The organism is Acetobacter fabarum, assembly GCF_040702925.2.
Classification (GTDB): domain Bacteria; phylum Pseudomonadota; class Alphaproteobacteria; order Acetobacterales; family Acetobacteraceae; genus Acetobacter; species Acetobacter fabarum_B.
Genome location: NZ_JBFCXX020000005.1, coordinates 113,321 through 168,013, shown reverse-complemented (window position 1 = coordinate 168,013; position 54,693 = coordinate 113,321). Strand labels below are relative to the sequence as shown.

The 54,693-nt window shown below is 56.1% G+C and carries 59 protein-coding genes and 3 tRNA genes (2 of these 62 only partly in view); 23 read left to right on the top strand and 39 right to left on the bottom strand.

The features are described 5' to 3' along the window. Positions 1-18 carry the 3' end of a helix-turn-helix domain-containing protein gene (locus AB2L51_RS06275; RefSeq protein ID WP_395581745.1) on the top strand. The gene continues 291 nt to the left of window position 1, outside the view, so only the last 18 of its 309 coding nucleotides appear in the window; its start codon lies off the left edge, out of view; the stop codon is at positions 16-18. Between the two features lie 6 nt (positions 19-24). On the opposite strand, the gene AB2L51_RS06270 is transcribed toward AB2L51_RS06275, so the two are convergent. The 4 genes from AB2L51_RS06270 to AB2L51_RS06255 all read right to left on the bottom strand — a co-directional run bounded on the left by AB2L51_RS06270 (position 25) and on the right by AB2L51_RS06255 (position 1,787). Continuing rightward, positions 25-378 (bottom strand): hypothetical protein, encoded by a 354-nt coding sequence (locus AB2L51_RS06270; RefSeq protein WP_395581744.1) that lies wholly within the window; start codon positions 376-378, stop codon positions 25-27. 32 nt (positions 379-410) lie between these two features. Beyond that, positions 411-992: a hypothetical protein gene (locus AB2L51_RS06265; RefSeq protein WP_395581743.1), complete on the bottom strand. Its 582-nt coding sequence runs from the start codon at positions 990-992 to the stop codon at positions 411-413. A 63-nt stretch (positions 993-1,055) separates the two neighbouring features. Then, positions 1,056-1,370 carry a hypothetical protein gene (locus tag AB2L51_RS06260; protein WP_395581742.1) on the bottom strand — a complete coding sequence of 105 codons (315 nt, stop codon included), beginning with the start codon at positions 1,368-1,370 and terminating at the stop codon, positions 1,056-1,058. A gap of 51 nt (positions 1,371-1,421) precedes the next feature. Further along, positions 1,422-1,787, bottom strand: a complete 366-nt coding sequence (locus AB2L51_RS06255) for a hypothetical protein (protein WP_143216469.1) — start codon at positions 1,785-1,787, stop codon at positions 1,422-1,424. Between the two features lie 132 nt (positions 1,788-1,919). Between AB2L51_RS06255 and AB2L51_RS06250 the strand changes: the two genes are divergently transcribed. The 4 genes from AB2L51_RS06250 to AB2L51_RS06235 all read left to right on the top strand — a co-directional run bounded on the left by AB2L51_RS06250 (position 1,920) and on the right by AB2L51_RS06235 (position 7,126). Continuing rightward, positions 1,920-2,480: a recombinase family protein gene (locus AB2L51_RS06250; RefSeq protein WP_395581741.1), complete on the top strand. Its 561-nt coding sequence runs from the start codon at positions 1,920-1,922 to the stop codon at positions 2,478-2,480. 343 nt (positions 2,481-2,823) lie between these two features. Next, a complete protein-coding gene (locus AB2L51_RS06245) occupies positions 2,824-3,672 on the top strand; it encodes a DUF7946 domain-containing protein (protein ID WP_086657956.1) in 849 nt (282 codons plus the stop codon). Positions 3,673-4,122: 450 nt separating this feature from the next. Further along, complete coding sequence (locus AB2L51_RS06240) at positions 4,123-5,586, top strand: AAA family ATPase (protein WP_395581740.1); 1,464 nt, start codon at positions 4,123-4,125, stop codon at positions 5,584-5,586. A gap of 514 nt (positions 5,587-6,100) precedes the next feature. Beyond that, on the top strand, positions 6,101-7,126 hold the full coding sequence (locus AB2L51_RS06235) for an AAA family ATPase (protein WP_395581739.1): 1,026 nt from the start codon (positions 6,101-6,103) through the stop codon (positions 7,124-7,126). Positions 7,127-7,170: 44 nt separating this feature from the next. Here the strand turns inward: AB2L51_RS06235 and AB2L51_RS06230 are convergent, their stop codons facing one another. The 5 genes from AB2L51_RS06230 to AB2L51_RS06210 form a co-directional block, all read right to left on the bottom strand. Then, positions 7,171-9,009 carry a hypothetical protein gene (locus AB2L51_RS06230; protein ID WP_395581738.1) on the bottom strand — a complete coding sequence of 613 codons (1,839 nt, stop codon included), beginning with the start codon at positions 9,007-9,009 and terminating at the stop codon, positions 7,171-7,173. Continuing rightward, positions 8,921-9,310: a MobC family plasmid mobilization relaxosome protein gene (locus AB2L51_RS06225; RefSeq protein WP_395581737.1), complete on the bottom strand. Its 390-nt coding sequence runs from the start codon at positions 9,308-9,310 to the stop codon at positions 8,921-8,923. Before AB2L51_RS06225 ends, AB2L51_RS06230 begins: the two co-directional genes overlap by 89 nt. 176 nt (positions 9,311-9,486) lie before the next feature. After that, a complete protein-coding gene (locus tag AB2L51_RS06220; RefSeq protein WP_395581736.1) occupies positions 9,487-11,094 on the bottom strand; it encodes a DUF6538 domain-containing protein in 1,608 nt (535 codons plus the stop codon). A gap of 341 nt (positions 11,095-11,435) precedes the next feature. Beyond that, positions 11,436-11,801 carry a type II toxin-antitoxin system PemK/MazF family toxin gene (locus tag AB2L51_RS06215; RefSeq protein ID WP_279185044.1) on the bottom strand — a complete coding sequence of 122 codons (366 nt, stop codon included), beginning with the start codon at positions 11,799-11,801 and terminating at the stop codon, positions 11,436-11,438. A gap of 59 nt (positions 11,802-11,860) precedes the next feature. Continuing rightward, a complete protein-coding gene (locus tag AB2L51_RS06210; RefSeq protein WP_395581735.1) occupies positions 11,861-13,489 on the bottom strand; it encodes a flagellin N-terminal helical domain-containing protein in 1,629 nt (542 codons plus the stop codon). A gap of 84 nt (positions 13,490-13,573) precedes the next feature. Between AB2L51_RS06210 and AB2L51_RS06205 the strand changes: the two genes are divergently transcribed. After that, on the top strand, positions 13,574-14,152 hold the full coding sequence (locus tag AB2L51_RS06205; protein ID WP_395581734.1) for a recombinase family protein: 579 nt from the start codon (positions 13,574-13,576) through the stop codon (positions 14,150-14,152). A gap of 439 nt (positions 14,153-14,591) precedes the next feature. Here the strand turns inward: AB2L51_RS06205 and AB2L51_RS06200 are convergent, their stop codons facing one another. From AB2L51_RS06200 to AB2L51_RS06165, 8 genes are all read right to left on the bottom strand, one after another. Then, complete coding sequence (locus tag AB2L51_RS06200) at positions 14,592-15,917, bottom strand: hypothetical protein (RefSeq protein WP_395581733.1); 1,326 nt, start codon at positions 15,915-15,917, stop codon at positions 14,592-14,594. A gap of 185 nt (positions 15,918-16,102) precedes the next feature. Next, positions 16,103-17,671 (bottom strand): tyrosine-type recombinase/integrase, encoded by a 1,569-nt coding sequence (locus AB2L51_RS06195; RefSeq protein ID WP_395581732.1) that lies wholly within the window; start codon positions 17,669-17,671, stop codon positions 16,103-16,105. 63 nt (positions 17,672-17,734) lie between these two features. Further along, a tRNA-Leu gene (locus AB2L51_RS06190) sits at positions 17,735-17,820 on the bottom strand. A gap of 65 nt (positions 17,821-17,885) precedes the next feature. After that, a complete protein-coding gene (locus AB2L51_RS06185; RefSeq protein WP_395581731.1) occupies positions 17,886-18,605 on the bottom strand; it encodes a M48 family metallopeptidase in 720 nt (239 codons plus the stop codon). After that, positions 18,562-19,035: a YcgN family cysteine cluster protein gene (locus tag AB2L51_RS06180; protein WP_395581730.1), complete on the bottom strand. Its 474-nt coding sequence runs from the start codon at positions 19,033-19,035 to the stop codon at positions 18,562-18,564. Before AB2L51_RS06180 ends, AB2L51_RS06185 begins: the two co-directional genes overlap by 44 nt. Further along, a complete protein-coding gene (locus tag AB2L51_RS06175) occupies positions 19,032-19,454 on the bottom strand; it encodes a spermidine/putrescine ABC transporter permease (RefSeq protein ID WP_395581729.1) in 423 nt (140 codons plus the stop codon). The genes AB2L51_RS06180 and AB2L51_RS06175 overlap by 4 nt, the downstream gene beginning before the upstream one ends. Continuing rightward, on the bottom strand, positions 19,451-20,563 hold the full coding sequence (locus AB2L51_RS06170; protein WP_395581728.1) for an extracellular solute-binding protein: 1,113 nt from the start codon (positions 20,561-20,563) through the stop codon (positions 19,451-19,453). Before AB2L51_RS06170 ends, AB2L51_RS06175 begins: the two co-directional genes overlap by 4 nt. A 36-nt stretch (positions 20,564-20,599) precedes the next feature. After that, positions 20,600-21,721 (bottom strand): ABC transporter ATP-binding protein, encoded by a 1,122-nt coding sequence (locus tag AB2L51_RS06165; protein WP_395581727.1) that lies wholly within the window; start codon positions 21,719-21,721, stop codon positions 20,600-20,602. A gap of 73 nt (positions 21,722-21,794) precedes the next feature. Between AB2L51_RS06165 and AB2L51_RS06160 the strand changes: the two genes are divergently transcribed. The 6 genes from AB2L51_RS06160 (at position 21,795) to AB2L51_RS06135 (ending at position 25,884) form a co-directional block, all read left to right on the top strand. Continuing rightward, positions 21,795-22,097: a hypothetical protein gene (locus AB2L51_RS06160; protein WP_166114633.1), complete on the top strand. Its 303-nt coding sequence runs from the start codon at positions 21,795-21,797 to the stop codon at positions 22,095-22,097. 40 nt (positions 22,098-22,137) lie between these two features. Then, on the top strand, positions 22,138-22,563 hold the full coding sequence (locus AB2L51_RS06155; RefSeq protein ID WP_166114630.1) for a phage holin family protein: 426 nt from the start codon (positions 22,138-22,140) through the stop codon (positions 22,561-22,563). Between the two features lie 134 nt (positions 22,564-22,697). Then, complete coding sequence (locus AB2L51_RS06150) at positions 22,698-23,192, top strand: MarR family winged helix-turn-helix transcriptional regulator (protein WP_166114627.1); 495 nt, start codon at positions 22,698-22,700, stop codon at positions 23,190-23,192. A gap of 22 nt (positions 23,193-23,214) precedes the next feature. Further along, positions 23,215-23,409 (top strand): DUF1656 domain-containing protein, encoded by a 195-nt coding sequence (locus AB2L51_RS06145; protein ID WP_025827705.1) that lies wholly within the window; start codon positions 23,215-23,217, stop codon positions 23,407-23,409. A 26-nt stretch (positions 23,410-23,435) separates the two neighbouring features. Beyond that, positions 23,436-24,347, top strand: a complete 912-nt coding sequence (locus AB2L51_RS06140; protein WP_166114624.1) for an HlyD family secretion protein — start codon at positions 23,436-23,438, stop codon at positions 24,345-24,347. Between the two features lie 22 nt (positions 24,348-24,369). Further along, entirely contained in the window at positions 24,370-25,884 is a 1,515-nt protein-coding gene (locus tag AB2L51_RS06135; RefSeq protein WP_184382656.1) for an efflux transporter outer membrane subunit, read from the top strand. 172 nt (positions 25,885-26,056) lie between these two features. Here AB2L51_RS06135 and AB2L51_RS06130 read toward each other — a convergent pair whose 3' ends face one another. The 6 genes from AB2L51_RS06130 to hpnA form a co-directional block, all read right to left on the bottom strand. Next, positions 26,057-26,782 carry a phosphorylase family protein gene (locus tag AB2L51_RS06130; protein WP_395581726.1) on the bottom strand — a complete coding sequence of 242 codons (726 nt, stop codon included), beginning with the start codon at positions 26,780-26,782 and terminating at the stop codon, positions 26,057-26,059. Between the two features lie 234 nt (positions 26,783-27,016). Further along, complete coding sequence (gene hpnE, locus AB2L51_RS06125; protein WP_395581725.1) at positions 27,017-28,315, bottom strand: hydroxysqualene dehydroxylase HpnE; 1,299 nt, start codon at positions 28,313-28,315, stop codon at positions 27,017-27,019. Between the two features lie 19 nt (positions 28,316-28,334). Then, positions 28,335-29,213: a presqualene diphosphate synthase HpnD gene (gene hpnD, locus AB2L51_RS06120; protein ID WP_395581764.1), complete on the bottom strand. Its 879-nt coding sequence runs from the start codon at positions 29,211-29,213 to the stop codon at positions 28,335-28,337. A gap of 96 nt (positions 29,214-29,309) precedes the next feature. After that, the gene (gene hpnC / locus AB2L51_RS06115; RefSeq protein WP_395581724.1) at positions 29,310-30,170 is read right to left on the bottom strand and encodes a squalene synthase HpnC; all 861 of its coding nucleotides are present in this window, start codon (positions 30,168-30,170) and stop codon (positions 29,310-29,312) included. A gap of 106 nt (positions 30,171-30,276) precedes the next feature. After that, complete coding sequence (locus tag AB2L51_RS06110; RefSeq protein ID WP_395581723.1) at positions 30,277-31,494, bottom strand: glycosyltransferase; 1,218 nt, start codon at positions 31,492-31,494, stop codon at positions 30,277-30,279. A gap of 13 nt (positions 31,495-31,507) precedes the next feature. Next, positions 31,508-32,503 carry a hopanoid-associated sugar epimerase gene (gene hpnA, locus AB2L51_RS06105; RefSeq protein ID WP_395581722.1) on the bottom strand — a complete coding sequence of 332 codons (996 nt, stop codon included), beginning with the start codon at positions 32,501-32,503 and terminating at the stop codon, positions 31,508-31,510. Positions 32,504-32,719: 216 nt separating this feature from the next. Between hpnA and AB2L51_RS06100 the strand changes: the two genes are divergently transcribed. After that, a complete protein-coding gene (locus AB2L51_RS06100) occupies positions 32,720-33,790 on the top strand; it encodes a lysylphosphatidylglycerol synthase domain-containing protein (protein ID WP_395581721.1) in 1,071 nt (356 codons plus the stop codon). Between the two features lie 3 nt (positions 33,791-33,793). Then, positions 33,794-34,693 carry a prephenate dehydrogenase/arogenate dehydrogenase family protein gene (locus AB2L51_RS06095; protein WP_086646375.1) on the top strand — a complete coding sequence of 300 codons (900 nt, stop codon included), beginning with the start codon at positions 33,794-33,796 and terminating at the stop codon, positions 34,691-34,693. 6 nt (positions 34,694-34,699) lie between these two features. Here AB2L51_RS06095 and AB2L51_RS06090 read toward each other — a convergent pair whose 3' ends face one another. The 3 genes from AB2L51_RS06090 to AB2L51_RS06080 form a co-directional block, all read right to left on the bottom strand. Next, entirely contained in the window at positions 34,700-35,440 is a 741-nt protein-coding gene (locus AB2L51_RS06090) for a tetratricopeptide repeat protein (RefSeq protein ID WP_395581720.1), read from the bottom strand. Positions 35,441-35,443: 3 nt separating this feature from the next. Continuing rightward, on the bottom strand, positions 35,444-35,569 hold the full coding sequence (gene ykgO / locus AB2L51_RS06085; RefSeq protein WP_003625637.1) for a type B 50S ribosomal protein L36: 126 nt from the start codon (positions 35,567-35,569) through the stop codon (positions 35,444-35,446). Positions 35,570-35,723: 154 nt separating this feature from the next. Further along, on the bottom strand, positions 35,724-36,653 hold the full coding sequence (locus AB2L51_RS06080; protein ID WP_166114595.1) for a hydrogen peroxide-inducible genes activator: 930 nt from the start codon (positions 36,651-36,653) through the stop codon (positions 35,724-35,726). A gap of 166 nt (positions 36,654-36,819) precedes the next feature. On the opposite strand from AB2L51_RS06080, the gene AB2L51_RS06075 reads away from it, so the two are divergent. Both AB2L51_RS06075 and ahpD read left to right on the top strand, forming a co-directional pair. Continuing rightward, positions 36,820-37,362 (top strand): peroxiredoxin, encoded by a 543-nt coding sequence (locus AB2L51_RS06075; RefSeq protein WP_166114592.1) that lies wholly within the window; start codon positions 36,820-36,822, stop codon positions 37,360-37,362. 198 nt (positions 37,363-37,560) lie between these two features. Next, complete coding sequence (ahpD, locus tag AB2L51_RS06070; protein ID WP_166114589.1) at positions 37,561-38,088, top strand: alkylhydroperoxidase, AhpD family; 528 nt, start codon at positions 37,561-37,563, stop codon at positions 38,086-38,088. Positions 38,089-38,216: 128 nt separating this feature from the next. On the opposite strand, the gene AB2L51_RS06065 is transcribed toward ahpD, so the two are convergent. The 3 genes from AB2L51_RS06065 to ppa form a co-directional block, all read right to left on the bottom strand. Next, a tRNA-Asp gene (locus tag AB2L51_RS06065) sits at positions 38,217-38,293 on the bottom strand. Between the two features lie 159 nt (positions 38,294-38,452). Continuing rightward, positions 38,453-39,271: a DODA-type extradiol aromatic ring-opening family dioxygenase gene (locus tag AB2L51_RS06060; RefSeq protein WP_395581719.1), complete on the bottom strand. Its 819-nt coding sequence runs from the start codon at positions 39,269-39,271 to the stop codon at positions 38,453-38,455. A gap of 190 nt (positions 39,272-39,461) precedes the next feature. Beyond that, complete coding sequence (ppa, locus tag AB2L51_RS06055) at positions 39,462-39,989, bottom strand: inorganic diphosphatase (protein WP_395581718.1); 528 nt, start codon at positions 39,987-39,989, stop codon at positions 39,462-39,464. Positions 39,990-40,146: 157 nt separating this feature from the next. Here ppa and AB2L51_RS06050 point away from each other — a divergent pair. The 3 genes from AB2L51_RS06050 to AB2L51_RS06040 all read left to right on the top strand — a co-directional run bounded on the left by AB2L51_RS06050 (position 40,147) and on the right by AB2L51_RS06040 (position 42,532). Beyond that, positions 40,147-40,220: transfer RNA gene (locus tag AB2L51_RS06050), tRNA-Ile, on the top strand. A gap of 76 nt (positions 40,221-40,296) precedes the next feature. After that, positions 40,297-41,976, top strand: a complete 1,680-nt coding sequence (ettA, locus tag AB2L51_RS06045) for an energy-dependent translational throttle protein EttA (protein ID WP_395581717.1) — start codon at positions 40,297-40,299, stop codon at positions 41,974-41,976. A 58-nt stretch (positions 41,977-42,034) separates the two neighbouring features. Further along, positions 42,035-42,532 carry a GNAT family N-acetyltransferase gene (locus tag AB2L51_RS06040; RefSeq protein WP_395581716.1) on the top strand — a complete coding sequence of 166 codons (498 nt, stop codon included), beginning with the start codon at positions 42,035-42,037 and terminating at the stop codon, positions 42,530-42,532. 68 nt (positions 42,533-42,600) lie between these two features. Here AB2L51_RS06040 and AB2L51_RS06035 read toward each other — a convergent pair whose 3' ends face one another. The 3 genes from AB2L51_RS06035 to AB2L51_RS06025 form a co-directional block, all read right to left on the bottom strand. Then, positions 42,601-43,224: an MlaC/ttg2D family ABC transporter substrate-binding protein gene (locus AB2L51_RS06035; protein ID WP_395581715.1), complete on the bottom strand. Its 624-nt coding sequence runs from the start codon at positions 43,222-43,224 to the stop codon at positions 42,601-42,603. A 25-nt stretch (positions 43,225-43,249) separates the two neighbouring features. Further along, on the bottom strand, positions 43,250-44,098 hold the full coding sequence (locus AB2L51_RS06030) for an MlaA family lipoprotein (RefSeq protein ID WP_395581714.1): 849 nt from the start codon (positions 44,096-44,098) through the stop codon (positions 43,250-43,252). Positions 44,099-44,339: 241 nt separating this feature from the next. Continuing rightward, complete coding sequence (locus AB2L51_RS06025) at positions 44,340-45,167, bottom strand: TerB family tellurite resistance protein (RefSeq protein ID WP_395581713.1); 828 nt, start codon at positions 45,165-45,167, stop codon at positions 44,340-44,342. A gap of 118 nt (positions 45,168-45,285) precedes the next feature. On the opposite strand from AB2L51_RS06025, the gene AB2L51_RS06020 reads away from it, so the two are divergent. Both AB2L51_RS06020 and AB2L51_RS06015 read left to right on the top strand, forming a co-directional pair. Continuing rightward, entirely contained in the window at positions 45,286-46,215 is a 930-nt protein-coding gene (locus tag AB2L51_RS06020) for a ketopantoate reductase family protein (RefSeq protein ID WP_395581712.1), read from the top strand. Between the two features lie 83 nt (positions 46,216-46,298). Then, positions 46,299-46,463: a hypothetical protein gene (locus AB2L51_RS06015; RefSeq protein WP_395581711.1), complete on the top strand. Its 165-nt coding sequence runs from the start codon at positions 46,299-46,301 to the stop codon at positions 46,461-46,463. 46 nt (positions 46,464-46,509) lie between these two features. On the opposite strand, the gene AB2L51_RS06010 is transcribed toward AB2L51_RS06015, so the two are convergent. The 4 genes from AB2L51_RS06010 to queA form a co-directional block, all read right to left on the bottom strand. Then, complete coding sequence (locus AB2L51_RS06010; RefSeq protein ID WP_395581710.1) at positions 46,510-46,758, bottom strand: ribbon-helix-helix domain-containing protein; 249 nt, start codon at positions 46,756-46,758, stop codon at positions 46,510-46,512. Then, the gene (queG, locus tag AB2L51_RS06005) at positions 46,755-47,822 is read right to left on the bottom strand and encodes a tRNA epoxyqueuosine(34) reductase QueG (protein ID WP_395581763.1); all 1,068 of its coding nucleotides are present in this window, start codon (positions 47,820-47,822) and stop codon (positions 46,755-46,757) included. Before queG ends, AB2L51_RS06010 begins: the two co-directional genes overlap by 4 nt. 90 nt (positions 47,823-47,912) lie before the next feature. Further along, positions 47,913-49,073, bottom strand: coding sequence for a tRNA guanosine(34) transglycosylase Tgt (tgt, locus tag AB2L51_RS06000; protein ID WP_395581709.1), 1,161 nt, complete (start codon positions 49,071-49,073; stop codon positions 47,913-47,915). Positions 49,074-49,109: 36 nt separating this feature from the next. Further along, positions 49,110-50,171, bottom strand: coding sequence for a tRNA preQ1(34) S-adenosylmethionine ribosyltransferase-isomerase QueA (gene queA / locus AB2L51_RS05995; protein ID WP_395581708.1), 1,062 nt, complete (start codon positions 50,169-50,171; stop codon positions 49,110-49,112). A gap of 168 nt (positions 50,172-50,339) precedes the next feature. On the opposite strand from queA, the gene AB2L51_RS05990 reads away from it, so the two are divergent. After that, positions 50,340-50,552: a hypothetical protein gene (locus AB2L51_RS05990; protein WP_166114546.1), complete on the top strand. Its 213-nt coding sequence runs from the start codon at positions 50,340-50,342 to the stop codon at positions 50,550-50,552. Positions 50,553-50,566: 14 nt separating this feature from the next. Beyond that, on the top strand, positions 50,567-51,061 hold the full coding sequence (locus tag AB2L51_RS05985) for a kinase inhibitor (RefSeq protein WP_395581707.1): 495 nt from the start codon (positions 50,567-50,569) through the stop codon (positions 51,059-51,061). Positions 51,062-51,102: 41 nt separating this feature from the next. Here the strand turns inward: AB2L51_RS05985 and AB2L51_RS05980 are convergent, their stop codons facing one another. The 3 genes from AB2L51_RS05980 to folD form a co-directional block, all read right to left on the bottom strand. After that, positions 51,103-53,250: a hypothetical protein gene (locus AB2L51_RS05980; RefSeq protein WP_395581706.1), complete on the bottom strand. Its 2,148-nt coding sequence runs from the start codon at positions 53,248-53,250 to the stop codon at positions 51,103-51,105. A gap of 73 nt (positions 53,251-53,323) precedes the next feature. Continuing rightward, positions 53,324-54,073 (bottom strand): methylenetetrahydrofolate reductase, encoded by a 750-nt coding sequence (locus AB2L51_RS05975; RefSeq protein ID WP_395581705.1) that lies wholly within the window; start codon positions 54,071-54,073, stop codon positions 53,324-53,326. After that, positions 54,070-54,693: the 3' portion of a bifunctional methylenetetrahydrofolate dehydrogenase/methenyltetrahydrofolate cyclohydrolase FolD gene (folD, locus tag AB2L51_RS05970; RefSeq protein ID WP_395581704.1), read on the bottom strand. Its footprint extends 288 nt past the window's final position; only the last 624 of its 912 coding nucleotides appear in the window; its start codon lies beyond the right edge, outside the window — the gene reads right to left on this strand; it ends in the stop codon at positions 54,070-54,072. Before folD ends, AB2L51_RS05975 begins: the two co-directional genes overlap by 4 nt.

The following is a 54,693-nucleotide window of genomic DNA, read 5'->3' as shown; positions in this document are numbered from 1 at the left end:
ATTAAAGCAAGCCAGTAAGACGGATTATGGATCATGTGACGGATGGAACTGGCTTCCTGCTGGGAGATAGTTCTGGCTCCTAGAATGCTGCCCATCGGTAATGGAAGGCATGATAACCGTGCGTTGCTGGCTATCATATTCTTTTATCTCCTTTTTCCATTTGTGGCGTTGCCATGCGCCATAGGCACAGCCTGCCATTGCCCCCATGACTGCGTGACCAGAGCGCATGAAGTGACCTGCCACGGCTCCCGCAGCGCCATCAGCAATACATCCGTGAGGGCGGGCAGAGGGTGTGACTTGCCCGCTTGTCTGCGCCAAGGATTGCAGAGGGGCTAATGATATGATTAGAAAAAACAACGGAAAAAAGCGATTTTCCATAACTGCAATTCCCTACAAGACTTGTTTTATTGTCATGATATGGAGGAAATGAAATCAGGATTTTTAAGAAGTTCCTGCGTGAAAAGTCTGTATTTCTGAGTGATCGGAGCAAGTCGTCTTGCCATTTTAATGATTAACGGTATGAAAAACAGGAGGCTTATGCCAAGAGTGGGAATGGCTAATGTCCATATGATTATACTCATATGTGACTCTGATGCTGATGCATTCAGGTCTTTAAAGCTACTTTTCCCATTAAATGCATCATCATAAAAAGTGAGACTGTCCGTATTATGATTATAGAAAAGAAGATATTTCCCGTCTTCCACGCCTTCTGATGCACCCCAGATCAGGGTGACACGTTGTCCTTCACGGCATCGGATGTTCGCATCGATCATTTCCCGCTCATGACCGCTCGGTGACACAATCCAGAAATTCTGATGTTGTTCTGTAGACGATCTGATCTGTGGGGCATTAATTTGTCCGCCATAGACAGGATGGATATAACCACCGCCACCATCGGATTTTAAGCTGGTGGATGTCCATTTCTGGAGGCTGTAAACATCGCCGCTAATTCCATGAAACCATACTGGAGAACCATCAATGGTGAATTTCATGATATTCCTCACTAAGGATCAAATGTTTATTTGATGGAACCCTGTGGATTAAAATAAGAATTTCTATTCTGGAACTCTAATCCATTTACCGTTGTTTTTTGCAAATCTTAACTCAGCATTATCTACAAAATTACCTTGTTGAATTTTCAACTGGCAGATGTAAGCGACATTGCCTTTTCTGCATTTTCTTTCGAGAACACTGATTTTATTGGGTGGCTGTTCGTTTGCTCCCTGTTGAGTGTCATTTTGAAATTCCTGACTAAGAACTGTTTCAATTTCTTTTATTGAAGGTTCTTCGTCTCCACAGGCGGACAGGAAAAGGAAAGGTATCAATATAAATAAAGAAGACTTTGGTTTTGATGGATAATATAGCGACATCACATGATCTCTGAGCCGTGGAATTTAAAATCAGGATTATCGTTCGGGAGTTTAAAGAGAAGGTGCAGGCTGCTCATGTGCGAGGCTCCACTTGCCATCCTCATGATGTATGACCCGCAGGGTATTTTCATGAGGCTCATCATTAAGAGTGAAGCTGACGGTGCAATCGAAAGCTGAATCGAAGTTTTTCAGAGCCTCACAGCTTTGCTTCACAATTTTAATTGCTTCGACATCTACTCTGGCCTGTCGACGATTGCCGCCAAATAACATGTTGAAGCCACTGGGCTGGCTGAGTAGATCGGCTTCGAGTTGAGCCATTTCGCCCTGACTGGGCGTTCCACCGGAACAGGCGGAGAGCATAAGAGGTAAAGCCAGAAGAGTCATGTGTAAGAGACGAGAAGGAGAACTTTCGAGCATTTTTCTGAACCAAGAAGTTACGTGATATCGTTGTCAAAATCCGTCGTTTTTGGGACAAAAGGCTTCCGAAGCACAAACAGAGTAAAATGGCGTCTCAAAAACGTGTCCCGTTTACATAGGGAGACACAAACGATGGCGCGTTATGGTTACGCTCGTATTTCAACGGATGAACAGAGCCATGATCCTCAGCTTCTTGAGTTGAGGCGGGAGGGACTTGAGGAGATCATCACTGATACTGTTTCAGGTCGGATTCCTGCGGCAGAGCGTCCTGGACTTTCTGGTCTACTGAACCGGCTGGGACAGGGGGATAGTATGGTGGTGGCACGTCTGGATCGGCTTGGACGTGATACCGTCGATGTCATGGGATTGGTCAGGAGCCTTACAGAGAGCGGCGTTCGTGTGCGAATATTGAATATTGGGATTGAGACTGGCACGCCTAATGGTCAGTTGTTTTTGACCATCCTTGCAGGCTTTGCCCAGTTTGAGCGGGAGATTATCCGGGAGCGGACGCGAGCGGGCCTGGAAGCCGCGCGTCAGGCTGGAAAACGATTGGGGAGGTGCCCTATCCTGACGTCCCGTCAAAAAAAGCATGCCTGTGAGTTGAAGCAGGCCGGGAGATCACTGGCAGAAATTGCAAAAATTTTTCGGGTCAGCCGGAGCACGGTCTGGCGCACGGTTCAGTGCGGGGTATAGCGTGCCAAAAAGCAGGTTTTAGGGACAGTAGCGACGTCGTCTGTTCGAGGCAGCTTGACAAGCTTCCAGAAACGACCGTTTTTCGGACAGTAAACGTTGTTGAGAGCATGTCGGTTGCGTTGGGGGTGATTGTTTAATGTCGGCTCACGCCTTCTTTGCGGTCATTCTGACATCACAAAATAAACCAAAAAAACAGATATTATACTGTGAGAGGTATGATAGGTTGAACCCTTATTGAATAAGTGGGACGCATGATAAATCAGTTCGCAACCAAGAGCCGAGTGGTTGTCTAATAAATATCATTACGATACATTAACTCCAATGTATGTGTGAGGATTCAGTTTTGGAAATTTTAGATTCACATAAGATTAAAATTAAATACGAAGGAGGGCTGGCAGATGATAACTCTCTTCCTGGCTATTCTGGCGCGGCATCAATAGATGGGATTACGCGGGCAATTCATATTGTTACGCACGCTTATATGACAGGGGAAGTTGTTTCTAGGGCGACCGCCCTGAAAGGGGCATCGATTATTATAAAACCTCCACAACGAGGAAGTTTTGTTTTTGATTTGATCGTTTTGATGGAAAAATACCCAGCTACTACAGGGTCGATAGCCTCGATAGCCTCTGCTCCATTTTATGATTTTTTGAAGGTAGCTTTTAAATGGGCAGTCGGAGAAGGTGATGCAGAAATCGAAAATACTCACCTTAAGCGTTTATATGATCGGAAAGAACCTCCGAAATTAAAGAGACCTATGGCTGATCTGGATCTTTTGGCCGAGACTTTAGAGGGCAGCTTGTACGATGCGCATCGTCCAATTGGAGATGAAGGCACTATTGACACTATCTCTATTGGGAGTTCACGTAAAAATTTAATCATTTTTGACAGTGAAACAAAAGACTGGGTTTCAACGCAAGAAGAGGATTCAAAAATAAAAAATTTATCTGGGAGTGTTACACGCTATAATTCAATTTCAAAAAATGGCAGAATATATATAGATCAATTAAATAAAGTTGTTGCATTTAGACCAAAAGAAACATTCCCTCACAGTCAATTTAGAAACTTAACTTGGTCGCTTCACGGTAGCACCGTAGGGTCCATTAATAAACTAAATATAGAAGCTAGTTTTGTAAAATCTGCAAGTGGGAAAATAAAAAGAATTTTGTTGTCTGAGTGTAAGCCCATCTAGGAATGGTTTATATGTATGCGGTATAAAAATATTATTAATCCATAACCTTTGAACTGTTCTCTGAGGAGTTTTATTTTCCAATGTACTGTTAAAATAACAAACTGTTTCCTCGGCACTTTGCAACAAAGCAGACCTTCTTCCCCCCCTAAACAGCCAGTCTGCTCAGTAGAAACAGAGCAGACTGGCGGCAGTCGCCTTCATGTCGGACGTAAAAATCTCTGCGCGACCTCTTGCAAAGCGGACATCGCAAGATTGTGTGTACGTGGCCGATTGGGGCCGATAACTGTCTGACAGCTTAACGCGGGCGAGTTAAGTTAGTGATCCCTCCTCCAGCTAGATGGTGAATTCGGAAGTGCGCCCATGGGAGGCATTCACGCCGCTACCATTGACGTGCCTTAATTCGATGCAGCATCTGGTATCATCTATTGCGTTTCAATATGGGGGGCGACGTTGAAGGTACACGAACTAAAGGGGCAAACCGCCAAGCTTATCAACCTGAACAACATTAACATAATTATGGGCCGTAACGGTGCGGGAAAGAGCCGCTTCCTTCGTGACATCGAGGAGGCCGCCAACCAGAACAAACAACACTTTTATGTCCGTTACGTCAGCCCTGAGCGAGCCGGGTCGTTCAAGAGAGATGGCAACGTGCTCACAAATATGAGTAATTTTCCCGACTGGCTACGGCAAAGTCGGGCAGTAAATCAGGCCAACAACTTCAAATCCGCATCGGCAATGCTATTCCGCGAAGCGGAAACACTTTACCTGCGTCGGCTCGCCAACACACCTGCTATCCGGATGGATCCGACGCGCAGCTTCGAGACGGACCGTCTTAGCAAGGTCAATCAACTGCTCACCAATATTTCTCTAGTGATGGGCAATGCCGATTTCGAATTCCGCTCACTCGCCGATGGCCAGACAGTAAGTCCAGACAACATCAGCAGCGGCGAGTCAGAAGCTGTGTCTCTGGCGGCCGAGATTCTGTATTTCTTCGACACGATTGACCCGACGAAGTTCAACGTCCTGCTCCTTGATGAGCCGGACGTGCACCTTCACCCCGACCTTCAGGCACGGCTTGGCAAGCTGATAATTACCATGCTCGATGAGTTCAAGAGCCACGCGGACAGCATCGCTGTATGTCTTTCTACACATAGTAGTCCACTGGTCTGTTCTCTGGCAGATTCGCGATATGTGTCGATCGGCACCAAGAGCTTCGCGGTCGATATGGTTGAACTCAACCCGACCAGTGCAGAGCTTCGCAAGGTTGCTCCGTTCTTCGGTCACCCCCTTTCGCTTTCGCTGAGCAAAGACGTACCGCTAATTCTCGAAGGTGAGGATGACGAACGCGTTTGGCAGCAAGCTGCGCGAACGTCGCAGGGTCGGATCAAGGTCTTTCCTGTGTTGGCCGGCAGTGTAAACCAGCAAGGCGAACTTGAGACATTTTGCGCTTCTTTGTTTCGCACACTCTACGACAACCCGATCGCCTTTTCCCTTCGCGACGGGGACGGTGTGGTAAATCAGCCTCTAGAACATCAACCACCTATTAAGAGATACCGCCTGCAATGCTATGCGATTGAAAATGCCCTTCTAACGGATCCCTGTCTTGCTGTGATGGGCACGACTTGGGAGGGTTTTGTCGTTGCATCAACAAAATGGGTTAGGGAGAATCCAGAACACCCAGACACAGCCCACATTAAGGAACTTGCCGAATCGAACGATCGCCTGCAGCACCAGAAGATTAAAAAAATTCGTCAGCTCGTCTGTGCTGTGCTCGGGTGCAAGAAGCCTTGGGAGGTGGTGGTTGGCCAGGCAATTGGATCCCTAACGAACAACGATCTCGTAGATTCGAATATGCTGATAACCTTTCTCGGTGCAGAAATGGTTAGTGAAGTCATCTTCAGGAACGCAGCATAAACAAAGCGAGATATTGGAAGATCGGGACCCTAGCAACTCTCTCACATCCGCCTATGCCAAGTGCCTCCTGCCATTTTCCATTGAGTTAACTAGCAAGTTTTGGTGAGCGCAATCGGTCATGGGGGTGACTGAGATGGAGGCGCATGGCGGTCCCAAGCACCATGTGAATGGCAGCTTCTTGCTTTTCGACGTCTGCCAGCCGACATTCCGCTTCCCCCCTTAGCTGCCTGTCTGTTCGATGACCGTGAAGCAGACAGGCGGGTCAGTCCTCTCAAAAGTGGCTTTCTGATAATTGCCGTAAGATGATTATTCATTAAAATTTTGCTTTGGAGGAGACGGTTATTAAACAATTTTAGAATTGATTTTTCTCAAAAGATATGTCATATAAAGGAGACATTGAGAGTTTATTTTTTGATGCCGTTATTATTTCAGTCCGCGTGAACAAGATCACGCAAGCCTTCGGATAAGACGCTCCTGCGGGAACGTTTGGGCAATTTATCTGAAAGGTGCCAGTATGTCTGATAACCACTCAACAAGGGATAAACTTAACCCCACACTGACCGAAGTTCTTCGTCGTCGCACGGTTCTTATGCGGGCAGCGAGGGAAAAACGCTACGAAAATGAAAGCCTGCGGTCAGCCGAAGGTGTCCCGGATGGCGGGTATGTTCGTCTGCTGGAGAAGGGATATAGCTTTCCTGCGGTCAGTGCGGATCGTCATGGAGGAGCCGATCCCTATGAACAGGCCCGTAAGCTGGCTTTTCCGGTCAGGATACACCAGCCAGCAACAGTGCAGTCTGATTTGGCAGCTCTTCAAGCGCGTTTTCCCCACGCGTTGGCGGCAGTCCATGCTTTGGCAATGGCTGATTTGACGCGCATGACGCTGGGGGTCTCTGGCGTGTTCCGTCCCATACTGCTGGTCGGGCCTCCGGGATGTGGCAAATCAACGCTGGCGCGTGTCTGGCATAAAATACTGGGTTATCCCTGCATGACCATGAATGTCGCGGCTCTGTCCGATGTAATGGCGTTCACGGGTACGCATCCGACCTATTCGAACCCGAAGCCCTCGGTCATTGTGGATTATATGGCCAGACATGAGATTGCCAATCCCTGCATCATTCTCGATGAGATCGACAAATCACCGGAAGGGGGACGAAATGGTAGCATCAAGAATGTACTGCTCCAGTTTCTTGAGCCCGGTGAGGCCAGAACTTTTCGTGATATCTGTCTGAATGCCGAGGTCGATCTGTCCCGTGTACGTTGGGTCATGACTGCCAATGTGCTGGAGAGGGTACCGCTTCCTCTTCGCTCCAGGTGTCAGATTGTGCATGTGCCGTCGCCAGACAGAAAACATGCTATTGGATTGTCTCGTCAGATGGCGGAAGCAATTCTGACAGAGATGGGGCTGGATCGCAGGTGGATCACTTTTGATGGTGTCGAGGAAGTCTTGTTGCAGGAGCACTTTCGGGGTGACCTGCGCCATCTGCGGATGATGGTTGATCTTTTCATCAGGGAAAGACTGACCTCTCTGACCATGTGCTGAGACAGGCTTGTTCGCACGTGAGGCTGTGAAAAACTGGCTGCGCGTTAATGTTCGATAACCGGTTGGGACGAAGGAGCAGGCATATTTCTCGTCACTCCTTTTAGAATGACAAGTTTTGAACGAAGGCGGGAGATTTCCCGCATTGCCTGTTCTTTTTCAGGTCGGTGGGCCTTGTCCCATTGCTGGATGCGCTCCTGTCTGGCCTGCACAAGCCTGTCAAAGCGGTATGAGAGCCAGACCTCAAGTTTTTCCTGATCAGCCATGGCGGTAAATTCAGCATCATGCCGTTTGTGGAAATCTTCAAGGGCTGGTCTGTCGTTCTCCGTCAGAACAGGCCGGACGGGTTCTGGCGGTGTGGAGCGCAGCCCGACAACATGCAGCAACGCCTGTACGACAAAGCGCAGGACTTCCAGAAATTCAAGCAGGAGCCGCTGGCAGATTTTTTCCAGTTTTCCTGCCCGTCCGGTCATCCGCTGCCATTGGCTTTCTGTGGCCTGTTTCCATTCCTTTTTGGCATGACTGTAACGTGTAAAGCTGTTGCGAAGTTGTCTCTGGTAGGGTGTGAGACTTTCCCGCCATTTTGCAATGGTTGTTTCCCGGTCCAGAGGTGTCCAGTCTGACTCCGGCGCTCTTTGGTCAAGAATAATCTGCTGGTCCTGGATGGCCTGCCTGATCCGGCGGCGGAGGCGGGCTTCTTCGGCGCTGAGGATCAGCGGATACAGTGGTTTCGGGGGAAAGAGCTGCAAGGTGACCGGGCTGTCCACATCTTCCATCTGCCTGCGTTTTAATTCATCAAGAATTGAATTTCTGCGCGGTAGGCGAATACGTTTTGGACTCCTGTTTGAGACCAGTGAGGTGTCGGCGGTGGAGAGTATTTCGGTCCGGTCATTCTCTGATGTCATGTGCACAGGGACACGGGTGCTTCTGATATCCAGTTGCGGCTTTTCGTGTTCTGCTGAGTGTTCTTCTGCCAGCAGCTTCCTGAAATGCGCCATTTTGACTTTTGTCAGCCGGGTAAAACTGCCAATCAGCGTTCCATCGTTTTTTTCAATGATATGAGCGCCGGGGCGTGTTTCTTTTCGATCACCTTCGCGCATGGTCAGACCATGTTCCGTCAGTGCTGCACGGAAAGACTTTAATCCGTCAGACCGGTTCCAGAGTGAGCAAACAAGCTGTTTGAGTTTTGGCAGGTCAAGTCCCTGTCGTTCAGCCATGCGGTGGGCCTGCGAGGTATAGGCAGCACGGGGTTTGTCTGCTGGCTGTGCCGGTGCAAGGGCTGCGAGCAGTTCTGCTTCATGGACTTTGCCGTCCTGTCGTAAAGCTTTGGCAATCGAGCGGTCATGGCGTCCGGCGACAAGAGCATGGCCCAGCCTGATTTCTTCCAGCCGTGCAAGTTTTTCTAATCGTATCCAGCTAAAGCGACTGTCTAAAATATGCTCCTGCTGCCATTCAGGGAGGATCAGATGGCCATGGGTGCTGCCATCTTTCTGATGGATGACCAGAGTCATATGCTCCGGGTCTGCATGGAATTCGTGACAAATCCGCCTGGCAAAATCTGCCAGTTGGTTATCCGTCATCGGTTCCGCAGGATTGAAGGCGATATGACGCAGGCCATAGGTCAGCCCTTCACGTCTGGCTTCACGCATAGCATCACGCATGAGCCAGTCCGAACCCGCCAGAACCCGGATGGCTTCATTCTTCGCACCATGCAGCACATGGCGGGACAAAGCACTCGCGCCACTCGTTGTTCTGATCCAGCTTTCCTTGACGATCATGGGGCATGACCACGAACAGTCAGTGCAGGGTAGATACTGACCTGTCGCACCTGCGACGGGCAGACCTGTCAGAGCGGTGTCTCCGTGAGCGGGGGAGAAGGTGGTCAAGATGCTGGATCAGCCTTTCAACCTCGTCCAGTACAGCCCCGCAATGCACTACATCGCCACAGTTGGCAGAATGGGCAAGCTGATTAAGGTTGTTTCCAACACGGGCAAGCTGATGACGTATCCCGCGCAGTTCATCGGGAACGGGTGGCCCATCATGCCTGGCCAGTTCCGCACTGGTCAGGAGGGAGCGTATCCAGTGGGCGGTCGTGGCATGGCCATGAGTGCTGGCGATATGGTTCCAGCGTGCCAACTCATCGGGTGACGCTCTGACAGAAAGGCGGGAAGTGCGAGCAACGGACATAATCGGTTCTCCTAAAAGAGGGGGTTAACGGGGGAGATTTCTCCCCCTTACCAGCTTGCTCCATGCACCCTTTGGGTAGCCATGGAGCACTGCTGGCTCCCTGTAAGGGTAACCTATCGAGACACCCGATTTCCGAACTTTCTTTTTATGCAAACGAGATGGCGAGAATAAGCCTTTCAACAAGGTATGATGCACTCTGCTGGGTAGCGCAGGGCTTCAATGACTTGTTGAAGGTTTGAGACGTCGATAGCGCTGGTGTAATTCATCGTTCCCTGCGATTTATGGCTGGCTTCATGCCCAAGCACGGTATCAATCCAGAGTTCGCGGATATGGGCTTCCTGATTGCGTAGCCGGGTGGAAACCGTATGGCGGAAGGAATGGAACGTCACATCTTCCGGGATGCCAATGCGCTTTTTGTGCTTCGAAAAAGCTCGAGCAAAATTGTCTCCACGCTCACCTGTCGATGAAACCGTGAGGTCAGGGAACAGGTAGTGCTCCCCGGTATCTCTGAGCAGGTCGAGCCCTTCCATGGCGAGCAGATGCGAGTGAATGGGAATGATCCGTGTGCCTGCTGACGTCTTTGGTGACCAGTTGTCTTTTGGATGAGGACGAACATGAAAGCAGGGCACCCCTTCAATAACTTCTATGTCCTGACGTCTGAGGTTGCAGATTTCGCCCAGACGCATCCCCGTGAACATGCCAACACTGACGATCCCTGCCCAAGTGGTGCGGGAAACCGATGTGCCATTCCATGGTGTATGGGCAAGCAGGGCCAGTTCATCATCTGTCCAGCCACGCCGTACGATCTTCTTTGTGATGTTAAAATCCCAACCGGCCCACGGATTCCGGTCAGCCATTTCTCGTTGCACAAGATGCATCCATAAGGCGGACAGACGGGAGAAATGGTTTTTTACGGTCTTCCCACTGACGGTTTCCTGCCCACGTTCACGGGCCTGAGCAACGGCTTCACGGATGGGAAGGCCGGTTCTTCCTTTGCCGTGTGTTGCCGGGAGATCAGAGAGCAGGTCGAAAAATTCCCCAGCAACCGTGCCCGTGATCTGCTTCACCGGCATGTCGCCGAAGGCTTCAATAAAGAGGTCCACGGTTTTGCGTGTGGCTTTCTTGGTGTCCTCGCTCTTGTCTTTGTCAGCAAAGACAAATTTTTCAGCCATCGTGGAGAGAGGCGGAGAGGTTGGCTTGCGGGCTTTGGGCTGTTCATCCTCAACCGGGCTTCCGGCTGGAGCATCTACCGGTGCAGCCGGGCGATGTTTGCCCAGATCGACAATCAGGGTGGAGAGGCTCTTGATCTGCTCGCGCAGCATGTCCTTTTCTTTTTTGCTCACGGCGCTGTCTGTAAAGACTTTCTGCATCATGCTCTGAAGCCGTGCTTCCAGTGCCTTGAGTGAATCTGTGGCAAAAGAGATGAAAGCGCCTTCCTTCTGCACCTGATCCATCAAAGTCATGGCGTGATCGGCTTGCAGAGCGCGTTTTTCAGCCCGAAAGGCATCATCGGCAAGGGTAAGGAGTTCTTCCTGTTCCGCGATGATTTTGCCCTGTTCGGTCAGGAGAGCAATCAGTTCCTCGCGTGACAGGTCAGTCTCCATCGTCTTGGCCTTCTCAAAAAGTGCGCCGGTTCGGGCGTAAAGGGCTGCTGCCCGTTCACGGGCCACCAGCTTACTCTGAGTCTGCAAAGAGAGAGAAATTTCGGTTCGGCCCAGTCTGGCCTGAACGGCAACGGGCACAGCCCGGCGGAAGTGGTAGTGTGACCCTATGAGCCGGAGCATCTGCGTTTCCCGTTCTGGGAAGACAAACGGGAAAATCCCGCAGACCCGTCAAATTCTCATTTTACTGTTATATTTCAAGAGGTTAGTGGTGCGAACTGCGGGACTCGAACCCGATATTGTTCGCAGATTCCTGAGAAACTCTCTGGTTTCTATTGTTAGAAACCTTTTACGCGATACAAAATGGGAAAGACAAATGTGCAGGGAGAAGTCAGCGGATGCGAATTTTGCATGGCAAATTGAGATGGCTATAATCCCCAATGAATATATGTAATTTATGATATATTCATTGGAGATTATAATGCATAAGCATATTAAATTATATGTTTTGTTTGTATTTAATTCTACAAAATACCCAAGCTAATCTTTATTGCTTGATCTACTTTTTTCATGATGTGCTCAGGCAATCTGGAAATAACGACAGATATACGGCTTTTATCAATAGTCCTAATTTGTCCGCATTCAATTATTGAATCATTTCCGTTGTTTCCACGTTCTTTCGATGTAATGGGCACTTGTATTGGTAATTTTTTATTTTGGTTGCTATCGGTTAATGGGACAATAATTGTCATGGGAGAGAACTTATTTCCCACATCATTTTGTACGATTAAGCAGACAATATCTTTCCCGTTACGTTCTGTTCCAATAGCACCTTTTAGATTGGCTAGTACGATATCTCCACGACGAAGAGTATTTAGATCAAACGGCATATTATGAACTTTACAAAAAAATACGGGCCTCGCATTAGCGAGACCCGTAATCCTTCAAATTACTGAAAGAGAGACAAGATGTTCTGAGACTGGCCATTTGCAATTGTCAGTGACTTGATGGCCAAAGACTGTTTGGTTTGCAGGGAGGTCAGTTTCGCACTTTCAGAAGCCATATCAGCATCAGTCAGTGCACTAACACCGTTTGTAACAGCGTCTGTAAGAGAGGACGTGTAGGAGCTTAGGCCGGACAGGGTGTTGCTGTAGTTGCCAAGGTTCTGCATGACAGAACTCATGTTGGTGATGGCAGACTGAATGGCAGAAACTGCCGTCGTTACACCACCTTTAATCCCGACAGCAATCTGGTCCGCCGCAGAGCCATTATCAGCTGTAATAGGTGTAGTGGTTGATGCCGCACCTGAAGTTGTGGCGGCAGCATCAGATGTAGCCGCATCGCCCGCAGCAACAGTGATTGTGCCAGCGGTAGAACCGGAAATTGTGTAGGTTAGCGTAGAGCCGCTGGCGGTTAGACCCGTGATACCTGAATTTGCAAGAGCCTTAGCAACATCGCTAGCAGTCGGATTGGCGCCAACGACAATCCCGACGTTTCCGCCTGTTGTTTTGCCTGCTGTCAAAGAAGTGGTGCTGCTTACAAGTTCATAGGTGGTGCTACCAACTGTGAATTTATCGCCACCTTTACCTGTCGTGTCAGTTCCATCACCAACGGCAAATGTTGTGCCTGTAATAGCATATGCCTGAGATGTAGACTGACCGACAAGGGTGCCAGTAACATCGGTTGATGGGGCAGTTCCTCCTGTATAGACAGCAATGGAATTGTCGCTGTTGAGAGAAGCATTTACACCAGCACCGTTCATAGAACTGACCAGAGCTGACAGAGCATTTTTGGTCGAAAAACCGCTATCGAGGCTAACTGCAATATTTGTCGCAGTCGAAACACTTGCGCCACTTTGTACAAATTCAAAAGTTTTACCACTAATCGTAACAGTTGAACCAGCAGTGGTACCGTTACCTAACAAAATATCATTTGAGGTCAGATTACCCGTTTTTAGTTCGGCAACATTGTTTTTATTGAGAGATGAAAAAATATTCTGCGTGGAATCTGCTGCGGCACTGCCGGAAGCGGAGTTGCTTGTGAGGCCCAGAGCATCCACCAGAGTTGTGTCGGAGCCGGACATTGTTTTGAAAGTTTGTGTCTGCCCCTGTACATTCGTAAGCGTCTGCAAGGTCGTGCCATTGTAAGCATTCACAGCATCGCTACCACTGGTTAGCAGGTTGACGCCTGAAAACGTTGCATTGCGAGCATATGAGTTAATGCTGTCAAGTGTGCTCAAAATCTGGGTAGCCATTGCACTTGCATCAGTGCCGGTCTGCCCTGCTGTGGTGACTGTGTTCTGCAATGTCTGCAAAGACGCCACAATTTTATTGCCAGCAGTATTGGCAGTGGCAACGACCTGAGCGCCCAGAGAAAGAGAATCAGATACGGCAGTCATTCCCTGTAAATTGCCGTTCATCTGTGCAGCAATGGAGTAAATAGCCGGGCTATCGGCAGCATTGTCAACTTTTTTACCGGTGGAAACTGTGTTTTCAGTTTTGCTCAGTTCAGTCTGTGCTGCATTAAGTGCTTCAAGAGCGACTAGCGACGACGAGTTGTTGTTGATCGAGAGTGACATTTTCGAACCTAACCTCTAGGTTTCGAAACACTTCGGCCAACGGCAGAAAATCGTTTGTATGTTGTCGTAAAAGGTTGTCACGAAATGCTTTATGGATATGCGCGCGTTTCCACTTCGAGAAAGGATGAGGAAGGAGTTTTTGTTCAGACAACATCATCTCAAATTGAAGCATTGATAAATGCTGGTGTAGATTCATCGAATATTTTTGAAGATAGAGTATCTGGAAAAGAAAAAAGCCGTCCCGGTTTAGATAATATGCTTGAAATAGTTCAATCTGGTGATGTTATTATAGTGTGGAAACTTGATCGCTTAGGGCGATCAGTACGAAATCTTTTGGAACTGGCCGAAACGCTTAAATCGAAAAGCGTGACAATTCGTTCTATAAGTGACGGAATAGATACTGGTGGTGCTTTAGGTGGTTTTCTAATGACCATTTTAGGTGCAGTAGCTGAATTAGAACGTGAAACGATTGTAGAACGAGTAAAATCAGGCCTACAAGCGGCTAAAAACCGTGGAATTCAAGTCGGTCGCAAAAGATCATTGTCTCATCAAGACTGTAAAAATATTCTTAATTCCATTAAATGTGGGGAGAGAGTATCTGATATTGCTCGACGTTATCATGTTAGTAGAGCTACAATATATCGATCTATTGAAAGATTATAGGGTTTTACAAATTAAAACTATAAAGAAGGAACGTAGGGAGAATAAACTCATTCCGATTAAAATCTCAAAAATTTGCTTCCCATTAACTTCCTGATAACCATTCATATCTAGGTTCCAAAGTGTCGCAAAAACTAGTGTTTCCGTACGCCCTGAAAGATTTTGCAGGCTACTTTCTTCTGTCCCTACCAGACAGCTAGATAAATTTATGGAAACGTGGTCCCGTTTTTGCCTGCGGCAGAAGAAGGGTCGAGGTAGTCCGCATTGTGTTATGACGGATGAATGGTGGCGTCAGAAACCTCTCTGACGTCACAGCCGAACCCTTTAGGTAGTAATTAACGCGCTTATGAGGGTGTCGTTCATTATTCTGGAGTCATCTGTTGTCGATGCCCCATGCTTTTTTCCTACTTTGCCGCAGGATAGTCGTATATTTCCATAAGTTTTAGGGAGCCATGATCACGGCGTTACGCGCATTGGTTTCGTTTTCTTTTTTTATCGCTTTCTTCAAGGTTCTGGTGGCGTCATCATCCCATCTAAACACCGGGACTGCGGTGGAAACGCCCGTGATAGGGGCATGCCTCTTGGCTTCTTCTAAAGCTTGGCCCCCAATGTTCTGAGCTTCAAGAATCTCCCAGATGGTGCTGACAAATGGGACATGAAGGTGCGGGATGGCTTGTGACAGCATCAACTCCAATACAGAGGTTGTGTATCGTGCGTCCTGTAGGTCCGTGTTGAGTGAGCGGATTTGTGTGTCTTTGTCGTTCAAGTCAGCTTTCAACCTTGCAATAATGGTTTTCTGCTCTTTGTTCTCTGCAACGATTGGCGCGTAATGCTTACGAAGGCGTTTGTGTTCTGCTTTGACAGCCGCTTCAATGTCCATACGTTTTGCCTGAGACACAAAGCCAAAAAAGGATCCTTGGAATGCTTTGATCTCGCGCTCCTGCCTCTCAGCTATTGGCTTCTGTCTCTCTAACTGGCGCGTTACCTTCTCAAGGTCCTTGCTGGCTTTGTAATCTTCAACTGACTGCCAGTCCTTGCCATGCGTATGTTTCTCTTCACCACGCTGAACACCTCGGATTTTGGCTTTATCCCTCAGATATTCATAAAAATCGGTTTGTAACGCCTTGCCACGCCAGAAGAGGGAGGTCGCGGGGATCATGATCTGACGACCTTCCCGGTCCAGCGCAGGGGCAATGGTTTTCCTGCCGTTAGCGGTTTTCCTGACGTCGAGTTTTGGAACCTGAGCATAACGCTCCAACGCTTTCTCTTTGTCGAATTTTGTAAGGGAAATCCAGCGCTCAGCCCCTTTGCTCTTGGTGTGTTTTGTGTATCTGGGGGCGTAGAAAACGTCGACGTTATGCCTCCCTTCCTCGTCTCGATCGAGCCGCGCCCAGAAAACTGCATCACCGCCGTTTCGTTCATTGATAAAGTGCACAGCATGATCGAGCATGAGTTTTTCTGCTCTAGCAATCTGCTGTGGCGTCCCGTTCAGCGGAATAAGTGCTGACGGAAAATGCACCATCGCATGGAGCGCAAGATTGTCTGCTGCTGCTTTATTCCTGCGGCATCCTGCTGACCATTCATTATAGGCAGACACCATGTCCTGGGCGGATGATCCCGCAGGTTTGTAAATGAGCGGGGGCACATTATTAATTGTACGCAACCGCCCCTTGAAGTCCTGCCTGAGTTCGTGCTTGAGTTGGCTTGCGAGACCTGCGTGATTGAGCACAGTGTTGCGGACAGACCCAGCGACCAGATGTTTGACCATGACGGTTGCTCCTTAAAAACGTTCCGCCCTCATGACCCCTTCAAAAAGGGATCACCCGCTAACCCTTTTTATCTGGCGACAAAAAGGGCGGGGCCTACGGCATTATAGCAGAGGCGGTTGCAAATCCTGCGTCATGGTCATGCTGTGCTGGCTGTCGTTGCTTCATTGCTGCTGGGGAGGCTGTTTTAATAGGTCAATGCTTCGACAACGCGTTGCAGATTCCTCACATCAATGCCTGACATATAATTTGTCGTTCCCTGTGAGCGGTGTGTTGCTTCATGTCCCAAGAGCGCATCAATCCACAACTCGCGAATATCGCTCTTCTGGTTGCGCAGCTTGGTAGAGACTAAATGGCGGAACGAATGGAATGTTACCTCTTCGGGTATTCCCATCTCGCGTTTGAATTTGGAGAATGCCTGCGCGAAGTCGCTGCCACGAATGCCGTTGCTGGCAATTGTCAGTTCGTCGAAGAAGTAGAGTCCTGCATTCTTGAAACTCAGGATTCCGGCCTCAAGTAGTTTGCTGTGTATCGGGACAATGCGTGTGCCTGCGGCAGTCTTGGGTGACCAGTCTCGTTGCTTGCCGTTTATAATCTCGGTGTAGGGTTGAATATGGAAACATGGAATACCATCGATAACCTCGACGTCCTTGTTGCGCAGGTTGCAGATTTCACCCAGACGCATCCCTGTATAGAGTGCTGTCTGAACAATCCCTTGATATGTGCGCTTGCTAATCACCTTGCGTGTCCATGGGGTGCGCAATAGTAGGGTCAATTCGCGTTCAGACCATGCGCGGCGTTCGATTTTCTTGGTCGTATCGAATTTCCAGTTAGCCCAAGGATTGCGCATTACGATTTCGCGTTGCACGAGATGCGTCCAAATGGATGACAGACGCGAAAAATGATTCTTCACGGTTTTGCCAGATACCGTTGCGGCACCTAGTTCGGCAGTCTGCTTAACTGTTTCTCTGAGAGGAAGGGTGGATTTACCTTTCCCATGGTTAGCGGGGAGACCAAACAACAGGTCTCGAAACTCTCCAGCGACCGTGCCTGTAATTTGGTCAACGGGACAGTCTCCGAAGGCTTCAATGAAGAGTGCGACCGTTTTTCCGGTGTCTCTGGTAGTTCCTGCGCTCTTGGATGGGTCGTTATAGACGAAGCGCTCCGCTATTTCTGACAGACTTGGCGCTTGGGTCTTTTTCTTTTCCGGTGGGTTAGGGGCTAGGTTGGCTGTTTTAGTCGCGCAGTTCATGATGAGTTGATTGAGATTATCAATCTGATCGTGCAGACCCTTCTTGTCAGCGGCGGTAACGGCATCCTGCTTATCAAGTTTATGACGGAGTGCCTGTATGCCTGTGACAATCTTTTGCATGGAGGGGGTGACGTCGTTTAAGAACTCAGTCTGACGGGTGACCAATTCCATCTTTTCAAAGAGGAAGCGAGCGCGTTCGGCATTGCGCACGGCCTCATTCCGTTCTTTCTCGACCTGTCGTAGTGCCTCGTGTTCTGCGATGATCTTCTCATACAAAGCGATCAGATCGTCTTTGCTGGGGTTCTTCATTTTACCCGCCTGAAAAAGCTGTCCTGTCCGGGCATACAGTAGGGCTGCACGCTCACGAGCCACAAGTTTATCAGAGGTGTGCAGAACGAGGGAAATTTCTGTCTTTCCCAGAAGAGGGCGTAATGCCACGGGCACGAGCCGCCGGAAATGATATCTGGGTTGCCCATTACGTTGTGAGGGGATGGCGCGGAGCATAAAATCTTCCCATTATGGGAAAGCTCTCAAAAACCTCTCAACCCCTTAGAAAATAAGGAGGTTTGGTGCGAACTGCGGGACTCGAACCCGCACGCCCATACGGGCTGGAGATTTTAAGTCTCCTGCGTCTACCATTCCGCCAAGTTCGCATATGCTTCGTATGGCCTATGCGGCTGTTCTTTAGCATGCTTCAGCTGTTGCGCAAATCTTCGGTTTATCTGGCTTGCAAAAGGAGTGGTCCTTTCTGTCGGAGCCATCTTTCAGCCTGTGTTTTATGTGGTGTAATTTTGTTCACGCATTGCCAGAAGAGTGGGCCGTGGTTCATGTGCTGGAGGTGGCTCAGTTCATGGGCAATCAGGTAGCGCCGTACCAGTTCCGGGGCCATGATTACGCGCCAGGATAGCATGATCCGCCCCGTTGAGGAGCAGCTTCCCCAACGGCTAGACGTGTCTCGGATGTCCACCCGGGTCGGGCGCAGGCCTGTGTAATGGGCCATTGCCTGCACTTCTCTTTTTAATACGGTCGCGGCATGGCTGCGGAGAAAATCGGTCACGCGCCTGTTAATGAATGCTACATCCCCACTAACCATAAGGTGGTCGTTTTCCAGCCACGCGCCCCCCAGTTGTTCTGGGGAGTGGACAATCTGGTATGGCTTTCCTTCAATCAGAATTATGTTGTTGGCTGAAAAGGACGGTGCTTTTTCCAGTTTTTTTAAGCGCTCACTAATCCAGGCATGATTTTTCTGGACAAATGAAAGTGCCTGGGCAGAGGTGCAGCCTTGCGGGATGGTCACAACTAGCTGTTGCTCGTGCGGCGCAATGCGCAGGGCAAGATGCCTTGCCCGTAAGGAGTGTTTCCAGATGACCTGTAAAGGCTCCTGAGTGGAAATGTTAATTTCCGTCGGGAGTTGCTGCAGGCTCTGCTGGCCAGTCAACAATGTAATCCTCCAGTGCTCCTGCGCGTCTTTCGCTAATGCAGCGTCCGGCGGCGGATGCGCCGGAGGTAACAACCGTGCTGGGGTTGCCTGTGATCAGTGGGTGCCATGCGGGTAGGTCGTGTCCGTCAGACAGTCGCTTGTAAGCACAGTCTGGAGGGAGCCAGTCCAGATCAGGGATCATGGCGGGGGTTAAGGTCACGCAATCCTGCACTTTACGGTGGCGGTTGGGATAGTCCGTGCACTGGCATGTTTTTACGTCCAGAAGTCTGCAGGCGACAGATGTATAATGGAGTTCTTCCGTGTCATCATCACGGAGTTTGTGCAGGCAGCACCGACCACAGCCATCGCATAGGGACTCCCATTGTTCGGTTGTCATGTCCGCAAGGGGAGTCGTTTTCCAGAAGGGGGCAGAGGGTGAGGATGTCATTGTACGATGCTAAAGAAAATTGAGAGAAAGAGACTGGTAAAGGCAGCATTTTTCAGGAGTGGCCACCAGAAAAGACGGAGCCTTGCTCGCCTGTCCGCACCAAGTTCCCGCGCTGTGGCAGACCAGTCCCGCTGCAGGGTTCTGATGGGCAGGGATAACGGAAACAAAAGCAGGGGAAGAAGACAAATGCCCTGCAGGACCGGTGTAGTTTGTGCATGTCGCAAAAGGGGCAGTACTACGGACAGACCGACGCAAGGAAGCAGGAGAAAAAGCATGGTGGCATAAAGCCATTGCTCAATACGCAGGACAATACTCAGCCCCAAGAGCAGGGCGGTAACCACCAGACTTATTATGACAATCAGCAGGCCATGGAAACATGCCGCGTGTACATCAGCAAGGCCCCAGTAATATGGAATCATGCGTGGTGCATCCATTGCTGGAAGCGCTCACCCAGTGTCCCCAGATTGGCTTCCCAGAAGGTGTCATCTATCGTAATGGCGGATGGAATACGCTCAAGGTGTGGGGCAAAGGCGTTCAGTTCCGATAAGGAGGGCAGAGAGGGCCAGGCATTAGCAAACGCCTGTTGTTGTGCCGCCTGTTCCAGCCAGGATACAAAAGCCAGAGCCGCGGGGTTGCGTGCTGCGGTTGTCAGCACGCCCCAGCCATATTGGACCAGAAAGCGCTGCTGCCAGTGCAGGCCAAAGCGTTGGCGATCTGGTTCGGATGTACCCAGAATTTCCCCCGTGGGAACGCACCCCATAAGAGCGCCTCCCGAAGTCAGGATATGTCCGGCTTCTTCCGGTGTGGACCACCAGGCAATATAGGGCCTGACCTGTTCAAGTTTGAGAAAAGCGCGGTCAACCCCTTTGGATGTGGCCAGAACAGTGTAGAGCGCATTGGCCGGTACGCCATCGGCCAGCAGGGCGATTTCCAGCGTCAGGCGCGGGTCACGGCGGAGGCTGCGGCGGCCGGGGTGGCGTGCAACATCCCATAAATCGGGCCAGCCGGGTTCTGTGTCAAACCGGGCGCGATCCCATGCCATGGCGTAATCTATGGCGGCGGAAGGCTGGCCACAATTACTTAGGGAACTATCCGTCTGGTGACGTGACAGAAGCTTGAGGTTACAGCCGATGCGCAGACTGCTGCTTTCCATCATGGCCGCTGCCAGAGGGTGGTGAGTCTGCTTTATAACGTGTTCCAGATCGTTGATCTGTCCATTCCATCCGTGGGGGATAATGGTCTGGTGGGTGAGTTGCTCGTAAGGTTTGAAGAGGATTTTGCTCTGTATCTGGGAAATTTTTCCAGAAAAGGTCAGAATATGCAGGTGTTTTGCGGCTCTGGTCTGTGTGGTGGGGCGCCGGGTCATGGCGGAGGCGGGGAGCAGCGGAGCCAGACAGCCCAGCCCGGCCAGCAATGCGCGCCGGCGCGATAAGACGCTAGGAGAAAGAACCTGCCCCTGTTCCTGGGAGGATACTGCCTGCCTGTCGGATGTGTTCAGGAAAGGGAGAGAGAACAGGGTAAACCTCATGCGTCGTTAGTGTTGGACAGTTTTGCCAGCCTAAATCTAGCTGGTTTTTTTATCCATCGGAAAGGCTGTTGCGTTCCGTGTTTGCCAGGCCAGCAGGGTGGGGCGGCCAGCGCTTAGCTCGTGCTGTGTATGCACGGGGGGGCGGTTAACGGTTATTTCCGTTCCGTCCCGCAGGCGCATGCGCAGGACAATGGTGTGGCCAAGATGGTGGGCGGAGACAAGTGTGCATGGCAGATCGCCTGCTTCGGCACTGTTATCAGCCTCCATCTGCCGTGGAAAGAGAACGGAAAGCCGATCGGGCAGAATACAGATGCTTGCCAGATCATATTCCGCCAGATCACCGTCGGCCATTGCCTCGACTGTTTCGCCTGATGGCAGCCGGAGTTCGGCCACATCATCCTCAAGGCGCAAGACCTTGCCGGTCAGAATATTGGCGTCTCCCAGCGCCCGCGCCACGGCGGGCGTGGCAGGGCGGTTGAGCAGGGTGGGCGCATCTGCCACCTGTAGCAAATGCCCTTGGTCGAGCACACCAATGGTGTTGGCCGCCATGAAAGCCTCGGTCCGGTCCGAGGTAAGGAACAGGGAGGTCAGGCCGACGGCCTGACGGAGGCGTTCCAGAAACGCCAGAGAGCGTTTTGCAGCCTGTGCGGGCATACCCTTCAAAGGCTGGTTGAGCACGAGCAGATCAGGAGAGGTAATCAGCGCGCGCGCCAGTGCCACGCGAAAAACCTGCTCAGTGGAAAGTGCAGGGGGAAAGCACGAGCGCACTGCATCCAGCCCTGTCAGGGCCAGAACCTCGTCACGCCTGCGGCTGATCTCGGCAGGTGAGAGCAGGCCCGTGGCGCGGAGGGGAAACAGAATGTTGTCAGTCACGCTCAGGTGGTCGAACAGAGGCGCATGCCCCCCTACCGTGGCGATCCCACGGTGTCCCTGCGGTCGATGACTGACATCCATCCCGTGTAGGCATACCTGTCCCGATAGCGGGCGACGTCCCGCCAGAGCCTCGGTCAGTGCGTTCAGGTCATCTGTGGTGGGGCCGATTCCCAGCAGGGCCATGCAGCAGCCGGAACTCAGGCGTAAGGCAAAGGGAGGTACTTTGGGCAGGACAGTAAAATCTGTAAGCGCCAAAGCCGGGAGTGAGCCATGCGCTGGCGGCATGCAACTATGTCCTTTTTTATGGGTTAAATAAGGTGTTGTAATTTAAAACGGTAAAGTCAACGAGGTTTGTTTCATGTCATCAGATAAAATCAAAGACGTTAAGCTGGCTGGCGAGGCTGCAGCCGAAACCGCGCGTGAAGAACTGGAGGCCGTTAAAGCCCATATCGAGCGTCTGGTTACACAACATATTGTTCCCGCACTGGGTCGCGCAGGCGGCAAGGCGGGTGATCTGACAGAACAGGCAGTTGCCAATGCTCGCGAACTGGCCGATCATACACGTAACGATCTTGCAAAGCGTACAGGCAGTCGTTCGTCCTGGTTATCCATTGCCATTTCCGGCGTGGTAGGGTTTATCATCGGGCGCATGTCTCGCTGACGCTTTGCGCGTCATCTGAACGAAGGTAGCTCCAGAGCCCATGCGCATCTTTGATCTTGGTAAATCCGCCCTATCTGCCCAGTCTTCTCTGATGCAGCAGATGGCCATCCGTTACGGTCGTCAGGCCGCTTTTTTGATCATGGCGGCGGTGTTTGGCCTTTTTGCCCTGATCACGGGGCATGGTCTGCTCTGGATTCTTCTGGTGTTTGTTGGCCACTTCGGGCCGGTTGGCGCATCCTTTACCGTTTTCGGGCTGGATGTGCTGGCCGCCCTTGTGTGCGTTCTGTTTGGCCGCCGCTCCTACCTGACAACGGAGGAAGTGGAAGCCCGGATCATGCGTGACCGCTGCATGACCCAGATGCGCGACTCCGTGACCATGGCTGCGGTTACGGCCACCGTTGCCACCGCCGTTGGCCGCGGTGGTACCCGCAAGGTGTGGGATATTGTGCGTGGTAAAAAGGACTGAATTTGTCCAGTCTGGGTTAAGCCATAGGTTCCATTCCAAATTTGCATTGGCGCGCTGGATTGTTTCTGTAAATGATGGCGTCAGTCTTTTGTGAGTGTGCAAATTTTTTGCATACTCGCTAGTGTGAGCAGTGAATGGAACTTGAGCATAATCCTGTTGTGGACAACGAGACCCGTCGGTCCTTTGGTTACCGGCTGGCTCGACTTGCGTCCATGTGGCGGCGGGAAATTGATGCCGATCTGCGGGTATTCGGCCTGACCGATGCCACGTGGCGGCCCATTTACTATCTCAATTTTTCGTCCTCATCCATGCGTCAGACCGATCTGGCCCGTTCCCTGTCACTTGAGGCCCCTTCACTGGTGCGGCTTCTGGATGTGCTGGAAAAACGCGGCTACGTCGTACGTGAGACGGATGAGGAAGACAGACGTTCCAAGCTTGTCAGCATTACGTCCGAGGGCCGGCAGGTGGCGGCTCTGGTCAGCCGTGTGGCGGATCAGGTTACGGCCCGGCTTATGGCGGGTGTGTCCGACCCGGAGCTGGAACAGTGCTGTGGCATTCTGGACCGGGTAGAGCAGGCTGCTCAGGCCCATAAAGAGAGTGCCGATGCTGAAAAAAGGGACGCACGGTAATGCTGGTGTCCAGGACGATGTCATGCTGACGGAATTTAATCTCTTTGGCGTCTTCATGGCGCCTATTGTTGTGTATGCGCTGGCAGCACTTCCTCTGACCATGTGTATCCGGTTTGCGTTGTGGTGGAGTGGCCTTTTAGGCTGGTTCTGGCACATCGCACTGTTTGAAGTTTCGCTTTACGTCTGCATTCTCTGTCTGCTGATCCTCTACGTCTGACCTGAAAAGGCTTTTGAGTCTCTGCAATGCCCCTTCTGCGCACCCTGATACGAGTTGTTCTGACCCTGGCGGTCGTCTCTCTTGCGATTGTTCTGGGGATCACTCTCTGGAACGTCTACATGATCGCCCCCTGGACCCGCGACGGGCGCGTGCGTGTTTACGTGGTCGATGTGGCTCCCGAAGTCTCTGGCACCGTGGTGCAGATTCCGGTGGTGGACAACCAGTTTGTCCACAAGGGCGATCCGCTCTTTGTGCTTGATCCGGTCCGCTTCCGTCTGGCTATCCGCGAGGCACAGGCCCGGCTGGATGGCGCATTGGAAGACCTGAAGCTCAAACGCAATGACGCCAAGCGCCGTATGGGCTTGGGTGGCATTGTGTCGGCCGAAGAGCAGGAAGTGTTCAACTCCAACGTGGCAACCCAGATTGCCGCGGTTGACGCCGCCCGCGCCGCACTGGACGTAGCCAAACTGAACCTGCAACGTTCGGTTCTGTATTCCCCTGTCAATGGTTATGTAACCAACCTGAACCTGCGGGTGGGGGACTACGCGGCAGCCAGTCAGGCGCGTATGGCGGTGATCGATGCCGACTCCTACTGGGTTTACGGGTATTTTGAAGAAACCAAGATGTGGGGCGTGCACGTGGGTGATGTCGCCCGCGTCAAGCTCATGGGGTACAAGCCAATCCTCGCCGGGCATGTTGTCAGCATTGCGCGTGGTATTAACGATACCAACGGCACGCCGGACAAGCTTGGTCTGCAGGATGTGAATCCGATCTTTACATGGGTGCGTCTGGCCCAGCGTATTCCGGTGCGTATCCACCTTGACCATGTGCCTGATAGCGTCACCCTCGCAGCAGGTATGACGGCTACGGTCAGTGTGGGGCCGGAGCCAACCGGGCGCAGGGGTACGTTGACTACCTGGCTGCAAGATCATCTCTGAGCGTGGGCCAAGGATGAAGCGCATGAAGGCTCGCCGTCGCTTTGGGTTATGTGCCGCAACAGGCATGTTTCTCTCCGCCTGTACCGTTGGGCCCAATTATCAGCCTGACCGTATGAAGCTGCCTGCCCAGTTCAAGGAGGCAGCTGAGGAACATGTTGCCACTCCTGAAGAGATTGAGCGCACAAACAAGGAAATGGTCGAGTGGTGGGCCCTGTTCAAGGACCCCCTGCTCTCCCGCCTTGTGGAGGACGCCATAAAGGGGAACTACGATCTCCAGATTGCGGGGCAGCGTATTCTGGCCGAACGCGCCATGCGTGACCGTTCCGCCGCGCAGTGGTACCCGCAGATGGATGCCAACATGGGGGGCGGGGATGTCCGCTACTCCCTGAACATTGATAACTGGCCAATCCGCCCGGGTAATCCAATGAACAGGCCGGAAGCCTCCATGCTGACCTATGGTGCTACTGCATCGTGGGAGCTCGACATGTTCGGGCGTATCCGGCGTGACGTGCAGGCCCGTGAACACGCGGTTGAAGCCACGATTGAAGCCCGCCGTGCGGTGCTTATGGGGCTTTTGTCCGAGCTGGCGTCGGATTACATGCTGCTGCGCGTAACGCAGTTGCAGATCCAGATTGCCACGGACAACATTCGTGTTGCCAAGGATGCCGTAGACCTGACTAACAAGCTGTATCTGGAAGGTGTGGGGAACACCTTGCAGATCGCGCAGGCTCAGGCGGAACTGGATGCCCAGATCGCGGCGCGTGAACCGCTTAAAACCCGTGTTTCTCAGGTTACGCATGCCATTGCGGTGCTGCTGGGTAAAATGCCGGGTGAGCTGGAAGACGAACTGAAGCAGCAGCGCCCGCTTCCTGTTGTGCCGGAGTTCCCGGCGGTTCTGCCTTCTGTTGTCATTGCCAATCGCCCGGATGTGCGCATGGCGGAGCGGCGTTACGCAGTCGCCACGGCCCAGATTGGCGTTGCAGTCGCCAATCTGTACCCACACTTTGTGGTGCCACTGACCTTCAACCCTAACGCGTCTGCCATGTATCAGGCGTTTCAGGTCAATGCGATGAGCTGGCAGTTCCTGCTTATGGCCAGCCTGCCGCTGATGCATGGTGGAAAAATGACGGCAGAAGTCCGCGCAACGCAGGCTTCGGCCGAGGCAGCACGCCTGACATACCGGCAGACAGTTCTGACGGCCTTCAAGGAGGTCGAAGACTCCATGGCGGCCTGGCATGATGATATTGAATATGCCGAGCAACTGCACAAAGCGGCGGAAGATAGCGCAACTGCGAGTGATCGTGCCCGTAAACTGTACGGCGCGGGGCTGGTTGGCTTTCTGGAAGTGCTGACAACCGAACGTACCACATTGAACGCGCAGAACATGGAAGCTCTGGCCCGCCTTGAACGCCTGCGTGATGCGGTGAACCTTTACACAGCCCTTGGTGCGGGGTGGAAGGGGGTGGCTCTTACCAACTCTACCCTGCCTGTGTCGCTTGAAACGCAGAATATTCTGGCAAGAGCTTTCTCGCAGTAACGGACTCTGGTTCGCTGCATGTTTTCAAAACCCGCCCGGTTATTGACCGGGCGGGTTTTTGTTATGGGCAGGAGCAAAGTATCTGAATGCGATGCGTATCATCTGCGTTGTGTATGAAAGTGTGTGTGCCGCTAAGGTCTCAGGCCCGGATGTGTTTGGGCCTGTGGTTGCGTCAACCTTGCATGGAGTGGGCGGCAAGTTGCTGGAATGCGGGGCGGGTGGCCTGCCCGTGCAGAAAACGCAGCATGGCTTTACGCGCCAGCCCGGCATCCCGCCCCAGAGAGATCAATCCACCAATCTGGGAAGGGTGGCGAAGCAGGGAGCGCAGCAGCAAGCCGATTTGCAACCCACCATCGGGGGATAGAACACAGGCCGTAATGGGGGGAAGAGAGCGCGTCGCCGGGTCGCACACAACTCGCAGCACGGCAAAGGGCAAACCTGCTTCATGGGCCGCACGGGCTAAAAAGCCACTTTCCATATCCAGTGCGGCACATTGTGTGCTGGCAAACAGCTCAGCCTTGTGCTGGGCCTGCAACACGACCTGATCGCTGTGGAGGAGAGGCCCACTGATAACTCCAGTTTGCCCCCCACCCAGAATATGGCGCAAGGTCGGGTCACTGGGCCAGACATTGCCCCATGCCTGAACGGCGCCGGGAATAACAATGGTTCCGGGGGGCAGGGCCGGGTCCAGTCCCGCTGCAAGGCCAAAGGATAACAGGCAGTCTGTCCCACACGCAGCGAGCCGGTTGGCCTCGTGCTGCGCGCCCGCACTTGTGGCGCCACTTGCAGCAATGGCCGCATGGGGGAAGACTTTCCGGATGAGCTGTGCTTCCGCCTTAAGCCCGACCAGAATGCCAGGGTGTGTCGGGGCGCGGTGCGGAGGAGTTGGTTGTGTCATGGATCAGAACCCAAGCCTTGATGGACACGAAAAGACAATCGGAGGAAGCTGTGTGATGGGCTCCAGCCAGCGGGTAGGTTTTTGAGCCATTACAGATGGCACGTGTAGTCGCCTCAAACAGTCTGGCGACCGGCCTGCGCTTAACCACAGGATATACGGATCAAGGCGATACTTTCCCCCGCAACTCCGTAACGGGCCGTGGGGGGCAGAATAGCGGCCGCCGCCCGTGTGCGTTCAGGACGGCGTTTTAAGGCCCAGTGCATGGACTGCGCGCAGGCCCGAGCGCATGGCGCCTTCCAGAGTCGCGGGCAGGCCGGTATTGGTCCAGTCCCCTGCCAGTGCCAGATTGATCAGAGGAGTAGCCGAGCCTGGTCTGCGGCGGTTCTGTTCCGGAGTGGCGGCAAAGGTTGCGCGCTTTTCCCATACAATACGCTGGGCATCCGGTGTGGAGGGGAGGGGTTGCTCCAATACTGCATCACAGGCGCTGCGGAGTTCGGACCAGATGATGCGGGCCAGTTCCTCGTGGTCATGTCCGGCGTAGCGGTTGGCGGCACTGACGGTCACAGACAGGATATTCCCACGCAGGAACACCCATTCCGTCACGCCGCCAATAACCCCCATAAATCCGCATTGGGCAAAAGAACCAACAGGGCGCGGGGCCTCTGCCAGACGGAAATGCAGGTTCAGAATGCTCTCAAACGCATTGGGTGTTATCAGCCCGGCCATGTGCTGGCCCAGCAGCCCTTCGGCGACCGGTGCGGTGGTGGCGACAATCACCTGATCATGCCCGGACAGGGCAATGCTGTCCTGCGCGGTATGGAGCGTAGTGACCCGGCCTTTGGCGACATCCATCCCCGTGATGCGGGTTTGCGTGCGGATCTCGGCGTTCATGGACTCCAGATAAGCGACGGCAGGGTCCACAAGAGACTCGGAAAGACCGTCACGCGCAAACCAGGGTATACAGGCATGCCCCCCGAGCGAGAGTGATTCCCGTACCACAGCGCCAAGCAGTGCCGCGCTGCCTGTATCGCTCAGGGTGTTCAGGGCGGAGATGGAAAAAGGTTCAAGCAGCCTGCGGGTAAAGGCACCGGGCAGCAGGCAGTCGGCCACGGTGGTCTGGTCGTCTGCGCGGATCAGGCGGTAGAGGCTCTGCAACTCGGGCAGGCGCATGTCCGGTACGCGGCGGTGGGGCTGGAAAACCCATAAGGGCAGACGCCCGCGGGACAGATCCAGCGTCCAGCGTGCATCCTCGGCCAGATCAATAAACGGGAAGACCGGTTTGCCCGGCCCGCTGAGCGTATCCAGTGCGCCCGTTATGCCAAGGTAGCGGAATACCGTGCTGTTGGCGGACAGGAGCAGGTGGTTACCATTATCTATGCGGCAGTCCAGATGCCGGTCATGGTAGGAGCGGGCGCGCCCGCCGCATGTCCGCCCGGCTTCATGCACGATCACACGCGTGCCGGTGCCCGCGACTTCCACCGCGGCGGCAAGGCCAGCCATGCCACCACCAATAATATGCAAAATACCAGACATGCCGCGTTTTGCCGTTATCTCAGGACGTGTAGGAGAGGGCAAACCACCGGGCTTTGCCAAGAAGGGAGGTATGGGGGCGTTTGCGCAGCACGTCTGCGCCCCAGCCACGCTTGCACAGTGCTTTGAGAATGGACTCGTAGCTTGCCCCCATAATGCGGGCCGGGAGCATGGAGCGCGGCTGGCAGATTTTCATGGTGGCAAAAGCCGTGCGGAAGTGGTCCTGCGCACGGGCGGCCATAACGCGGGCGACCAGTTCCAGCCCCGGAGCGGACAGGGCCTTGATCGGGTCCTTGGGGACATCAAAGCGTTCCAGCAGATCAGCCGGCAGGTACAGCCGCCCACGGATTGCATCTTCGGGAATGTCACGCAGGATGTTGGTGATCTGCAAGGCCCGGCCCAGATGGAAGGCCACAAGGTTACCATTTTCTGAACTGTCGCCAAAAATGCGGACAGACAGACGGCCCACGGCGGAGGCTACGCGGTCGCAATACAGGTCCAGCGTTTTTTCGTCCGGGGCAACAATGGCGGTCTGCGTGTCCATCAGCATGCCGTCAATCACGGCATCAAAATCAGCCTGCTGAAGAGAGAAAAAGTTGATGGCGGCCAGCAGAACGCGGTCCAGCGGTTCGGTCGGAAGGACAGCCCGCTCCGCAAAAAGTTCGGCAATGCGCTGGTGCCAGTCTTCCAGACCTTTGGTGCGTTCGGCCAGTGGGGCCGTGCCGTCTGCAATATCGTCCACTACGCGGCAGAAGGCGTATATGGCGTACATGCCGTAACGCCGCATGGGCGGCAGGATGCGCATGCCAGCGGCAAAGGAAGTGCCCGCCTGTTTGACGGTGCTTTCCACCCACGCAAGATCAGCCGGATCGCATCCGAGCGGGGTCGGTTTGTCGTGCATCGGGATGTTTACGGCTATCACGCGCTTTTCACCTGTTATTCGTCAAGATTGAAGAGAACTGGTCTCTTTTTACAGAACTTTCACCGTTCGGGAAGGTCATGCCCATGCCCGCAGGGCCGCAATGGCTGCATGCATGGCGTCTGTCCGGCGCAGGGCCACCCGTCCGGCCAGCGGGTCTTCACGGCGCAGGCGCTGTGTCAGGCGGTGGGCAAGCTCTACAATGGCCGCGCATTCCATACGGAAACGCCGGTCCCTGATATGGGCAGGCAGGGTGCTGGCCTGCCGGTTGAGGGCGTCCACCCCGTCTAGCAGGGTGTTGAACACCCTGCGCATGGCGGGGCTGGTCTGGCCTGCCAGAAGGTCCTGGGCGGAGGTGCCCGCACGCTGCATCAGTTCGGTGGGCACGTAGCAGCGCTGGAGGCGTTTCAGGTCCTTGGCGCAATCCTGCAGGTGGTTCAGAATCTGCAAGGAGGTGCAAAGAGCGTCCGACGGGTCAAAGGCTGCGGTGTCTTCCCTGTGCAGGCAGATCAGGTAGCGCCCGACCGGGTTGGCGGAATACTTGCAGTAGTGCAGCAGGTCATCCCATGTGCGGTATTCATGACCGCGTGAATCATCGCGGAAGGCGATCAGCAGGTCTGTTGCGGTCTCGAACGGCACATTGGTCTGTATGAGCGAAGCCCGCAGCCGTGCGGCACTGAGCGCATCGGCGCGGTTAATGGCGTTGCGCTGGCCAAGGAGCACCTCCTCCATGGCGTTCAGCCGGGTGATCTTGTCTTCGGGGGGGAGAGTCTCGCAGTCTGCTATGTCATCGATAACACGGGCATAGTCGTAATAGGCATGCACATGCGGGCGCAGTTTGCGGCTGAGAAGGAAGGAACCGACAGGAAAATTCTCGTCAGACGCACCCTTGCCGGATGAAACGTCAGTTTTTCCCCAGATGCGTGTATCGTCAGTCATGCCATGCCGTGTTCAAAAAAAGGGACCCCAAGGGCAGCTTGGTGTTTACATGACGCCGCCTGCCATGCCTATCCCTTAATGCCGGAGGGCTGATGCCAGCAAAATTCTACTGGCTCGGGATCTGGATGTTCTGTCCTGCTTCGGGGGGGCTGGCGCGCCCGTTGTTGGGAATGACCCCGGTATAGGCCCGGTTCTTCCACACTACACCGTGACCGCGGTGGTGGTTGAGAGCGGAGCCAAGGGTGGCGGCGGTATAAAAGGCGGCAATCAGGGGCAAAGCCAGCGCCCAGAGGGGAGAAAGCCGAAAACGCCTGAGCGTGGGTAAAAAGGACAGGGTGGAGGCAAGCCACACCCCGGTTCCAATCCATTGTGCGGCCCCGTGGGCGTAAAGAGCCAGCGTGATGGGGGCAACCCAGACCACCAGCATGGCCAGAACAGTCAGAACCAGCAGCAGGGGAGAAAAGTTGAGTTGCACGTAAGCCGTACGCGTGATCATGCGCCAGATATCGGCAGCCGATGGATAGGGGCGAATGGAACGGGCAAGGCAGGAATGACCAAGATAGAGCCTCCCCCCCGCCTGCTTGACGCATGCGGCCAGCGTGCAGTCATCAATCAGAGCCCCTTTCAGCGCCTCAATGCCCCCGATCTGGCGGAGCATATCGCGCCGGAGCAGAATGGTGCCTCCCGCAGCCCCGGCTGTTTTGTCCTTGGGGTTGTTGACCTTGGCAAAGGGGTAAAGCAGCGTGAAAAAGAAGACAAACGCAGGCACCAGCGCCCGTTCGGCCAGTGTGACGCACTGAAGCTCCACCATTTCGGAAACCATGTGCAACCGGTCGGCCTGCGCTTTGGCGACAAGGGTGGAAATATGGGCAGGGTCGTGAATAATGTCGGCATCGGTCAGGAACAGATAGCCACTGCCATGCGGGCTCTGACGCTCCGCCTCGTGTACGCCCTGTGCCACGGCCCACAATTTGCCGCTCCAGCCTGCTTCGGGGTTTGCGCCCTCCAGTACACTCAGCCGGTTATGGGGATCAGGCAGGGCTCTGGCCAGAGCCCCCGTCCCATCGGTACTGCGGTCATTGACTAAAATAACCGAGAGCGCGCCGGGGTAGTCCTGTTGCAGCAGGGAGCCAAGTGCTGCCTCAATGGACGCCTCTTCGTCACGGGCGGGTACAACCACCGTAACATCGGGGGCAATATCGGCATGGGCTCCCGCCATGCTGGTGGGTTGGAGTATGGGGCCGGACTGCCAGAAATGTCCGTGGCAGAAAAGAAGGCCCGCCCAGATTATGGCGCATAGAACAGCCAGAACCACCAGAAACATGATGGACCGTCCCTTATTTCAGCATACCGTTATTGCGGAACCATGTAATGGCGTCTTCCACCGCCTTGCGGGCCGGACGCGGGGCATAACCCAGTTCGCTCATGGCTTTTGCGGAGGAGAAGAACATTTTCTTGCGGGACATGGCGAGCATCTCCCGCGTAACACGGGGCGAGAAGCCAAAAGCGCGGGACAGCCATTCGGACACAACAGCCACCGGCCAGATAACCTCCTGCGGCAGGCTGATCCTGGGCGGGGGCACATGCGCGATTTCGGACACCATGGCAAACAGGTCACGCAGCAGATAGTTCTCACCGCCCAGAATGTATTTTTCGCCAATTCTGCCCCGTTCAAGGGCGAGTGCATGGCCTTCTGCCACGTCATCCACATGCACGATGTTCACACCCGTATCCACGTAAGCGGGCATGCGGCCTGCCGCGCAGTCCAGAATCATCTGGCCTGTGGGGGTGGGTTTGATGTCGCGCGGGCCAACGGGGGTGGAGGGGTTCACAATAACCGCTGGCAGATTCTGGTCGCGCACAAGGCGCAGTACTTCCTGCTCGGCGCGGTATTTGGAGCGTTTATAAATGCCGATAACGGCATGTTCTTCTACCGGTGTGTTCTCATCCGCAATGGTGCCATCGCCAATCAGGCCAAGGGCCGCCACGGAGGAGCAGTACACAATGCGTTCCACACCTGCCTGCTGGGCTGCCAGCATAAGCAGGCGGGTGCCTTCCACGTTAGCGGTCATCATGGGGGCGGGGTCGGGCACCCACAGGCGGTAGTCGGCCGCGACATGAAAAACATACCGGCAGTCTTTGACTGCGCGCGCAAATGTGTCCGGCTGTGACAGGTCGCCTTCCACCAGCTCGGCCGGAATGTCGGCAATGTTGCTACGGTCGCTTCCTTCTCGCACCATAAGGCGCAGGGAATGGCCACGTTCCAGCAGTGTACGCGCCACGGCGGAACCGACAAAACCAGTTGCGCCGGTTACGAGCGTATGAGCAGTCATGAAGGATGCGCTCCCGGTAGAGGGCTGAAAGAAAAACAGGTGTTGGGCATTAAGCCCGGACAACTGGTCTGTCTCTTTATCCTGACACCCGAGGTGGCGCCAGACCCCGTGGTAGTGTAAGGGGGCGGAACATTCACACATGCGCCCGGTTGGGCTTCGGGCGTGCCCATGGGCGTGACGGAGCCGCGGGCGTAACAGGCGGACAGAGCTGAGGCCTTGAAGAAGCTTACGGTTTTTCTCACTTTTCTTGGACTCGTGGTCGTTACGGCAGCAATGGCGTGGAGCGGTTTCGATTCTGTTTTACGTGCTGTTATGCGTATTGGTCTTGGCGGCTTTCTGCTTATGGTATGCTGCCAGCTGGCCGTGGATGGCCTGCTGGGCATGGCCTGGCATGCTGCGTTTCCAGAAATTGGGTATGTGCGTCTTCTGCTGGCCCGCATGGTGCGTGATGCGGCTGCAACCTGTCTGCCGTTTTCGCAGGTTGGGGGCATTGTCATCGGTATTCGCGCGACCTGTTCGGGCCATGGCGTGCACCGCGCCAGCGACCGGGAAGTGGAACTGCCCGAGGCCGCCTGCGCCAACCTTGTGGATATTACAACCGAGGTCATGGGGCAGGTGGCGTTTGTGCTGCTGGCCGTGGCCTGCCTTGTTGCGCATCAGCGTTCCAGCCCGTTTGTGGTGCCGGTGGTCGGGGGGACCCTGTTCCTGATCGCGGGAACCGCAGGTTTTATCTGGACCCAGACGCATGGCGGTAACCTGTTCCGCAAGTTCGGGGGGATGTTTACCCGCAGTCTGGCCTCCCAGTGGCGGGACAATATTCTGGCTGGTGCGGATAACCTGCAGGAACGTATGGAAGCCGCCTGGAGCCGCCCGTGGCATATCTGCCGTTCGGCCAGCTATCACCTGCTTGGCTGGCTGGGCGGTGCTGGTATGCTGTGGCTGACGGCGCGCTTTTTGGGCGCACACCTGACTTTTCCCGGCGCTGTGGCGGTGGAGGGCGTAACCTGCGCCATTATGTCTGTCGGGTTTCTGGTTCCCGGCAGTCTGGGCGTGCAGGAAGGGGCCTATATGGCGCTCGGTCACGCGTTTGGCATAGACCCTTCCGTCTCCCTTGGTATTTCCCTGCTTCGCCGTGGACGGGAAATTACCATTGGTATTCCCGTTCTGCTGTTGTGGCAGTTTATGGAAATGCGTGGTCTGCGCCAGAATGCGCCCCAGCAGCCCGCGTCGGTCAAAAGCGAGACTATGGGATATTCTGCCCCCTCCAACACAATCAAGGACAGCTGAGCCGTGGCGGAAGAGCATCTTCAGGTCGTGTTTGACACGCTTGTCGTGGTTGGACCGGGGCTTATCGGTTCGTCCGTGCTGCGGCGTGCCAAAGTGCATGGTCATCTGGCGCGCAGGCTGATTGCGGTGGATAATAGTGCTGATGTCTGCGCGCGGGTGATGGAACTGGGGCTGGCGGATGAAGCAACAACAGACGTAGTCGCCGCTGCCGCACAGGCGGATTGTGTGATGCTGTGCGTGCCGGTCGGGGCCATGGGGCCCGTTGCCGCACAGGTTATTCCCGCCATGAAGCCGGGTGCGGTACTGACCGATGTGGGGTCCACCAAGGTATCGGTCACCGAAGCCATTTTACCCAGCTTGCGGGCCGATGTGCCCTATGTGCCTGCACATCCCATGGCTGGTACGGAGTTCTCCGGCCCGGATGCGGGGCTGGCGGACCTGTTTGAAAACCGCTGGTGCCTGCTAACCCCGCTGGAAGCCACAACGCCAGAAGCCCTGCAACAGATCCGCGAGTTATGGACACGCTGTGGTGCCCGCCTGCGGGAAATGACCCCCGCCCACCATGACCGTGTATGCGCCATTGTGAGCCACCTGCCGCACCTGCTGGCCTTTACCATCTGTGGCACGGCTGATGATCTGGCGGAAGAAACACGCTCCGAGGTGCTGGATCTGGCGGCCTCGGGCTTTAGGGATTTTACCCGGATTGCGGCATCCGATCCCATTATGTGGCGCGATATTTTTCTGGCCAACCGTGAGGCCCTGCTGGAAATGCTGGGGCGCTTTATGGAAGATGCTCAGGCCATGGCCCGCGCGATCCGCTGGGGAGATGCGGACTATATTGTGAACAAGATCGAGCGTGGCCGCGAGATCCGCAAAAGCCTGATTGAAAACCGGCAGGCCTGAGCCTGCTCAGGTTGGTTGGCCAAACGCCTTGATGCGTAGGGAATCGGAGCGTTTGTGGCTCCTGTCCAGCATGGGGTTGAGGGCGGTTGCCTTTTGCCATGCTTTGAGCGCGGCCTGACCATCGTTCAGGTGTTCTTCCACACTGGCCAGCAGGCTCCAGCTCTGGGCGTCCTCTGCGTCACGCATCAGGGCTTCTCCCAAATCTGATACAGCGCCCTTCAGGTTGCCTGCGACAAGGCGCATCTGGGCACGGGTGCGCCATAGAATGGCCTGATCGGGCTGAAGCGCCAGTGCGTCCCCCATATCGTCCACGGCATCATCCGGTTTTTCGGATGTCAGGTCTTTTTCCGCACGGCGGACCAGAAGTTGCGTGGTGGGGGAAAGATGCGCAGCCCGTAACGTCTCAAGCCTTTCTTGCAGGGTATGGGCATCTTCAGGCGTTGGGGCTTGGGCAAGCTGCTTGACCAGCAGGGCAATCTGCTTTGCAGTGCCAGTGCCAGTGCCAGTGCCAGTGCCAGTGCCAGTGCCAGTGCCAGTGCCAGTGCCAGTGCCAGTTGCCGGAGCAGGGGCCGCCAGAGGGGCTGGCTGGGTTTTGGGCGCTGTATCCGCCCATGCGGCAGCAACAGCCGTAACGCTGAGGACTGTGGACAGGCCTAAAAACAAAAACCCGTTCCTTCGGGGACCGAGGGAACGGGCTTTATGCATGATCATCATGATAAGCTTGCCCGTAAGGGCCAGACCAACCATGAATTAGCCCTGACGGGCCTTCATGCGGGGGTTCTTTTTGTTGATGACGTAAACCCGGCCACGACGACGAACCACACGGCAGTCTTTGTCGCGCACCTTGGCTGACTTCAGGCTATTTCTGATTTTCATGGCCCGTATTCTCCGTCGATGCCGCTCAATGCATAAATAAGTTGGCTCGGCACATACCGGCCCCGTGCGCCTGAGTCAATATTCCGCGCATTTTTCTTGCGGATTTTGCCGCCTATAGCGTGTTTTATCGCATGGAGGCGGGCAGATTGAGCGCTTAGGCAGGGTCCAGTGCGAGTGTGAGCAGCGTGCTGGCCAGAGTGGAAAAATCGGTCGTCCGGGGGGAGCGGGGTCGCCAGGCCAGACCAATGGTGCGCCACGCTGCGCCATCGGCAAGGGGGCGGGCGGCAATTTTACGGTTTTTAAGAATACCCCCGTTAATGGCCAGAGCCGGCATGATGGCGATTCCCAGACCCAGTTCCACCATTTCCGCCATGCTGTGGAGGGACATGGCGGTAAAGGTGGGTTCGCTCTCCCCTTCCGCGCCACTGCGGCTGGGGCTTTGGCGGCAGATGGCCAGTGTCTGCTCGCGCAGGCAGTGCCCGTCTTCCATCATGACCATATTGTATTCGGACAACCGCTCCACGGGCACGCTCTCCAGTGCCGCAAAGGGGTGGTTGGAAGGCATGATCACATAAAAGGGGTCCTGCCACAGGGGGTGGGTTTCCGTGCCATCACACAGGCAGGGCATGGCCAGCACCAGCATGTCCAACTGCCCAAGGGAGAGCTTTTCCAGCAGGTGTTCTGTGGTGTCTTCTGTCAGGGATAAAAGCAGACGGGGGAAGTGCTCGCGCAGGATATGCACCGTGCGGGGGATAAGGAACGGGCCAATGGTGGGAATAACCCCGAGTCGTAATGGGCCAGTCAAAGGGGTGCGGGCGGCTGCGGCCAGTTGGGGCACGGCCTCCAGCGCGGCCAGTGCCTGCCGGGCTTTGAGTGCGATCTCGTGCCCCAGAGGGGTAAAAACCACTTTTTTGCCCACGGTGCGGTCCAGCAACGGGGTATCCAGCTGGCGCTCCAGTGTCATAATCCCGGCAGACAGGGTGGACTGGGTTACGGCACAGGCCGCCGCGGCCCGGCCAAAGTGGCGCAGTTCGGAAAGGGCGATCAGGTAGCGGAGCTGCTGTGCGGAGGGGAGGGGAAGCATGGCCAAGTCCTACCTGAAAACCAGAGTGTGGTTAATCGATACCTTCAATTGTTCTTATATAAAATATTCATTGGATTAAATGAAAAAGGCGGGCCATACATACCTGCACCGCCTGACCCAGCCTGAAGCAGGGTCAGGCATTGTGCCAGAAACAAGGAGCAAACATATGCTGACCGTTGGCGATAAGTTTCCCAGCTTTGATCTGACCGCCGTTCCGGGTGGGCCGGAAGGCCTTAAGGGCGAATTCGTTCAGATTTCCGACAAATCCGATGCCGGTAAATGGAAAGTGGTGTTCTTCTGGCCGAAGGACTTCACCTTTGTCTGCCCGACCGAAATCGTGGCTTTTGGCAAGATGTCCAAGGACTTCGCAGACCGTGATGCGGTTGTGTACGGCGTGTCCATCGACAGCGAGTTCGTGCACCTCAACTGGCGCCTGCACCACGCTGACCTGAAGGATCTGCCGATCCCGATGCTGGCCGACATCAAGCGCGAGCTGACCGAAGGCACGGGCGTGATGGCAAAGGACGCTGGCGTTGCCCTGCGTGCCACCTTCATTGTCGACCCGCACGGCGTGATCCGTCATGTGTCCGTCAACGACCTGTCTGTTGGTCGTAACCCGCAGGAAATCCTGCGTATCCTTGACGGTCTGCAGAGCGATGAGCTGTGCCCGTGCAACTGGAAAAAGGGCGAAGACTTTATCAAAGTCTGAGTCTGACGCACGGCCCGGTTCGCGTTTGCGGGCCGGGGTGGTTGCGGTGGCATACCTACGTATTCTGCCGCACCCCTAACCTTTCTATCAGGGCTGTCTGGCCCGCTTCCAGCCATTTTCTGGCTGTGCCTTGTGCTCCAGGTTCCATGTATTGGTCTGGCACAGATTTTTCCAAAATAAATCATGACGGAAAAAGCCATGTCTATAGATGCACTCAAAGACCGTATTCCCGATTACGCCAAGGACCTGCGCCTGAATCTGGGGTCTCTGGCGAGCGATATTACCCTGACCCCGCAGCAGCTTGGCGGTACGTTCATCGCCTCCGCCCTTGCCGCGCGGAATGATGATGTGACGCGTGAAATTGTGGCCCAGTTCCGCGATACGCTGTCCGAGCAGGCGCTGGCGGCAGCACAGTCCGCCAACGCCATTATGGGCATGAATAATATTTACTACCGCTTTGTGCATATGGCGGGTGGCGAATACACCAAGATGCCAGCACAGCTACGCATGAGCGTGATTGGCAACCCCGGCGTGGATAAAGCGGATTTTGAGCTGTGGTGTCTGGCCGTTTCCATCATCAACGGATGTGACATGTGCGTGACCAGCCACGAAAAAATCGTGCGAGATGCGCTTGGCGCGGCTGCGGTGCAGACTGCGGCACGGATTGCCGCGACGGTGCATGCAGTTGCTGTAACATTGCAGGGTGCGGATGCCTTACAGCAGTAAGCACCACCCGGTGTAAGGGCAGTGTCTCAAAAACCGGTCGTTCCGGCGGCCGGTCACAGGGGATTTTATAGGAGACGCAAAGGGGCGCTCGACGCCACTTTCTGATACGATCAATATGTATGGGAAAGTGGCGCGAGTGACGGGGCTCGAACCCGCGACCTCCGGCGTGACAGGCCGGCGCTCTAACCAACTGAGCTACACCCGCATTTTCCAACGCTCATTCAGTCATGTGCGTCGGTATGTGGGGCTTTATAACGATGTTTTTTTCTTTGGCAACAGGCATTTCATAAAAAAATGTCAAGAAGTGCATTTTTGCCCGAGTGGTCTTACACGGCCGTATGAAATTGGCCGCACAAGAGCCGTTTCAACCAAAACGGTAGCCCGAGAGCGCCTTGCCCAGCACTATATCGCTGTAAATCTGCTGGCCGTAATCCTGCCCGGCTGCACCGGCTGCCACCATCAGCGGGAGCAGATGCTCCTCGCGGGGGTGGCACAGGCGCGCACCGGGAGCCTGTGCCCAGTGGGTCAACTGCGCGGCGCGCTCTGGCGGTGGTGCGCAGATGCTACGGGTCAGCCACGCATCAAATGCCTGTGCAGGCTGGTCGGTTACGGGCGAACCGTTCATGAAATGGGACAGGTTATGGTAGCTCAGGCCCGTGCCCACGATCAGCACGTTTTCTGCCCGCAGGGGGGCCAGTGCTGCGCCAATGGCCAGATGCTCGGCCGGGTCCAGCGCCTTTTGTAACGAGAACTCCACAATGGGAATATCAGCCTGAGGAAAAGCCAGCATGAATGGGATGAACACACCGTGGTCAAACCCCCGTTCGGCATTTTCGGCGCTGGCAAAGCCAGCCTGCTCCAGCAGGGTCCGCATGTGGGCGGCCAGTGCGGGGCTGCCGGGGGCGGGGTATTGCAGCGTGTAGGTATGGGCGGGAAAACCGTAATAATCGTAGATCAGGCCCGGTTTTGCACCGGACATGAGTGTGGGCACATGCTCCTCCCAATGGCCGGAAACCACCACAATGGCATCTGGTTTTTGTGGGAGCGTGGCACTCAGTCCGCGCAAAAAGGCGGCCATGTGGTCCCATGTCTGTGGCCAGTCCATAAAAAAGCATGGACCACCCCCATGGGGGATGAACAGGGTTGGCTGTTTGGGGCGTATTGCGGCAGCAGGGGCAGGCATGAACATCACCATGACAGAATGAAAGGGTCGGAGGTGTTGTTCAGAGCATGGCGCAAAACCGGTTGGCTGATAATCCGCGCTAGACGGAATATATTTCACACTCAGGGTGTGATACCGGGTGTGCAGGTGGCTGTTACAGGCACGGCGCACCGTAGCGGCCATGCCTGTAACAGGTCAGGAGAAAGCCGCCTTATTTGGCTTTTGCAGCTTCCAGAGCCTTGAGAATAAAGTCTCCGGCTTCTTCCTTCGTGCCCCAGCCGGTCACTTTAACCCACTTGCCTTTTTCAAGGTCCTTGTAGCGGGTGAAAAAGTGCTCAATGGCCTTGATCGTGATTTCGGGCAGGTCGTCCGTGGTTGCAACCTTGGAGAACTCGGGGTGCACCTTGTCGTGCGGGACGCAGATGATTTTTTCGTCCTGCCCGGATTCGTCTTCCATTTTCAGCACGCCAATGGGGCGGGCCCGGATCACGCTGCCCGGCACCACGTTTGTGGGGGTCAGGACCAGAGCATCCGTGGGGTCACCATCGGCTGCCAGCGTGTTGGGGATAAAGCCATATGCCGTGGGGTAGGCCATGGGCGTGAACAGGAAGCGGTCCACGAACAGAGCGCCGCTTTCCTTGTCAATTTCGTATTTGACAGAGGAACCCTGCGGGATTTCAATAACAACGTTAATGTCGAACGGCACGTCCTTGCCGGGAGAAAGTTTGGAAACGTCCATGAACACTGCTCCAACCGATAAACAAAGGGAATGCAGCAGACCCTATCCGCCCACCTGCGGCTTGCCAAGAGCCGGATTTTAAACAGGCGATATATGGATTTTCCTGCCCCAGACCCTTGCCAAATGGCTCGGGTTGCGTAATCAGATACTCGCCTGCGCGCCCGTAGCTCAATTGGTTAGAGCGGGCCGCTCATAACGGCTTGGTTGCGGGTTCAAGTCCTGCCGGGCGCAGGCTGTTCCAGCCGGCAGCGCACCCTGTAGCCGTTCAATTTTTTCAGTTTATTCCGCATAACGGGAGTTCATCATCATGGCATCCTATCAATACGTCTATGTGATGAAGGATCTTACAAAATCCTATCCCGGCGGGCGCGAAGTGTTCAAGGGCATCACCCTGTCCTTCATGCCGGGTGCCAAAATTGGTATTCTGGGCGTTAACGGTGCTGGTAAGTCCACCCTGCTCAAGATCATGGCGGGGATTGATAAAGAATATGGCGGCGAGGCCTGGGCGGCTGAAGGCGTGCGGGTTGGCTATCTGGAACAGGAACCCCAGCTTGACCCCAAACTGACCGTGGGCGAAAATGTTGCTCTGGGCTTTGGCGACCTGAAAAAGGCAGTTGATCGTTTTAACGAGATTTCTGCCCGTTTTGCCGAGCCCATGGAAGACGACGAAATGAACGCCCTGCTGGCCGAACAGGCCGAACTGCAGGAAAAAATTGATGCAGGCGACGGCTGGGAGCTGGACCGCAAGCTGGAAATCGCGCTGGACGCCCTGCGCTGCCCGCCTGCTGACAGCTCGGTAGAAAAACTCTCCGGGGGGGAATGCCGCCGCGTGGCTCTGTGCCGCCTGCTGCTGGAAAAGCCCGACCTGCTGCTGCTTGACGAACCCACCAACCATCTGGACGCGGAAAGCGTTGCATGGCTGGAAACAACTCTGCGGGATTACGACGGCACGGTTATGGTTATCACCCATGACCGTTACTTCCTGGATAACGTGACCAACTGGATTTTGGAAATCGAGCGCGGTCGCGGTATTCCGTTTGAAGGCAATTACTCCTCCTGGCTGGAACAGAAGCGCAAGCGCCTGTCGCAGGAAGAAAAGGAAGAAAGCTCCCGCCAGCGTGCCCTTGCCGCCGAGCAGGAGTGGATTAACGCCAGCCCCAAGGCCCGCCAGAGCAAAAGCAAGGCCCGTATTGCCAAGTATGAGGAAATGCTGGCCGCCAGTGCGGAAAAAGTGGGTGGTGTGGCCGATATTGTCATTCCCCCCGGTCCCCGCCTTGGCGGCACGGTTATCGAGGCCGACAACCTGACCAAAGGGTTTGGGGACCGGCTGTTGATTGATAACCTCAACTTCAAACTGCCACCGGGCGGTATTGTGGGGGTTATCGGGCCAAACGGTGCTGGTAAGTCCACCCTGTTCAAAATGATTATCGGGCAGGACAAGCCAGATTCAGGCGAGCTGAAAATCGGGGAAACCGTAAAGCTCGGCTATGTTGATCAGTCGCGTGATGACCTGTCCCCCGATAAAACCGTGTGGGAAGAAATTTCAGGCGGGACGGATGTCATTTATCTGGGCAAGCGGGCCGTGCCGTCGCGCGCCTATGTGGGGGCCTTCAACTTCAAAGGGTCCGACCAGCAGAAAAAAGTTGGTGTCCTTTCGGGGGGTGAGCGTAACCGCGTGCATCTGGCCAAGATGCTCCGGCAGGAAAGCAACGTGATCCTGCTTGACGAACCGACCAACGATCTGGACGTGGATACCCTGCGTGCGCTTGAAGAGGCACTGGCCGAGTTTGCCGGTTGCGCTGTGGTTATCTCCCATGACCGCTGGTTCCTTGACCGTCTGGCCACCCATATTCTGGCGTTTGAAGGTGATTCCCACGTTGAGTGGTTTGAAGGTAACTTTCAGGCTTATGAAGAAGACAAGCGCCGCCGCCTTGGCCCGGATGCGACCGAACCGGGCCGCATCCACTACAAACCGCTTGCCCGTTAACGGCATGCCTGTGCGAAGGCTCCTCTGTGGAGCCTTCCTCTGTTACGGGGGCTGAGCGGTGGATATACGCTCGGTCCGTACGCCTCGCCTGCTTCTTCAGCCCGTGACATGGCGGGATATGGAAGATATGGCACGCCTGAAGGCCGATGGCGGCGCTTTTGGCCAGATGCTGGGGGGTGTTTGCACCCGCCAGCAGGCCGAGCGTGAGATGGCGGATGACATTGCTTTCTGGGCCTGTCATCGCGTTGGTATTTTTACCATTCATGAAAATAACCAGTTTGTCGGCATGACCGGCATCCACGACCGGCCAGATGGTCGCGGGTTCGGGTTACGCTTTGCTCTGTTTGCCAGCGCAAGGGGGCGCGGTATTGCGCGTGAGGCTGCCAACGCGGCCCTTAACTTTGCGCATGATGCCGGTTTGCACCGGGTTATTGCCGTGGCATCGGAAAGCAATGTGGCATCGCGTACCATTCTGGGCAGTATCGGGATGCATGTCTGCGAGACATTTGCCAGAAATGGGCAGACAATGATGGTGTATGAAAGCAAGCGGGCATAAAAAAAGGCACCCCGATGGGTGCCTTTCCACCAGACCAGCTTCTACGCGCCAGACCGGGTTTTACTGGTTCAGTTGGTAGACTGGTTGTGGCGGTCAAGCTGCTTCTGCAGGGCAGAAAGCAGTGCTGCCACGCTATCACCATTCCGGGCAATAAAGGAGGAGTAGTCGTTACGCTGCGTCAGACGCAGGCTGGCACCCTCCCCGATAACGTCGACAACCTGCGGCTGTCCGTTTTCGTAACCGACAATCCACTGCATGGAGGCGGGTGGCTGCTGTGGGCGCGTCAGAATGGCGTTTACGGAATCCTCATTGCCGGATCTGGTGACATCACCAATGGTAAAGCTGACGCCGCGGTATTCACCCAGCTTGTCGGTAATGGCATTGACCAGCACTTCATGGAAAAGGGCCTGATAACGCTGCTTCTGTTCAGGTGTGGCAATTTTCCAGTAGCGACCAAGGCAGTAGCGGCCGATACCATCAATATCCACGTTCTTCTGAACCAGAGGAAGAACCTTGATCTTTTTTTCAGACAGGGGGACGGGACTGTTAACAATGGCAACAAGCTGCGTGCCAAAACTCTGAATGAACTGCTTGGCGTTATCCGCCGCACGGGCAGGCAGGGCAAACAGTCCGCTGGCGCATGTCAGGGCCAGAGTGGCAAGAACAATACGGCGACCAGAAAGGAGTTTCATGTTTGCGCTACCTTCTTGTTGTTAGTTATTGATACCAGTCTGGCACGGTGGCGCGGCGGTCATTCCTGATGGCCTCGGCCTGTGCTTTCCGCTGCTGCTGGTAAGCGCTGCGAATGGTGGCGTATGGGTCCAGAGCATCGCGCTGGAGGGCATCCAGATCTTCCAGATGCTCGGAGCGGCCATGCACGACCCCCATCATGTTATAGGCCCAGTTGAAACTGACAAGTCCGTAACCGCGTGGCACGTAATCCCAGGGGGAAAGCCCCTGATCAATGCCGTAACCAATCCCGTCACGGAAGGAGGATGGTCCCATGGGCAGGAACAGGTAGGGCCCGGAGGAAATGCCCCAGTTGGCCATGGTCAGGCCAGCATCGTTATCGTGGTGGGGAAAGCCCGCCATTTTGGCAACGTCGATCAGCCCGCCAACGCCTGCGGTCATGTTAATGCACCAGCGCACGAACGAGTCCCCCGCGCGGCGCGGCTTGCCAGCCCCAACGTCGTTAAAGAAAACGGAGGGTTCGTTCATGGTCGTAATCATGTTGCCAAGTGAGTTGCGTACGGGCCGGGGCACGGCCCACACATAGGCTTTGGCAACCGGGCGGAGAGCCCATTTATCGAACTTCATGGTCATGTTGAACATTTTACGGTTCAACGGTTCATACGGGTCGTTCGCGGCCTTGTATTCGGCCAGAGCATCCGGGTCCGTAGGTACGGGGGCTTTAATGGAGCTACATCCGGTGGCGCCGAGCAGCACCAGACCAAGGCAGAGTGTTCCCAGACGGAAACGGCGATGTACCGAGGAACCTTCCCGCGCCTGATCGTGCTGATCCTGTGCGCGAGGGCGGAGCCATGAGCCGTTCCGTCCTGAAATCATTGCCGCCTTTACCTTTACCTTGTGACGTCCGCATGGCCTGCCGGGCAGACCTGTTTATTGCTGCCTTCTCTACCATGAGAAACGCAGGGTGCAATGGCAGGGCTTCTCTGCGTAGAGGGCAGGGGACAAAAATAGCCCTTTGCATGTTACCTTTTTGCCGGGAAGAACAGATTTTTGCAATCTCTGTTGCCATAAAGTCGCACATCCTGCTCGGGATGTGATGGGCACAGGGAATCCGGCGTTACAGTCCGCGCTCGCGTTTGATGATGTCCCATGCGGCGTTGATTCTGGATATGCGGACCGAGGCAACCTGCACCTCCTCGGGGCTGGCGTTGCGCGCGGCCATGACATCCGGATGGTACTGCCGGACGAGTTTTTTCCAGTGCGCACGCAGTTCCTCGTTGGAGAGGGAGGCACTCACCCCCATAACGGTATAGGCGTCATCTTCCCCCATGGCCGCGCGGGCCCGGCCCTGTTCAGCTCGTTCCCACGCTCCGCGCCCCAGCCCGAACAGGGCATGTACGCGTTTGAGAAAACGCAGTTCCTCCGGGGCAAGGGGTTCGTCCGCCGCCAGATCGGCGCGGGCAATGGCGAACAGGACCCCCATCAGCTCTTCCAGCGGGGGCTTGTCCGTGCCGTAAGCCTGCCCGAGTTCACGGGCAAAGGCTTCGTAATCGTCTGTTCTCTGGCGGGCCATGTCAAACAGGCGACCAATGTCGCGCATGTTCTCGTCGGGCACACGGAAGCGGGTCTTGAAGGCGTTGATCTCCCGCCGGTTAACCGGGGCATCGCACTTGGCCAGTTTGGCGCACAGAATAACGCAGGTCAGCCCGTAAAGCTGGTCTTTTTTGCCCAGTGTGGCGGCCAGCTTGGCGGCGACAAAGGCTGCTGCTCCGTTGGGGTCGGGGCGCGCGCGGGCAGCCCATCGGTCGCTCCAGCCAACAACGGGTGGTTGCAGCAATGTGCCGCTGTCCGCGGCATGGCCCAACGCCGCACCCAACGCCGCACCTAGTGGACCGCCAACGGCAAAGCCGGTTACGCCACCAAATATTTTGCCCCATATCGCCATAGGGGCCTTTTATCATGTTCTGGAACGGAACCCTAGCCTGTGCGGGGTGGGTGCCAGAGCTTGGCAGCAATGTGCCAATATTGCATTGGCTGCAAACAGTATCAGATAAGGACAAGGCATGCACACAAACACACTTCCTGAGCAGGTGCCTGCTCAGCCAGCTGTTGCCCTGATTGGCGCAGGGGCGGTCGGGCTTGTTGTGGCCGCAGCCTTTGCCCGCGCTGGGTGGGGGGTGTGGGTCTGTGGTGCGCGCAACCCGTTTGCACGCCTTTATGTGCAGGAGGCCGGGCAGGGGGCGGAATTCCCGGTCCGGCACGCCCGCAGCCCGGCCGAGCTTGGCCCGTGTACAGTGGCTGTGGTGGCGGTCAAGGCGTATCAGACAGGGGATGTGGCGGAGTGGATTGCCGCATTCAACCGGCCGGATGCGCGTATTCTGGCTGTGCAGAATGGTCTGGAGCACCGTGAGCGGATTGCCGCCTGTGCGCCTGTGGCCATGGCATTGCCAGCCATTGCCTATTTTAATGCCCAGCGGTCTGCTCCGGGGTGTTCGGTCCTGCGCCGAATCGGCCCGACTGATCTGTGCCTTCCCGCGGATGCCCCCGTTCAGGACGTGGCAGCAGCTTTGCAGGCAGGTGGGCTGAGGGTTGTGCTTGCCACGGATATGGTGAGTGCTATCTGGATCAAACTGCTGGCGAACAGTGCCGCCAACCCGCTGACTGCCCTGTGCGGCAGGCGTACGGGGGTTATGCGTGAGCCAGCCTGTGCGACCAATGCCCGGCAGATCATGGCCGAAGTGGTGCGGGTTGGGCAGGCCGAAGGGGCCGCCCTTACGGCGCACCATGTGGAGGAGGCCATGACATGGCTCCAGAGCGTGCCGCCAGAGAGTGCCACATCCATGTTGCAGGACCGGCAGGCAGGTCGTCCTCTGGAGTATGATGCCATAACCGGGGCCATTGTCCGCGCAGCAGACCGGCATGGTCTGGATGTGCCGCTTAATCGCTTTGTTCTGGGCCTGCTATCGGCCATAAAACCCATGCAGCCCTCATAGGCATGGCCTCTACCGGTAGACCATTGCAAATGTCGTTTCAAGTGAGAGCTCTCACGCAACGTAATTGCAGAGTGGTGGATGTTTTGACCAAAGTGCCGTTTGTGGGCAATCCGGTTGTCGTCGCGCTGGCCACGCAGGGCGGCTGTGCTGGACGCGCGGGCCGTATTGTTGTGCGCGTTGGCGCAGATGGCGCAGTGGACGTAGGTGGGTCGTGCGTGACCAGCGTGGAAAGCCGTCTGGCTGGCTAGCCGCGCAGGGGAGGGCATCCGTGCCTGTGTGTGGGCAATGTGTGGATTAGAGCGGCTCTTTTAGGCTCTGGCTCTGTATGTGCTGTTGCAGCCATTCCACAGCATGGACCCGCAGGGCGGAGGCAAGGGACTGGTCGGGCACACGGGTTGCGTCCACCTGTGTTACCAGCTGGGCCAGTGTGACATTCTGGTGGGCAATCATGCGTTCCAGCACGGTCCAGAAGGCGGGTTCCAGTGCGACACTTGTGTCATGCCCGGCCAGTATCAGGCTGCGTTTGCGCAAATGTCTGCTCATGCAGTGGGGCTTTCAAGCTGTGTCATGGCCCAGTCTGCGGCATCGCGCACAACCGGGTCGGGGTCTGTGGTCAGGGCACTGGCGTAGGGTAACAGGTGTGCCCTGCCGGAATTACCCATGGCAACCAGCACATTGCGGATAAAGCGGTTACGCCCGATCCGCTTGATGGGAGAGCCTGAAAAAAGGGCTCTGAACGTCGCATCGTCAAGCTGGCTCAGGCTGGCAAGGTCTGGGGCTATCAGGTCTGCTCTGGGCTGGAGTTTGATGGTACTGGCCATTTTGGCAAACCTGTTCCAAGGGCACACGGCCAGGCAGTCATCACATCCGTAAATATGGGTGCCTATCAGGGGGCGCAGGGGCAGGGGTATGGGGCCTGCGTGCTCTATGGTCAGGTAGGAAATGCACCGCCGCGCATCCATCTGGTACGGGGCGGGAAAAGCCTGTGTGGGGCAGGCATTCAGGCAGCGGGTGCAACTGCCACATCCCCCGCCGGAGGGCGGGGAGGCTGGCAGGTCAAGCGTTGTGTAGATTTCGCCCAGAAACAGCCAGCTCCCATGCTGGCGGGAGACAAGGTTGGTATGCTTGCCCTGCCACCCCAGCCCGGCCTTGTGCGCCAGAGGTTTTTCGGCCACGGGGGCTGTATCTACAAAGACCTTGACCTCCGGAGCAGCCGGGTGGGCCTGCCTGCCCTCGCGCACGACAAACTGGGCCAGATGTTTGAGCATGCCCTTGAGCACATCATGGTAATCCCGGTGGCGGGCATAGACGGAAATATTGCCACAGTCGGGGTTTTGCAAGGTGGCCAGCGCATCGCCCTCCGGGGCGTAGGACAGGCCAAGGGCAATAACCGTGCGGGCTTCGGGCCATAGGGCCGTGGGCTGGCTGCGCTGCTCCGTACGGTCGGCCAGCCAGCCCATTTCGCCATGGTATCCGTTTGCCAGAAAATCCTGTAAGCGCACGCGCGCCTCCGGCCCCAGTGTGGCCGGGCAGAAGCCAACGGCGTCAAACCCCAGTTCCAGCGCCTTGTCCCGGATGCGCGCACTCAGGCGGCTGCCCGGATGCATAGTGCTGGTCTGGGGGGCTGGGGAGGATGGTGTGGCCTCTGTCATGCGTAAAGGGCTGGCCCGGAGAGTAAGGTCAGAGGGATGCGCGCCTTAGGGAATGGGCGGAATGTGGGGGTGTGGCATGTCATCTTCCGTCCAGTCCTGTGCTGCCCATTCGCTGCGCATGCGTGCGGCTGTGGCTTCCAGATTTTTGTCCATGATCGCCTGACGGATCTGGCGCATGAGCCGCTGGTAATAGGCAATATTATGCCATGTCAGCAGCATGGGGCCCAAAATTTCGTTCGCGCGGAAGAGGTGGTGCAGATAGGCGCGGCTGTGGCGCGTACAGGCCAGACAGTCACAATGGGGGGAAATGGGGCGGGCATCCGCGGCGTGGCGGGCATTGCGGAGGTTGAGTGTGCCTCGTTCGGTGTAGGCGCGCGCGGTGCGGCCTGCCCGGGTGGGCATAACGCAGTCAAACATGTCCACCCCGCGCTGCACGCTGCCCAGCAGGTCATCTGGCGTGCCAACCCCCATAAGGTAGCGTGGCTTGTCCTGCGGCATAAGCGGGGTTGTGGTGTCCAGCGTTGCAAACATGAGTTCCTGCCCTTCGCCCACGGCAAGGCCACCAATAGCGTAGCCTTCAAACCCGATATCGGTCAGGGCTTTTACGCTTTCAGCGCGCAGGTCGCCTTCCGTGCCGCCTTGCACAATGCCAAACTGGCCATAGCCCGTGCGCTGCACATAGGCCTCGCGCGAGCGGGCGGCCCAGCGCATGGACAGACGCATGGATGCGGCAATGGCCTCGGGTGGGGCTGGCAGGGCCGGGCATTCATCAAAACACATGGTGATGGTGGCATCCAGATCATGCTGGATGCCGGTCGAACTTTCTGGTGTCAGCCGGTGTTCGGAACCATCAATATGCGAGCGGAAGGTGACGCCATCCTGGTCCAGTCGCCGCAGTGCGCCGAGCGACATGACCTGAAAGCCCCCCGAATCGGTCAGGATCGGGCCGGACCAGTCCATAAAGCGGTGCAGCCCCCCCAGTGCCCGCACTCGTGCCGCGCCGGGGCGAAGCATAAGGTGGTAGGTATTACCCAGCACAATGCCCGCACCGGTGGCGCGCACGGCGTCCATGGTCATGGCCTTGACCGTGCCCACCGTGCCTACGGGCATAAAGGTGGGTGTCGCCACGGGGCCGTGGGCTGTATGCAGCATGCCCGCGCGGGCTGCGCCATCGGTGCTTTCACACGTCCAGTGGAAACGGCTCATCGGGTGGTCCTTGCTGGGTGGAACGGGGGTGGGGGGTTAGCGGGCATGGATGCTGCCTGCGCATTCAAGCAGGCAGGCATCGCCGTAGGAATAAAAACGGTAGCCGGTGTTCAGCGCATGGGCATAAACCGCCTTTGCACGCTCCTGCCCCGCAAAGGCGCAGACCAGCATGAACAGGGTGGAGCGCGGTAGGTGGAAGTTGGTCATCAGCACATCCACCGCCCGGAAGCGGTAGCCGGGGCGGATGAAAATGGCCGTCTCCCCTGCAAAGGGGTGCACAATGCCGTGCTCGTCAGCCGCGCTTTCCAAAAGGCGCAGGGTGGTGGTGCCAATGGCGATAATGCGCCCCCCTGCCGCCCGTGTTGCGTTAATCCGCTCGGCCGTCTGGGGGGTGATGACGCCATGTTCGGAATGCATGTGGTGGTGGGCAATATCATCGGCGCGCACGGGCAGGAATGTGCCAGCCCCCACATGCAGCGTTAAGGTGCAGCGCTCGGCCCCCGTGGCGTCCACTGCGTCCAGCAGGTCTGGCGTAAAGTGCAGCCCGGCGGTGGGTGCTGCTACAGCCCCTTTGTAACGCTCAAAAATGGTGGCGTAGTCCTTGCTGTCCTGCGCTGTGGGGCCATTGGGGCGGTGGATGTAGGGCGGAAGTGCCAGAGCCCCCGCAGTTTGCAAAAACGTGTCAAACGCATCGCCCTCGCATGAAAAGCGCAGGTTGGCTCCCCCGCCGGGTTCCAGAGCCATGACCTGCGCTGTCTGGTCGGAATGGGCGAAGGTGAGCGTATCCCCTACCCTGAGCCTGCGGGCGTTGCGCACCAGAACATGCCATGTGCCATCGGGGCGGATCTGGTCGAGGGTAATGCCAATTCTGGCCTCCCCCCGCAGGGCGTGCAGCTGTGCCCGAATAACCGCGGTATTGTTGGCCACCAGCAGGTCGCCCCTGCGCAGCAGGGTGGGCAGGTCGCGCACATGGCGGTCAACCAGCGTGTGCGGGGCTGTTGCATCCAGCAGGCGTGCGGATTCACGCGGGCGGGCAGGCTCCTGCGCGATCAGGGATTCGGGGAGGTGAAAGTCAAAATCTTCAGTGCGGTTGCTCATGGTGTGCCGGGTTTACGCAATAGGGCAGCGCAATGCCAGAGGGAAAGGGAGAGCAGCCTCCATCAGGCAGGGGCTTGCGCTGATGGCTGCACAGGGCCAGATTCTACCCCACACCGCCAGAGCACTTCCACTCTGGCGCACAGGTCTGATTTAAGGAGACGTTCCAGCATGTCCTATGCTCTGCTCGATGCTGCCCGTGTGGCCAAGGCTTCCGGTGTTTCGCTTGGTGTTCTTAAAACCAGTGCTGAAACATCTGAAGCTCATGTCCGCAAGGTGATCATGATTGAACGGATTGAAGCACTGGCCAGTGCGGCCGCCGACTCTGGCGAACGCGTGACCCTGACATCCGAAGAGTTCTGGCTGATCAGCAAGAACTGGTAAGGGGAGCTTCCGGCATGGCATTTGTTCTGACAAGTCCGGCTTTTGCCAATGGGGACGTTCTGCCCCAGGCTCAGGTTTACAATGGTATGGGCCAGAGCGGGCAGAACCTCTCCCCCGCCTTGCAGTGGCATGGCGCGCCGCAGGGGACCAAAAGCTTTGTGATTACGCTCTATGACCCCGATGCCCCCACAGGCTCGGGCTGGTGGCACTGGGTTGTGGTGAATGTGCCCCCAACCGTAACATCCCTGCCTCAGGGAGCGGGCTCGGGCAAAGCTGGCCTGCCCGATGGGGCCGTGCAGGTCCGCACGGACTTTGGCGTACCCGGTTATGGCGGGGCCGCACCGCCAGCAGGGCGGGTGCACCGTTATGTGTTTACGATTTATGCGCTGGATGTGCCCACGCTGGACGTAACAGCAGATGCAAGCCCTGCTCTGGTCGGGTTTATGGTGCACCACCACCAGTTGGCTTCGGCCAGCCTGACTGCCCTATATGGTAGCAGCAGACACTAATCCCTGTGTATAGGCTGGCCCGCTTGTTGCGGGCTGGCCACTCAGGCGTTTGGCGGGGGGAGTTTTGCGGGTCTGCGGGGAGTGTGCACCGCCAGATCATGCAGGACATCCGCCTGAGAAACCAGCATCGCACTGGAGGCAATGCTTCCTGCAGGCATGACCAGAATATCCGGCCCTTCGTTCAGGAACCGGACGGATAGTTCATTCCATCGGGGCAGAATGAAGTGGCGCAGCATTTGCGCCAGCGCGCAGCGGTCCATGGCGGTATGGGCCATGCTGCGGGGTGTATAAACGGTGTTCAGGTAATCATTCATGAATGCCGCAATGGCTGGCAGGCGTTCGGGTTCGCCAAAATAGGCGGTGTCTGTGCCAATGCTCCACGGTGTGCCGCTGTGCTGGCGGCCATTCTGGTCGAACAGGGGCAGATCAAACCCGTAAGAGGCCGTGTTTTTGAGCGTGCGCAGCAATGTGGCCGTATTGGCGGGAAAATACCCGGCACAATCCCCCGTAAGCACCGGGCAGCGGAAGCGGGCCACAATGTCGGGCAGAATTAAGTAACGCAATGCGGGTTCAAGGGCTGTGTCCTGCTCGGCTGCGGGGCCATGGCCAAAGCTCAGGCGCAGGCTGGTGGCGTAGAGTTCCAGCCAGTCGGCAATGGTGCGTAAAAAAGACAGCTGCTCGGCTTTGGGGTTGGCAACGCCAATGCAAAGCTGCACAGGCCCCATGGAACGATCCTGCCGGTATGCCTGAAGCAGGGACAGGATAAGGCCGGGCAAAAGGTGGAAGTGTGCACTGTCGCATGCAAAGACCAGACACAGGGCAGGGGGCACTTCCGCCGCGCCAAACTGCCACTCCCAGCGGGAAACACCCGTGCGGTCGGGCACGGCGCGGCTGGCTAGCTGGCGGCATTCCTGCGCCCCCAGCCAGGAAAAAATACCAGTATTGTCCGGCGCTGGCATCGCTCCCTCCTGCAGAGCCAGACGGCGGGCAATGGCGTAGTGGGCATCGGCCTCGGCCATAAGCCCCGCCAGCCAGCTTGTGTGGCCCATGGCGGTTTCGGTCCACCAGCTCAGGCCGTTCAGGCGGGCTTCGGTTTCCAGCAGGCGCAGGTCTTTGGTGGTGTTGAGCCGCTGGTAGGCGTTTTCGAACAGCATGGCGTAGATCTGGCGGATGTCCGGGCCATTGCTGGCGGCCAGCCGCATGGGCACCAGCAGGGTGTCAAACCGTTCGTCAAAACCGGGCAGGTCGTGCTCGTACAGCATGTCGGGGATCAGGAGCAGCGCATCCTCACCTTGCCGCAGGCGGGTCAGGAGTGTGGGGAGTGTGTCCGAAAAATCCTGCCGGGGGTAACGTTCGCGCAGGGCAAGGGCCAGCAGGTCTGCCGCGCGGTCATGGTCGTGCAGGCGCAGGGCTATAAGGGCCTGCAACCACACCAGATCGGCGATCTGGGCAAAAGACTGCGCATAGGCGGCAAATTGCGCGCCCAGTTCCCCCTGCCCGAACTGGCAGCAGAGCTGGGCCAGACCAATACATGGCGCAATGGCCGAAGGGGTAATGCTGAGTTTAAGCACCTGTTCGCGCACGTCATCCACCGTGGCCCAGGGGCTGAGTGCATGGCGGAATGCCCCGATCTCCAGCAGGTCGGTCGCGGTGTCGATCAGGTTTTCCAGAGCGCGGGACGGACACACCCGGAGCGTGACCCGCCGGGGAGCCACATGGGTCCATAGGGTTAGTGTGTCGGCCCGGATTTCGGCCTGTAGCTGCTCTACGGGCCATGTGTGCGGGCCAAGCCGCAGTTCATGGCCGGTGCAGGTGGGTTGCCCCACAAAGGTCTGGCCATCATGCCAGGTGCTGCGCAGCAGGGTGCGGAGCAGGTCAGCACTTTCAGGGGGGATGAGCAGAAAATGCTCCCATGTGGCGCATAGGGGAACAACATCAAACTGGGTAGGGCTGCGGCTGGAAAGATACGCATTGCCAGCTCTGAGCGCGACCAGAGGGCGCATGTGGGCCGCAGTGCCCAGTGGCTGGGCGCGTACAAAGGCGCCGCCGGGGGTCAGTGTGTTGTGCTGCATGTCCAGCACAACAGGTGCGGTTGTGCGGCTTGTGCCCATTGTGGGGCAGAGCGGGTGCAGGCGCTGGCCGGTAAAGCCAACCAGAGCGCCATGAAAGGAGAGAAGATAAAACACCATGCCTACCCCGTTGCTACCAGCAGCCTGCCCGGCACCACACATGTTAAACGCTTGTTGGGAACAGTGCGCCTGTTCAGGCCACCGCATCAAGCAGGGCGGGCAGGTAGTGTTCGAGTTTAACGCGCACGGGCATAAGGTAGGCCGATCCGTTGTCCTGCCCAAGTTCGCGCAGGACAGTCTGGGCAAAAGCTATGTTGGATTCAAGTGTTGTGGAAAAATCCTTGGGGAACACAATGTGATTTGTGGTTTCCCAGTATGAGCGTGAACGCGGGCCAATAACGGGGGACAGACCCCAGAACACGTTTTCACCCTGCAACCATTCGCGGCACAGGTCGAACAGTTTGTAGTCAAAGACCGGCTGGGTGAAAAAACCACAGGCTCCGGCTTCCTTTTTGCGGGCTACGTCCTCCAGCTCCTTCCACGGTGCGCGGCGGTAGGGGTCGAACGCGGCATAAACATTCAGGTGCGGCGCTTCCTTGCGGTAGCGGCGGATAATGCTTTCCGTGCTGTTGGGGTATGTGCGCATGGACAGGTCGGCCGGAGGGTCCCCGTGCACGACCAGAATTTCTTCCAGCCCTTCCTGCTCGGCTCCGGGCAGGGGGGCGTGGGGGGCAATATCTATGGCGCGGATGTGCGGAATAACACGGGGGAAGACCGGGCGCAGAAGGGCTGCGGCATCCCAGCTGCGCAGGGGAAAGCGCATGAGGTCGGGCACATTGAGCGTATCCGCCGCGGGAAAAACCGTCTGAACGGTTTTTACGTCCTGTTCCAGAGATTCGGCGGAGCGGGGGATCAGTTCAACGCACAGGCGGTTCAGGCTCATTCGGTTTTTCCCTCGATCTGCATCTGGGCCGCGGTGAGTGTGTTTTTGAGCAGGCAGGCAATGGTCATGGGGCCAACACCCCCCGGCACGGGCGTAATACGCCCGGCAACCTTTATGGCCTCGTCAAATGCCACGTCCCCCACAAGGCGGCTTTTACCATTTGCAGTCTGTGTGCGGGTAATGCCCACGTCAATAACCGTGGCACCGGGTTTGATCCAGTCGCCCCGTACCAGCTCGCGGCAGCCGGTTGCCACAACCAGAATATCCGCCTCGCGGGCAAGGGCTGCGGTATCGCGCGTGTGAATATGGGCGATGGTGACCGTGCAGCCCTCTGCCAGCAGCAGCAGCGCCATGGGTTTTCCCACAAGGTTGGACGCGCCAATAACCACGGCGTGCTGGCCCTTCATGTCCCCCAACTGGTCGCGCAGCAGCATCAGGCAGCCCAGAGGGGTGCAGGGCACAATACCGGGCAGGTTTACGGCCAGACGGCCTGCATTGACCTCGCCCAGACCATCCACATCCTTTTCAGGCAGAATGGCGTTGGTAATGCGGCGTGCATCCAGCCCGTTGGGCAGGGGGAGCTGCACCAGAATGCCATGAATTTCGGGGTCGTTGTTCAG

Bases quoted from the DNA above. Each gene is read 5' to 3' on its own strand.
- AB2L51_RS06270 (WP_395581744.1), bottom strand. From the start codon at position 378: ATGGAAAATCGCTTTTTTCCGTTGTTTTTTCTAATCATATCATTAGCC.
- AB2L51_RS06265 (WP_395581743.1), bottom strand. From the start codon at position 992: ATGAAATTCACCATTGATGGTTCTCCAGTATGGTTTCATGGAATTAGC.
- AB2L51_RS06260 (WP_395581742.1), bottom strand. From the start codon at position 1,370: ATGTCGCTATATTATCCATCAAAACCAAAGTCTTCTTTATTTATATTG.
- AB2L51_RS06255 (WP_143216469.1), bottom strand. From the start codon at position 1,787: ATGCTCGAAAGTTCTCCTTCTCGTCTCTTACACATGACTCTTCTGGCT.
- AB2L51_RS06250 (WP_395581741.1), top strand. From the start codon at position 1,920: ATGGCGCGTTATGGTTACGCTCGTATTTCAACGGATGAACAGAGCCAT.
- AB2L51_RS06235 (WP_395581739.1), top strand. From the start codon at position 6,101: ATGTCTGATAACCACTCAACAAGGGATAAACTTAACCCCACACTGACC.
- AB2L51_RS06225 (WP_395581737.1), bottom strand. From the start codon at position 9,310: ATGTCCGTTGCTCGCACTTCCCGCCTTTCTGTCAGAGCGTCACCCGAT.
- AB2L51_RS06220 (WP_395581736.1), bottom strand. From the start codon at position 11,094: ATGCTCCGGCTCATAGGGTCACACTACCACTTCCGCCGGGCTGTGCCC.
- AB2L51_RS06215 (WP_279185044.1), bottom strand. From the start codon at position 11,801: ATGCCGTTTGATCTAAATACTCTTCGTCGTGGAGATATCGTACTAGCC.
- AB2L51_RS06210 (WP_395581735.1), bottom strand. From the start codon at position 13,489: ATGTCACTCTCGATCAACAACAACTCGTCGTCGCTAGTCGCTCTTGAA.
- AB2L51_RS06205 (WP_395581734.1), top strand. From the start codon at position 13,574: ATGCTTTATGGATATGCGCGCGTTTCCACTTCGAGAAAGGATGAGGAA.
- AB2L51_RS06200 (WP_395581733.1), bottom strand. From the start codon at position 15,917: ATGGTCAAACATCTGGTCGCTGGGTCTGTCCGCAACACTGTGCTCAAT.
- AB2L51_RS06195 (WP_395581732.1), bottom strand. From the start codon at position 17,671: ATGCTCCGCGCCATCCCCTCACAACGTAATGGGCAACCCAGATATCAT.
- AB2L51_RS06180 (WP_395581730.1), bottom strand. From the start codon at position 19,035: ATGACATCCTCACCCTCTGCCCCCTTCTGGAAAACGACTCCCCTTGCG.
- AB2L51_RS06175 (WP_395581729.1), bottom strand. From the start codon at position 19,454: ATGATTCCATATTACTGGGGCCTTGCTGATGTACACGCGGCATGTTTC.
- AB2L51_RS06170 (WP_395581728.1), bottom strand. From the start codon at position 20,563: ATGAGGTTTACCCTGTTCTCTCTCCCTTTCCTGAACACATCCGACAGG.
- AB2L51_RS06165 (WP_395581727.1), bottom strand. From the start codon at position 21,721: ATGCCGCCAGCGCATGGCTCACTCCCGGCTTTGGCGCTTACAGATTTT.
- AB2L51_RS06160 (WP_166114633.1), top strand. From the start codon at position 21,795: ATGTCATCAGATAAAATCAAAGACGTTAAGCTGGCTGGCGAGGCTGCA.
- AB2L51_RS06155 (WP_166114630.1), top strand. From the start codon at position 22,138: ATGCGCATCTTTGATCTTGGTAAATCCGCCCTATCTGCCCAGTCTTCT.
- AB2L51_RS06150 (WP_166114627.1), top strand. From the start codon at position 22,698: ATGGAACTTGAGCATAATCCTGTTGTGGACAACGAGACCCGTCGGTCC.
- AB2L51_RS06145 (WP_025827705.1), top strand. From the start codon at position 23,215: ATGCTGACGGAATTTAATCTCTTTGGCGTCTTCATGGCGCCTATTGTT.
- AB2L51_RS06140 (WP_166114624.1), top strand. From the start codon at position 23,436: ATGCCCCTTCTGCGCACCCTGATACGAGTTGTTCTGACCCTGGCGGTC.
- AB2L51_RS06135 (WP_184382656.1), top strand. From the start codon at position 24,370: ATGAAGGCTCGCCGTCGCTTTGGGTTATGTGCCGCAACAGGCATGTTT.
- AB2L51_RS06130 (WP_395581726.1), bottom strand. From the start codon at position 26,782: ATGACACAACCAACTCCTCCGCACCGCGCCCCGACACACCCTGGCATT.
- hpnE (WP_395581725.1), bottom strand. From the start codon at position 28,315: ATGTCTGGTATTTTGCATATTATTGGTGGTGGCATGGCTGGCCTTGCC.
- hpnD (WP_395581764.1), bottom strand. From the start codon at position 29,213: ATGCACGACAAACCGACCCCGCTCGGATGCGATCCGGCTGATCTTGCG.
- hpnC (WP_395581724.1), bottom strand. From the start codon at position 30,170: ATGACTGACGATACACGCATCTGGGGAAAAACTGACGTTTCATCCGGC.
- AB2L51_RS06110 (WP_395581723.1), bottom strand. From the start codon at position 31,494: ATGTTTCTGGTGGTTCTGGCTGTTCTATGCGCCATAATCTGGGCGGGC.
- hpnA (WP_395581722.1), bottom strand. From the start codon at position 32,503: ATGACTGCTCATACGCTCGTAACCGGCGCAACTGGTTTTGTCGGTTCC.
- AB2L51_RS06090 (WP_395581720.1), bottom strand. From the start codon at position 35,440: ATGGTTGGTCTGGCCCTTACGGGCAAGCTTATCATGATGATCATGCAT.
- ykgO (WP_003625637.1), bottom strand. From the start codon at position 35,569: ATGAAAATCAGAAATAGCCTGAAGTCAGCCAAGGTGCGCGACAAAGAC.
- AB2L51_RS06080 (WP_166114595.1), bottom strand. From the start codon at position 36,653: ATGCTTCCCCTCCCCTCCGCACAGCAGCTCCGCTACCTGATCGCCCTT.
- AB2L51_RS06075 (WP_166114592.1), top strand. From the start codon at position 36,820: ATGCTGACCGTTGGCGATAAGTTTCCCAGCTTTGATCTGACCGCCGTT.
- ahpD (WP_166114589.1), top strand. From the start codon at position 37,561: ATGTCTATAGATGCACTCAAAGACCGTATTCCCGATTACGCCAAGGAC.
- AB2L51_RS06060 (WP_395581719.1), bottom strand. From the start codon at position 39,271: ATGCCTGCCCCTGCTGCCGCAATACGCCCCAAACAGCCAACCCTGTTC.
- ppa (WP_395581718.1), bottom strand. From the start codon at position 39,989: ATGGACGTTTCCAAACTTTCTCCCGGCAAGGACGTGCCGTTCGACATT.
- ettA (WP_395581717.1), top strand. From the start codon at position 40,297: ATGGCATCCTATCAATACGTCTATGTGATGAAGGATCTTACAAAATCC.
- AB2L51_RS06035 (WP_395581715.1), bottom strand. From the start codon at position 43,224: ATGAAACTCCTTTCTGGTCGCCGTATTGTTCTTGCCACTCTGGCCCTG.
- AB2L51_RS06030 (WP_395581714.1), bottom strand. From the start codon at position 44,098: ATGATTTCAGGACGGAACGGCTCATGGCTCCGCCCTCGCGCACAGGAT.
- AB2L51_RS06025 (WP_395581713.1), bottom strand. From the start codon at position 45,167: ATGGCGATATGGGGCAAAATATTTGGTGGCGTAACCGGCTTTGCCGTT.
- AB2L51_RS06020 (WP_395581712.1), top strand. From the start codon at position 45,286: ATGCACACAAACACACTTCCTGAGCAGGTGCCTGCTCAGCCAGCTGTT.
- AB2L51_RS06010 (WP_395581710.1), bottom strand. From the start codon at position 46,758: ATGAGCAGACATTTGCGCAAACGCAGCCTGATACTGGCCGGGCATGAC.
- queG (WP_395581763.1), bottom strand. From the start codon at position 47,822: ATGCATCCGGGCAGCCGCCTGAGTGCGCGCATCCGGGACAAGGCGCTG.
- tgt (WP_395581709.1), bottom strand. From the start codon at position 49,073: ATGAGCCGTTTCCACTGGACGTGTGAAAGCACCGATGGCGCAGCCCGC.
- queA (WP_395581708.1), bottom strand. From the start codon at position 50,171: ATGAGCAACCGCACTGAAGATTTTGACTTTCACCTCCCCGAATCCCTG.
- AB2L51_RS05990 (WP_166114546.1), top strand. From the start codon at position 50,340: ATGTCCTATGCTCTGCTCGATGCTGCCCGTGTGGCCAAGGCTTCCGGT.
- AB2L51_RS05985 (WP_395581707.1), top strand. From the start codon at position 50,567: ATGGCATTTGTTCTGACAAGTCCGGCTTTTGCCAATGGGGACGTTCTG.
- AB2L51_RS05980 (WP_395581706.1), bottom strand. From the start codon at position 53,250: ATGGTGTTTTATCTTCTCTCCTTTCATGGCGCTCTGGTTGGCTTTACC.
- AB2L51_RS05975 (WP_395581705.1), bottom strand. From the start codon at position 54,073: ATGAGCCTGAACCGCCTGTGCGTTGAACTGATCCCCCGCTCCGCCGAA.